Source organism: Rhodococcus sp. NPDC076796, from assembly GCF_040702765.1.
Lineage (GTDB): Bacteria > Actinomycetota > Actinomycetes > Mycobacteriales > Mycobacteriaceae > Rhodococcoides.
In genome coordinates, this window is the sequence record NZ_JBFBMS010000011.1 from 57,672 (window position 1) to 115,342 (window position 57,671).

Genomic DNA, 57,671 nt, shown 5'->3' on the forward strand with positions numbered 1-57,671 from the left:
GCAGCTCCGGCGGGCCGCCGCCCGACGCGGTGTCACTCTGGCATCACTTGCCCACGCCGGCTGGGCACTGCTGCTCGGCCGGTCCGGTCGGCACGTGCGGTTCGGCAGTGTGGGACAACACCGTCCGGCGGGCCACGACGATGCGCCCGGCATGTACATCGAAACCCGCACGCTGGACGTGCGACTGCCCGCCGATGTCGACGTTCTGCTGAAGTCGATGCACAGCGCTCTGCGAACAGAGGCCGAATCCAATGTGCACGAACATGATCCAAATGATGCCGTCACCGCCGGTGTCGGTGCCATGTACGAGACCGCGGTCATAGTCGACGACGCGCGAGGAACCGGTTCGGCCGCAGAGTTTCTCGGTCGCCCCGTCGATGTGCTGTCGACCCGTGAACGCACGGGCCTTGCGCTGACCGCGTCGGTGATCGACCATGGCGGCGCGTCGGGCATCGAGGTGACCCTCAACTGCGATCTGGAGCAGGTGACCGAGCAGGACGGACACCGCATCCTGAGTGATCTTCTCGCGATCCTGGCCGAGCTCGCCGAGCCTGCCGATTCCACGGACCGACGCGTTCCCGATCTGCCCATCAGCACCACAGCCGACTCTGCACCGAGGAGCACACGTTGACCACCACCACCAGCACGGCGATCGACGTCGGGGCCGACGCGACCGCGTGGATCGATTCTCATCTGATCGAACTCCGCGAGATTCTCACGACCGAGGGCGTGCTGCGTCTGCGCGGTCTCGGAGAGGCAGTTCGCGAGTTCGACGCGATCACCGAAACCGTGACGGGTGCTGCGCCACTCGAGTACCACGGCGGCGCAACGCCGCGTACCCGAATCGATCGAAACGTGTACTCGTCCACGGATTTCCCGTCCGAGTATGCGATCGATCTGCACTCGGAGATGGCGTACTCACGTACCTGGCCGCTCTATCTCGCATTCTGCTGTGCGCAGCCTCCACGTTCGGGCGGGGCCACCCCGCTTGCATCGACGGTGGAGATCGCCGAGCGAATTCCGAGCGCGCTTGCCGAGCGGCTCCGTCTCCTCGGCATCCGGTACCGGCGCGCCTTTCACCCGCTGCTCGGCACCGACTGGCGCAGCGCATACGGCGTGAACGATGAGGCCGAGCTTCTCGACGCTGCCGCCCGACGCGGAGAGGACGTGCGGATCGACGGTGACGTCGTCACGTCGTCGTGGACCCTGCCTGCGTACCGAGACTGCGAGGGCGGCGTCGAGTCGTGGTTCAACCAGATGGTCGCGTTCAACGTGCGCACGCTGCCGTCAGGGGTGCGAGAGGACTTGCTCGACGTCGTGGGTGAGGACGGAATTCCCAAGAACACTCTGCTCGGTGACGGCACGCCGTTCGTCGAATCCGACATCAGCGCGGTACGCGACGCGGTCGACGCGACATCGACCGCTGTGCCCTGGGCGGCAGGAGATCTGACCATCGTCGACAATCGCCGCTTCGCACACGGACGGCAGCCGTACACCGGCTCCCGGGAGGTGCGGGTGTGCATGACCGGAGAGGGGAGTTGGGTATGACCGCCGATACGTTGTTCGCTCGATTGGCCGGGGCCTGGGTCGCGGTCGACGACAGTGCGGGCCACGAACCGAACGGGGTGACGGCGCACGTGGCCGACACCTCCGTCGATGCTGTCGAGGCCGCCGTCCATGCTGCGCTGACACCGTTTCTGTTGGGGGAAGGCAGTATCGGTTCGCTGCGGACGACGCGTACCGGTGCCGGTTGGGTGGTGGACGCCGGTGACATCACCATCACGGCCACATCCGAACGGGTGGAGGTCTCGGGGCAGGCGGACGGGTGGACACTGGATTCGTTGGTCGCGCACTCCATCGCGACCGAAACGGCACGCCGACTCGACGCGGGTATCGCCGGTCACGTGCCCTTGCCCGCGGCGGAACAGTTCGAGAACGTCGATGTCGTTGAGCGCATCCGCACACATGCCCGAATCACACCCGACCGCACTGCAATTCGTTCCCTTGCCGCGGCTGTCGAGTATGCGGACCTGGTCCGCGCCGCCGAGGTGCGTGCCGACGAACTCGATGCATCACGAGCCGGTCAGGTGGTTGCGGTGCGATTCGATCGGTCGATCGGTTCGGTGGTGGAACTGCTCGGAGCCCTGATCTCGGGGCGCGCCTATCTTCTGTTGTCCTCCGACGACGAATCTGGTTATGCCCGTATGGCATCGACCATCGCCTCGGATCAGGAATCGGCCTCCGGCGGGTTCGATCGAACGTCGGCCTCCGCCGCCGCGTACGTGCAGTTCACGTCGGGAACGTCGGGGAAGCCGAAGGCGATCGTCGTCGAACGGGCTCAGTTGTCGGCCTACTGCGCTTTTCTCGAGGCCGAGAACCTCTGCGGCCCAGGGGTGACCATGCCGGTCCTCAGCGCTCCCGAATTCGACGCCATCGTCAAGCAGATCTGGGGGCAGCTCACCGCCGGGGGCACGGTGGTGCTGCCCGAGTCGGGCGACGTACTACGGGAGATCGACCGCGCCGCTGCGATCGACAACGTGTCGATCAACACGGTGCCGGCCGTGTGGAATCAGTTCCTGGACGTGGCGACGCACCGTCCGATCACGACGCAGGGAACGCTACTGCTCGGTGGTGAGGCGCTCGATCCGGTTCTGGTCGACCGCACCCGGGCTCTGTGGCCGGGCGTACGTATCGTCAACCTGTACGGACCGTCCGAATGCACCTCCAACGCAACGTGGTTGCGCGAGGTCATCCGCAGGCGCGATCGCACGCCCATCGGCGCAGCGATCCGTGGTTCGGTCGCAGTGGTACTCGATGACCGCCTCACCCCAGTACCCGTAGGCGCTGTCGGGACCCTGCACATCGCGGGCGACAGCGTTGCGCGGGGTTACCACGGCGACACGCGTCGCACCGCGGCCTCGTTCCTGCCCATGGCAGTGGACTGCGGAACCGGATCGGGCACCAGGATGTACGCGACCGGCGACCGGGTGCGAGCCACGTCCGACGGGCTGGTCTATCTCGGCCGTACCGATGCCGAAGTGAAGGTCAACGGAGTCCGCACCGACCTCGAGGCTCTGCGCAACGATATCGCCGTCGTCCCGGGGGTGACGAGAGCCGCTGTGGTCGTGGTGGACGGCGGGGTCGAAGTCGTCGTCGAATGCGCACCGCAACAGCGGGACGATGTGGTCGGATCGGTGCGAGAACGAATCGACACCACCTGGCGACGCGAATTGCGCACCAGCCGGGTGCGTTGGGTGGCCGAGATTCCTCGTACCGAGGTGGGCAAGGTCGACGTCGCGGCCCTCGCTCGGCACGCGGACCGGCCGGCTGTGTCGGAAGGCCTCGAACCGACGGCGGCAGCGGCATCGCCCGCGCCGCCGCACCGCGTCCTCGAGACGATCTGGACGTCCGTGCTCGGATCCGAGCCGACTCGGTCGTCATCCATCGTTGCGCTCGGCGGCGATTCGATGAAGCAGCTCAAGATCGTCGCGCTCTACCGGCGCATCCTCAAAGTGGATGTCTCGCTTCAGGATTTCAAGCAACGCGACACCCTGGGTGAACACGAGGACCTGCTCCTCGAGCGCGTGGACGTTGCTCACCTCGACCGAATGGCAGCATCGTTGAACGGGGCGAAACGGTGAGCGACATCGACCTCCTCCTCGCTGTTGCAGACACGGGGGTCGACGCGAAGGAGGCCGCAGATCTGCGGGCACCGAGCCCGTACCAGGAACGGCTCTGGAGAGCGCACTGCGCTGCACCGTCGACCGCATATTCGGTGCCGTGTGTGTTCGATCTGGACGGCGGAGACAGCGCACGGGTGCTCGCGGCGATCCTCGAGGTCCTGGCAGCGCACGACGTGTTCGCCACGCGCATCGTCGACGCGGCCGGCCCCGGCTTCGCGCTCGAACCCGTCGGTCCGATCGTTCCCGAGATCGCTGTCGTGGCCGACATGGACGCCGCGACCGAGGAACTGCTTGCGCGTGGGTGGTCGAGCGGACCGTTGGTGCGGGTCGCCCTGTTTCGCCGAGAGGGACGCTCGGACCGCATCGCCATGGTGTTCCACCATGCCGTGATCGACGGCCATTCGGTGTCGCTCCTGATCACCGATATCGCCCGGGAGCTCGGCGAACCGGGTGCGTCCTCGATGCGGACTCGTCCCCGGTACCGCGATGTTGCCCGCGTTCGGCGTTCGTCGAGGTCGTGGTGGACGGACCACCTGTCCACGGTGCCGTATCACCGCGCCTGGCGGCCGTCCGAGCCCGGCGAACCCGTCGTCAGCCGTGGCCCGGTGAAGGCCGGTCGCCGGGATGCCACGAGCTGGTTCACTGCAGTGGCCGTCACGCTGTCGAGGCTTTTGGGCTCGGAGGTTCTGTGCCTGTCGGTGCCACTGGCCAACCGTCGACAGGTCGAGGAATTCGACGTGGTCGGCCCACTCGTTAGCACCGTGCCTCTGGTCGTCGAGGTGTGCGAGTCCGACAGTCTCGGCACGGTTCGTAGCCGCATCGAAGCACTGGTCGAGGATGCGAGCGGGCATGCAGATGTGGATCTGGCAGGCGTGGTCGCCGACCTCCGCCGCGATGACCCCGAGTTCTTTCTGCCGACCGAGGTGTTCGTCAACGTCCAGAGCGTAGATCGATCCGACATCGCGCTGGGCGGCGCGACAGCTCGGCCTGTCGCAGTGCACACAGGTGAGATGAAAGCCGCACTGACGTTGAGTATCTCGGCGACCGAATCGCCGGAGGTGCAGATCGAGTCGGCGCTGCCGGGTTGGTCGGCGGTGACACACGACGGCATTCGAGACGTCCTGCTCACCGTGCTCCACGCAGATTCGTCCGTGTCCGTCGCGGAACTCTCGGTCGGACTCACGGGTAGGACGGCGTCTCGATCGACGCTCGACACCTCGATTCTCGCGCCGCTGCTGTCCGCGACAGACGATTCCCGAGTAGCGCTGGTGGCACCCGATCGCACCCTCACGCGTGCGGAGCTGGTTCGGGAAATTCGAGTGCGCGCAGGAGTTCTGACGCAGCACGGCGTGGTCCGCGGAGACGCAGTCCTGTTGTCGGTCGAGCGTGACCACGAGTTCGTGGCATGGGCTGCGGCGATCATGGCGCTCGGAGCAGCCTATGTTCCGGTGGACACTCGGCACGGAGCAGCCCGCATCGCTTCCATTGCGGCACAGTCGAATGCGAAGTCGGGTGTGTTCTCGGACGCCGCCGATGCTCCGCCCGGTCTCGACGCGATCGACCGCGAACCGGTGGTTCCCGAGGTCGATGCGGTCGAGCTGCCGACTGTCGTGTCAGGTCTCCCCGCGTACGTCATCTTCACCTCGGGCACCACCGGCACTCCCAAGGGTGTCCCGGTCACTCACGCCAATCTGTTGGCGCTGCGCGATGCCACCGCGTCGATCATCGAGCCGAGCGACATCGTCTCCGCCGTGCACGCGTTCACCTTCGACTTCAGTGTCTGGGAGATATGGACGGCGCTCTCCCGCGGGGCGCGCGTCGTTATCTACGAGGAGGACGTCGCTCGCGACCCCTTCGAATTGGCCGTGCGGCTGAACGCGGACAGTGTGAGCGTTGTGTCGCTGACGAACTCGGCGTTCGGGTCGCTCATTGCGGCGCGGCCGGTTCTGCCGTCGCTGCGACGCGTGGTGCTCGGCGGGGAACAGGTCTCGTCCGGCTACGTGCAGCAGTGGCTCGACGCAGTCGAACACCCTGCGGGGAGCGTCGAAGTCATCAACATGCTCGGTGCCACCGAGACCACGGTGCACACCACTCGGCGGGTGGTCACCAGGACCGATCTCGAGGCCTCCGCCGTCCAGGTGGGGGAACCGCTCGCACATCTCGACGTCGTCGTGATCGACGCGGCCGGGCGGGCACTGCCGAGGGGCCTCGAAGGCCAGATCACCGTTCGTGGTGCAGGTCTGGCTCTCGGCTATCTCGGACGCGGTCGATTGACAGCGTCACGCTTCGTTCCCGATCCGTTCCCCGATGCTCTGCCCGGTTCGAGGCTCTACCTCACCGGCGACAAGGGCCGGTGGCTCGCACCACGGGAACTGCACGTCGACGGTCGCATCGACTCCCAGGTGAAGGTTCGCGGACACCGGATCGAAACGGCCGGTGTCGAGGCCGTACTCGAGCAGGTCCCCGGCGTTCGGCGGGCCTGCGTCGTCGCCCACGAGAACCGTCTGCTCGCGTTCGTCGACGCCGCCGACGACTGCGTGGATCTGTACGCCGGTGCAGCCTATGGCCTGGCTGCCTACGAGGTACCCGACCGAATCCATCGCGTGCGCGAGTTCCCGGTGACGGTCAACGGCAAGCTCGATCGGCGAGTGGAGTCACTGACTGCTGTGGCGCTCCCGCCGGAGGTGAGGCAGCGTGACGAATCGGATTCTGCCCGAGGGTGGTTCGAGCGCGCACTCACCGATGCGCTGGGAGTTCGGTCGCACGACGAAGACCGGTCGTTCCTGGCCAACGGCGGCGATTCGATTCTCGCGGTCCGCCTCGTCAGCGATGCCCGCTCGCGTGGAACAGAACTCGGAATCGGCGATGTACTCGGCGCATCGAGTCTGAGAGAACTTGCCGCACTCGTTGCAGATCGTGGGCCCAGGACCGAGCCCGAAGACGAAGAGCTGCTGCCGTTCTCGCTGATCGACGCCGAGGTTCGTGATGGCCTGCCCTACGACGTGGCCGATGCGTACCCGTTGTCGGCAGCGCAAGAGGGCATGTTGTTCCATATTCGCTCCGATTCGGCCGTTGGGGTCTACCACAACACGGTCAGCGTGCGCATTCGCGGTGGGCTCGATCCGTTGGCGTTTCGAGTGGCACTCGCCGATACCGTGCGCAGGCACGAGGTGCTGCGCACCTCCGTCGACGAGTGGAGTGCAGCGGAGCCCCTGCAATTGGTGCATCGGCACGTGGCCACACCCCTGTCGGTGGTTTCGGTGCCTGCCGGTTCGGACGCCGATGCGGTGATCGACGAGATCGTCTCCGCGGAACGGGTGCGCCCGTTCGACCTCGACCGGGCACCGCTGTTCCGCCTCACGCTGGTTCGCGTCGCGCCGGGGGAGGACCAGCTGATCATCAGCGACAGCCACCTCGTACTCGACGGGTGGAGTTGGACCTCGACACTGGCCGAGGTCGTCGACCGACACAACGCTCTGCTCCGACGAGATCAGGCGTACGACACCCGCTACCCACCCGTACCCGTCAAGTTCGTCGACTACGTTGCAGCAGAACGACGTGCGCAATCGTCCGCAGCGACATCGCAGGCCTGGGCCGAGCACCTGCGCGGCGTCCGGCCGCGCCGGGTAGCCGATGTTCGCAGCATCGGTGACAGAGACGTCCGGCGCACCGAGATCGATGCCGACGCTCTGCGTGAACGTGCCGCAGCAGCAGGTATTTCGGTTCGTCACCTCGCGATGGCCGTGCACGTTCACGCGCTGGCCGATGTCTTCGGCGATCGTGAACTGGTCACCGGTACAACCGCGAACGGCCGGCTCGAGCGCGAGGGCGGTGTCGACGCCCGCGGGATGTTCCTGAACATGCTGCCGCTGCAGTTGCGTGCCCTGGCCGATCCGATCGCCACAGCAGAGGAATGCGCCCGCACCGAGGCAGCCTTGATGCCGCACCGACGCCTGCCGAACGTGGACATCACGACGGCCGTCGGCAAGGGACCGTTGTTCGACTACGGATTCAATTTCGTTCGTTTCCATCGTCTTTCGGACATCGAGAAGACGCACACCTTCGGATCGAAAGACGACGATTCCCACTTCTCGCAGGAGGACACCGACTTCGCCCTGATGGCGACGTTCTCGATACACCCACCCGAGCATCGGCTCGCGTTGATGCTCGTCGTCGACACCGCCCGTGTGTCACCGCCGCGGCACCGACGGATCATCCAGGCGTACCGCGCAGCACTGGCCGACGCGGCGACAGCGGTCGACGCCACCGAAGGAGACACCTCGTCATGAAAACATTGCTCGCAGTTCTACTTCGAGGCGGTCGCGGAATCTCGGCCCTGGCCGTGATTGCGGGAATCGTCACCGGTGTTGCCACCATCGTCATGGTTGCGACCATCACCAGCGCGGTGACCTCCGACACCGGACTCGACGCACTGGCACCGTTCGTCGCGGCGGCCGTGGCGGTACTGCTGTCCGGTGCGTTGGCCTCGAACGCGTTGGTGCGGGTGACACAGAAGTCGGTCGACCGACTGCGCACGAAGCTCGTCGACGACCTTCTGTCGGTGCCGCTGCGCGGATTCGAGTCGTTCCGCACGGCCCGCGCAATGGCGGTGCTCACCGAGGACCTCGCCGCGGTGGGGCAGGCCGTCCAGTCCTTGCCGTTGCTGCTCATCAACTCGGTGATCGTCATCTGTGCACTGGGGTACGTGGGCATACTCTCGCCCATTGCGCTGGGAGTGTTGGTGATCGTCATCGTCGTCGGCGGCAGTGCGTACGCGTTCGCGAACGGCAAAGCCGGAGCTCACATGTACCGAGCCCGGGAAGCTCAGGACGGACTGCACGAGACCTACCAGGCCATCACGCACGGCTTCAAGGACGTCAAGCTCAGCTCCCGGCTGAGGGCATCCCTGGTGGAGCAGGACCTGCGTCGGCAATCGGCCGACTACGCGCGCAGTGTCGTCAGAGGTTCCACCGTCAGCCTCGTCACGGGGTACTGGGGGCAGATGCTCTTCCTGGCGTGCGTCGGTGCCGTCGCCTTCGGCGGGGACGCCCTCGGTATTCCGGCGCAGGATCGGGTCGGTGTCGCACTGGCGGTTCTGTACCTCAACACCCCGCTCGTCACCGTGCTCAACATCGGACCGGTTCTGTCGCGTGCCGTCGTGGCACTGCGCCGAATCGGCGAGGTCGCGACACTGCGCGAGGACAGCGAAACTGTCGTCGACGTCGAGCGGCCCGCCGTGGTCGACGAGATCGGCGTCGAGGGTATGACATTCGCGTACGACGCTGCCTCGCCAGGGGAGGCCTTCGCGATCGGACCGGTGACACAGCGCTTCGCCCGCGGCACCATCACCTTCCTCGTGGGCGGAAACGGCAGCGGCAAAAGCACATTGGGCCGCGTACTGGCCGGGTTGTACACCCCGGACGGTGGATCGCTCGAGGTCGACGGCAGTGCCCTCTCACCGAACGAGATCGTCGCCTATCGGGAGAACGTCTCGGCTTGCTTCGCCGACTCGTACGTGTTCGGTCGGTTGCGCTCGGCCGATCCCGAGGTCGCCGCGCGTGCCCGCTACTGGCTGCGCGAGCTCGGTCTAGACCCGGTCGTAGAGCTCGACGGGGAACGGCTGATCTTCGAGGGGCTCTCGAGCGGACAGCGCAAGCGGCTGGCCCTGGTGGAAACGCTGGCCGACCCGCGCGATGTCGTGGTGCTCGACGAGTGGGCCGCAGAACAGGATCCGGAGAACCGCCACCGCTTCTACACCGACATCCTTCCGCGCATTCGCGACGAAGGCCGCATCGTGATCGTCGTGACCCACGACGATCGCTACTTCGACCTGTGCGATCACCTCGTCAAACTCGAGCGGGGCGCGCAGGTGTTCGTCGACCAGCCCGTACACAACTGACGCAAGCCATCACGCAACCAGTCGAAGGAACAGGGGATCACAGTGCAGGACAACATTTCCGAATGGACCGTCGTACGGAACGACGAGGAACAGCATTCGATCTGGCCGGCGAAGCGACCACTGCCGCTGGGGTGGTACGAGGTCGGATTCACCGGCGACCGTGAGGCGTGCCTGGACCACATCGAACTGGTGTGGACCGACATCCGCCCTTTGTCGCTACGCCGCGCGCTGGGGGTGGCGTGATGACCGTCCTCGATACCGCGTCGGGAGTCCCCGCGTCGCTGGCCAGGACCCTCGTGGGCGATTTCCTGCCGATGACCATCGACATCGAGCGTTCGTCCGGTTCCTACCTCTGGGACGAGGCAGCCGGGCGACCGGTCCTGGACATGGGGATGTTCTTCTCGTCGTCCCCGCTCGGCCACAATCCCACACCGCTCGCGCACATCGAAGCCGAGCGAAAGCTGTTGGCAGCAGCCAAGATGAAGCCCTCGAACCCGGACTTCGCGTCCCGCGTACTGGCGGATTCGGTCTCGACCTTTCGTCGCCTGCTCATGCCGGAGGACATGCCGCATCTGTTCCTCATAGACGGTGGTGCGGCTGCCGTCGAGAACGCACTGAAAGTCGCCTTCGACTGGAAATCCCAGCGTGCAGGCACCGACGAATCGAAACTGCAAGCGCTGCATCTTCGTTGGGCCTTCCACGGTCGCAGCGGTTACACCATGTCTCTGACCAATACCGATCCGGCCAAGACGGCGCGGTTTCCCAAATTCGACTGGCCCAGAATCGAAGCCCCGGCTCGCGGTGAGGACGGTGGTGACGAAGCCGACCGAGCCGAGCTCAGTGCGGCCGAACGTCGGACACTCGCCGAGATCGAAGCGACCCTCGTCGCCGACGGTGACAGAATCGCGTGCTTCGTCTACGAGCCGATTCAAGGGGAAGGCGGTGACCGACACCTGGGTGCTGCATTCCTCAGGGCCGTGCAGTCGTTGTGCGTCGAGCACGACGTCCTCACCGTCGCGGACGAGGTCCAGACCGGTGGCGGCACAGTCGGCGCCAGGTGGGCGCACGAGGCATTGGGACTGCATCCGGACTTGGTGGCATTCGGTAAGCGGTTGCAGGTGTGCGGGGTCATCGGTGGCCGTCGCGTCGACGATCTCGACACCAATGCGTTCGCCGTACCAGGTCGGATCAGCTCGACCTGGGGCGGTTCGTTGGTGGATCTGGTGCGCTTCGCACTGCTCTACGAATACATCGCGCGAGAGAACGTGATCGCGCGAGCGGCGGCGATGGGCCCCTTCGTGCGCGCCGGACTCGACGCGATGGTGAGTTCCTCGGGCGGTCGTGTCACTGCGGCCCGCTCACGGGGCTTGTGGGGAGCCGTCTCACTGTCCTCGCGCGAGCTGCGCGACGCCGTGCTCGGCATCGCATTGGACGAACACGACACTGTGCTCCTGCCGTGCGGGACGCGGTCGATTCGTTGGCGTCCGTCCCTGTTGGTCACCGAGCAGGAACTGGCACTGTCGTTCGATGCAGTGACCCGGTCACTGACGGCGGTGGGTCGCTCGTGACAGCCTCCGTCGACGAACTCGTGCTCACCGGGCTCTCGGAGCGTTTCGGTGTCCGTCCCGTGCAGCTCTGCGTGGACGGTGAATTGAGCGTCACCGCACTCCTACAGCGGAGCACACAGGTCCGCGAGGCCCTGTTGCGTGCCGGCGTCGGCCGCGGGCACGTCGTGGCCGTGAAAGGCCGCCGCGACTCCTGGTTGCTACCGACGTTGCTGGGCATTCTCGGTGCCGGTGCCGCGTACACGGTCATCCCGTACAACAGTCCGCAGGCGGTCGAAGCGCTGTTGCTCGAGACCGTCGAGCCGGCCGCCATGGTGGTGTGGGAGGACCTGCATCCGGCGTCCTGGCGCGGACGCCCGTCCATGGCACTCGGCGACGCCGTCGTCTTCCTGTTCGGTTCGTTCGAGCCGGTGTCGCCCTCACCGCGCAGCATCGACGACCCCGCGTACATCATCACCACGTCCGGGACGTCGGGTACGCCGAAAGCCGTTCTGGTGCCGCACCGAGCCGTGCTGGCCTTTCTCGACGCGGCCCGCGGGGTCGTCGCCCTCTCGACATCCGATGTCGTGGCTGCGCGTTCGTCCGCTGCCTTCGATCTGTCGGTGTGGGAACTGTTCGCATCGGTGGAGGCAGGTACCACCGCAGTCCTCGTCGTGGAAGGTGTTGCGGCCGATACTGCTCGGCTGCACGAGCTGCTCGCGCAGACAGGTGCGTCCGTGCTCTCGACCACGCCGTCCGCGGCGTATCAACTCGGCGCGTACGACGAGGCAATCGGGGGCGGGCTGGCGCTGCGATCGTTGCTGGTGGGCGGTGAGGCCTCCGACGGCGGCAGGCTCGCCGACGTCATGGCCGCACCGTCTTTCGGCCGGTGCCGACTCGTCAATTGGTACGGCCCGACCGAGGTCACGGTGTCCTGTACCGGCGGCGAACTCGTCGAACAGGATCTCGCCGAGCCGAGAACGTCCATCGGGCCCGCTCTGTCGGGTGTGCGAACGGCGGTACTGCCGGTCGCGGACGGTGTCGGTTCGGTCGACGGCCTCGGACAGCTTGCGGTGGGCGGCGACCAGCTCGCGCACGGATACCTCGGAAACTCGCGCGCGACCGCAGCAGCGTTCGTCCCGGACCCGGCCGGTCACGGTGATCGGTTGTATCTCACCGGGGACATCGTCGGTACCGACGCCGGCGACCGCTTCGTCTATCACGGCCGCGCCGACGACCAGGTGCAGTTGCGGGGGTACCGGCTCGAGCTCGGCGAGGTGGAACGAGCGATCGCGTCGCACCCGGGGATCCGGTGGTCCCATGCCACGGTCGGCGGCACGGACCTCGATGTTCTCGTCGCATATTTCGCCACCTTCGACGATGTCGATGTCGATCGTGCGGAGTTGTGGTCGCAGCTCTATCGCACGCTGCCGCGCCACGCAGTGCCTGCCGCTCTGGTGAACGTGGTCGAGGTCCCAGTAACCGTCGGCCAGAAGTTGGATGTCGCGAAGTTGCCCGCGCCGGTGATCACCGACTTCGTTGCCGGTACCACCGCGGGCCGGGCGGCGGAGACCGATACCGAGGAGCGGTTGTTGACGCTGTGGCGACGTCTGCTGGGAATCGAGGAGATCGGTACCGATCACCATTTCTTCGCGCTGGGCGGCCACTCCTTGTTGGTCGCGCGCTTGGTCAACGGCATCGCCCGTGAGTTCGGGGTGCGGTTGCAGTTGGCGGATGTAGTGGAGGGACTGACCGTGCGCGAGATCGCGTCGGTCGTGGACAGAGAAACGAATCGTCTGTCGGTCGGCGCATCGGCGTCGAGCCGTGGACAGGAGGAGATGTCATGGTGACCACAAGGGAGAGGCCCCCGATCGAGGGCGCGAAGAGGGATGGCTCCATCCTGGAGCGATTCGCGGGAGTGGCCAGGTGGAGCTACCGTCATCGTCTCGCAGTGCTTGCGGGATGGCTTGTGGCGCTGGTGTTGTCGGCCGGCGCATACGTGGGACTCGGTATGTCCGAGTTGTCTCCTGCGGAAGGGTTCGTCGGCGAGTCCGGCGCGGCGGAGCAATTGGAAACGGGCTCGGACTTCCTGTCCTCGCGCACCGAAACCATTCTGGTGCAGGGCAACTCGGCGGGAGACTCCGATCGCATCGCGGACGAGTTGGCCGCGGCGCTGGCGGGGACGGCGCAGGAGCCTCCGGAGAAGTTGACGGCCGCTGCCGGGGACCAACGGGTTCTGCAGGTGCTGCTACCCGATGAGCAGGCATCGCCGTCCGAGCGCGTGCAGGGGATCGAGTCTGCGATCGAGAGCGCCCGCGAGGCCAACCCGGGTGCTGCCATATCGGCTACCGGGCCCATCTCGGTGCAGGCCGACGTGACCACCAGTTACGGTGAGCGACTGGTCTTGCTGGAAATGCTCAGCCTCCCCGTCACGGCCGTCGTGTTGTTCCTCGTGTTCGCCGGTCTGATCGCCACGTTGATCCCGCTTGTCACCGGCCTCGCCGTGGTGGCACTGGCCATCCTCTGGAGCGGGCCGACGTCGTTGTTGGTGCCCATGGAGAGCAACCAGATGAGTGTCATCTTGCTGATGGGACTCGCTCTGGGCGTGGACTACTCGTTGTTCTTCGTCAGACGCGCCCGCGAGGAGTTCGCCCGATCCGGTGACGCCGACGCGGCCGCCACGATCGCAGTGTCGATGACGGTGCGCTCGGTTCTGGTGGCCGGTCTGGTGACCGGTGTGTCGGTGATCGCAGCCTTCCTGACCGAATCGCCGATTTTCCACTCGCTCACACTCGGCATCATTCTCGTCGTCGTCGCCGCGATGCTTGCCTCGATCACCTTGCTCCCGGCGCTGTTGGCGTTGGGGCGTCGACGAGTCGTCAAGCAGTTGTTCGGCAAGACCCCGGACGACGCGGCGGAGGAGACAGGGTTCTGGGGTCGTCTGTCGGGCACGGTCGTTCGGCGCCCGGTGCCTGCGCTGCTCGCCGGACTGGCCGTGATGGTCGTGTTGGCAGCACCGGTCGCGACCATGAAGTTGCAGTTTCCGGGAACCGACAGCATGCCGCGCACCTTCGAGACGCTGCGCACGCTGGACGACGTCTCCGAGCAGTTCCCGCTGTACGGCGTCAGCCATACCGTGGTCACCGAGACCGGCGGTGACGTCGCCGGTACCTCGGCGGTCCTCACCGACATCGCCGAGGACGCGGCCGGGCTGCCCGGATTCGACGGGCAGGTACGAGAGGTTCAGATCTCCACGGACGAGTCGGTGGCGCGCATCGAGATCGGCACCGACGCAGACGGTATCGACGCGCAATCGGCGAGGGATTCTCTGAACGAGTTGCGAGGCAACCTCGTTCCGGAGTTCGCGGGTGATCGTGAGATCCTCGTCGGTGGTGAGACCGCGGTCAGCGTCGATGTCTCGGAATCGACGTCGCGTGATCTGTTGATCGTCATCCCGATCGTCCTGCTGGTCGCTTTCGCGCTGATCTACCTCGCCTTCCGCAGTGTCGGGCTGGCCGCTCTGAGTGTGGGCCTGAATCTGCTGTCGGTGCTCGCGTCCTACGGCATCCTGGTGCTGTTGTTCCAGTACGGCTGGGGTGCAGCGGTGTTCGGATCGGAGTACGTCGGCCCGGTGGTGACTTTGCTGCCGGTGATGATGCTGGTCATCCTCATCGGCCTGTCGATGGACTACCACGTCTTCATCCTCACTCGGGTGCGCGAAGCATTCGGTCGTGGCCTCGGCGTCGAGGATGCCGTCCGGCAGGGTGTGGTCCGGTCCGCACCGCCCGTCACTGCGGCTGCGGCCGTAATGGTGGTGATCTTCGCGATGTTCACGCTGTTGCCGACGCCGGAGATGAAGCAGCTCGGTGTCGGGCTCGCCGCGGCAATTGCTCTGGACGCGACTGTCGTTCGCGGCATTCTCGTCCCTGCCGCATTGCGGCTGCTGGGGGCCGGCGTGTGGAAGCGCTCGCTCGACGGCGCGGGGCATCACTGACCACCAGGCCGGCCGATCACATCACGGACAGGAGCTCGAGAAGGATGGCGACCGTAGCGGCAGGTACCCGACGACTCGTCGTGGGAGTGCTGGTGACTCTGGCCTTCCTTCTCGGGCTCGCGCCCGGTCCTGCTGCGGCAGTGTCGTTGTCGAACGCGGAGCTGCAGAATGCAGTGGACGGGTGGGCGGCCGAGATCGGAGCCCCGGGAATGTCGGTCCAGGTTCTCGACTCGGACGCGGCGGTGGCGGAAGCATCGAGCGGTGTCGACGGCAACGGCGAGCCCGTCGATGCCTCGACACCGTTCGTGTGGGGCTCGGTGTCCAAGCAGTTCACGGCGGCCACTGTCGTCGGGTTGGAACGGCAGGGTGCACTCGACGAGTCCACGCCCGTCGTGGACATCGTTCCGCGAGCGCGGGACATGCTGGGCGATCCGGCAACGACAGTCGACGACCTGGTGCACCACACCAGCGGCTTGCCGCACGACATCACGGTCACCGACGACTGGTCCCGCCGCGGCTCGGCCGTCGACGCAGTCGCGACCATCTCGCAACCGGCGGGGACGACCGAACGTGGATCGTTCCGGTATTCGAGCCTGAACTATCTGCTCCTGCAGGCAGTCGTCGAGTCGGTGACGGGGGAGTCGTTCGCCGATGCGCTCGACGCCGAGGTCCTCGCGCCTGCCGAGACGTCCGCCATCACCGATCCGGAGCAGTTCACCGACGATGTTCCACCGGGTCATGTGCCGTTCTTCGGCTCGGCCCGACCCATCGACGTCGGTGTCGATTCGGCTGGTCTTGGCTACGGCTACCTCGCGGGCTCCACGGGCGATCTCGGACGCTACGCATCCTGGCGACTGGGCCAACTGCAGGGCGGGGAGGACACAGCCCCCGAGGTCGACACCGGCGAGGGCACCGAGTACGGCGACGGACTGTTTCACGAGAAGATCGCCGGCCAGGACGTGTGGTGGCATTCCGGAGCCGTCCCCGGTTACTACACCTACGTGGCATTCGTGCCCGCCCTCGACAGGTCAATGGTGTTGGCCACCAATCGATACGGCGAGATCGAAGCCGAACACATCGCCGCGGTGGGAAGAAATCTCACCACGCTCGTCATCGACGGGTCGACCACCGGCCTACCGTCGTCGTCGGCTCCGATGGTGTTGGGTGTCATCTTCGCGGCCGTGGCGGTCCTGCTCGCCATCGTCGTCTGGGTCACCGTTCGGCTGTTCACCGGGCAGGTCCGACAGCGTTCGCTCGGCGGTGCAGCGCTTCGGATCGCGATCACCACGGTGTTGGGCGGGTCGGTGCTGATCGGTGCCTACATCGGGGTGCCGTCGATCGTCGGTGCGTCACTGTCGGTCATGGCGCTGTGGGCTCCCGACGTCACCCTGGCGTTCTGGATTCTGCTCGGCACGGTCTTTCTCGCGTCTGCCTTGGTCGTGGCCGATCAGGTGGTCAACTACAGCCGAATTCGGCAGACCTAGCAGATCGGACGTACCGACAGACGAGCTGCTCCCCGGCCGCGGGGCCGGGGAGCAGCGTCGGTCGAGATGGTGCTTATTTCGCGGAGACGCGCACGAGTTTCTTGTTCACGAACTCGTCCATGCCCCACGGTCCCAGCTCACGGCCGACGCCGGAGCGCTTGACGCCGCCGAACGGCAGGCCGGGGAGGGTGGTGCCGTGCTCGTTGACGAAGGCCATACCGACCTCGAGCTGCTCGGCCACATCACGGGCCTTGTCCAGGTCGGTGCTCCACACCGAGCCGCTCAGGCCGTAGGGCGAGGAGTTCGCCAATTCGATTGCCTGCTGCGGGCTTTCGACCTTGTAGATCACTCCGGCCGGTCCGAACAGCTCTTCGCTGTACGCCCGCATGTCGGGGGTGACGTCGGTCAACAGTGTCGGCTGCACGAATGCACCCGGTCCGTCGATCTTCTTGCCGCCGGTCAGCAGTGTCGCGCCCTTGGCGACGGCGTCGTCGATCTGCTCGATCAACGTGTCGGCCGCGGTCTGCGACGACAGCGGGCCGAGGGTGGTGTTCGCGTCCAACGGGTCACCGGTCTGCACGGCCTCGAAGGATGCGACGAGCTTGGTGACGAAGTCGTCGTAGAACTCCTCGGCGACGAGGATGCGCTTGGCAGCGTTGCAGGCCTGACCTGCGTTGGACAGCCGCGCCCGAGTCGCGGACTCGACGGTTGCGTCCATGTCGTCGGAGTCGAGCATGATGAACACGTCCGATCCGCCCAGTTCGAGGACGACCTTCTTGAGGTTGCGTCCTGCGGTTTCGGCGACGGAGGTTCCGGCTCGCTCACTACCGGTGAGCGAGACGCCCTGCACGCGTGGGTCGGCGATCATGTCGGCGATCTGCTCGTTGGTCGCGAAGATGTTGATGTACGCGTCCTGAGGGAGTCCGGCTTGCTGGAAGATCTCTTCCATCAGCAGTGCCGACTGCGGGCAGTTCGGTGCGTGCTTGAGCAGAATCGTGTTGCCCACCATCAGGTTCGGGCCTGCGAACCGGGCCACCTGGTAGTAGGGGAAGTTCCACGGCATGACGCCGACGAGCGCGCCGACCGGCTTGCGCTGCAGCACAGTGTCTTCCGCGCCGGGTACGTCGAGCTTCTCGTCCTCGAGCAGGGTGGGGCCGTTGTCGGCGTAGTAGCGGTAGATGTTCGACGACAGTTCCACCTCGCCCTGCGACTCGGTCAGCGGCTTGCCCATTTCGAGCGAGATCGTTCGGGCCAGTTCCTCGGAACGCTCGGTGTAGAGGTCGGCGACCTTGTGCAGAATCTCGGCGCGGTGCTTCGGTGAGGTCTTGCGCCACGTCTGGAACCCGGCGTGGGCGTCGGCGAGTGCGCGCTCGACGCCGGCCGTATCGAGAGTCTCGAATTCCTTGACGGTTGTGCCATCGGCAGGATTGACAGTTTTGTAGGTCGTCATATCCGGTTCAACGGCCGCGAAGGGGGTTGTTGTTCCTATTCGGGCAAATCGGATGCTCCGGCGGTGGTCAGGGGCTGATCGAGGAACGCTGCGAAAACCTTTGAGCGCCCTACTGGTCGGTAACTTGGAACCGCAGGTGGAGTGATACCCCACTGGGACGCACAGCGGCGGGTTCAAAGATTAAAGTCGACAGTGGACGCATCCAAAAGACGACGTTGAAACTGAGGCAAAGGCGAAACATGACTGCGAAGAAGCCGACCATCATCTATACCCTGACCGACGAGGCGCCCATGCTGGCGACTCACGCGTTTCTGCCGGTCATACGTTCTTTCGCCAGCGCGGCCGAGATCAACGTCGAGTCGAGTGACATCTCCGTTGCCAACCGCATCCTCGCCGAGTTCCCCGATTACCTCAACGAAGACCAGCGAGTGACCGACAACCTCGCCGAGCTGGGCAAGCTGACGCAGCTGCCCGAGACCAACATCATCAAGCTGCCGAACATCAGTGCCTCGGTGCCGCAGTTGCTCGCAGCCGTCAAGGAACTGCAGGACAAGGGCTACGCGATTCCCGACTTCCCCGGCAATCCGAAGACCGACGAAGAGCGCGAAATCCGCGACCGGTACACCAAGTGCCTCGGCAGCGCGGTCAATCCGGTTCTGCGCGAGGGTAACTCGGACCGTCGTGCCCCGAAGGCCGTGAAGGAATTCGCCCGCAAGCACCCGCACAGCATGACCGAGTGGTCGATGGCGTCGCGCACCCACGTTGCGCACATGCGCGAGGGCGATTTCTACCACGGTGAGAAGTCGACCGTCGTCGACGGCGACCGCGAGATCAAGATGGAACTGCTGCCCACCGACGGCGATCCGATCGTCCTCAAGGAGACGGTGTCGCTCACCGACGGTGACGTCATCGACTCGATGTTCATGAGCAAGAAGGCGCTCCTCGACTTCTACGAGCACGAGATGCAGGACGCCTACGACACCGGCGTCATGTTCTCCTTGCACGTCAAGGCGACGATGATGCGGGTATCGCACCCCATCGTGTTCGGCCACGCCGTGCGAGTGTTCTACAAGGACGCGTTCGCCAAGCACAACGAGCTCTTCGAGGAGCTGGGCGTCAACGTCAACAACGGCCTGTCCGATCTGTACACCAAGATCGAGACGCTCCCGGCGTCCAAGCGCGACGAGATCATCGAAGACCTGCACAAGTGTCACGAGACCCGTCCGGAGCTCGCGATGGTCGACTCCGCTCGAGGCATCTCCAACTTCCACTCGCCCAGCGACGTCATCGTCGACGCGTCCATGCCTGCGATGATTCGCGCCGGCGGCAAGATGTGGGGAGCGGACGGCCGTCCCAAGGACACCAAGGCCGTCAACCCCGAGTCGACCTTCTCCCGGATTTACCAGGAGATGGTGAACTTCTGCAAGACCAACGGCCAGTTCGATCCGACGACGATGGGCACCGTCCCCAACGTCGGACTGATGGCGCAGAAGGCCGAGGAGTACGGCTCGCACGACAAGACGTTCGAGGTGCCCAAGGCCGGCATCGCCAACATCACCGACAAGGCCACCGGCGAGGTGCTGCTCACCCAGACCGTCGAAGAGGGCGACATCTGGCGTCTGTGCATCGTCAAGGATGCCCCGATCCAGGACTGGGTCAAGCTCGCGGTGACGCGTGCACGTGAGTCCGGAATGCCGGTCGTCTTCTGGCTCGACCCGTACCGCCCGCACGAGAACGAGCTGATCGGCAAGGTGCGCAAGTACCTGAAGGATCACGACACCGAGGGCCTCGACATCCAGATCATGTCGCAGGTTCGCGCGATCCGGTACACGATGGAGCGTCTGGTCCGCGGACTCGACACCATCTCCGCCACCGGCAATATCCTGCGCGACTACCTCACCGACCTGTTCCCGATCCTCGAGCTCGGCACCAGCGCCAAGATGCTCTCCATCGTTCCCCTGATGGCAGGCGGCGGACTGTACGAGACCGGCGCGGGTGGCTCGGCTCCCAAGCACGTCAAGCAGCTCATCGAGGAGAACCACCTGCGCTGGGATTCGCTCGGCGAGTTCCTGGCTCTGGCAGTGAGCCTCGAAGATCTGGGCACCAAGACCGGCGACGTCAAGGCGACCATCCTCGCCAAGGCGCTCGACTCCGCCACCGGCAAGCTGCTCGAGAACAGCAAGGGTCCGTCGCGTTCGACCGGTGAACTCGACAACCGTGGCAGCCAGTTCTATCTCGCCCTCTACTGGGCCGAGGAACTGGCCGCGCAGACCGAGGACGCCGAGCTCGCCAAGCACTTCGCCGCGCTGGCGAAGACCTTGTCCGACAACGAAGACAAGATCGTCGCCGAGCTCAACGAGGTTCAGGGCAACGCAGTCGACATCGGCGGCTACTACTACCCGGACCCCGAAGCCACCGCGGCAGTGATGCGCCCGTCCAAGACCTTCAACGAGGCTCTGGAGTCGGCCAAGCAGTAGCTCCCTGGCTCACCCCCATGGAATGAATGGTCCATTCACGCGCTCAGACGTTGTGAGTGGACCATTCATTCGTATTGGGGTGACAAGCAAGTCTCACTCCGATCAGTGTGCTGTATAGCCGGATTCGCAACGTGTGCTGGTTTGACCAAAGCTTCGTCCTAGGCCGATTCTCGGTGGTACCGAGTGCGGTTCGTTGGAACCGATTGGGCTTGGCCGACGTCCAATTCTACGAGCGTCGATTTTCGGCGAGCAGCGGCGGCGCAGACGGGGGAGCGCATGTCGGACGACACGAGGTCCGCAGGGTTGGCCCGAATGCGGGCCGCCGCGGCCGCCGCGCCGCTCGTACTCCGAGGCGTCGAAATGCAACTTGCAATTGCTCGGACGCGGAACGATCCGGTGAGGGGGGACTGTACTGATGAGTGCTATCGGGAGGGCGGCCGAGCAGGCCCTGATTTTCATTCCCACTATCGAGGCTTTCGTAGATGGGAGGAACACCGCCGATGTCTTTGAGAAGGCATATCTGAGGCTGGTGAAGCGGACGCCGGGGATACTCGAAAGGGAAGTGTCCGAGATCGTCAACGGTCTGTTCGGCGACGTGGACGCTTACGTTGCCGAGGACAGGTTGCGTGGTGATGACGATCTGGACGCAGGACAATTGCTTACCTGTGCGACCACGGCGCTGGTAAAACTTCGTCAGTTGAGTCGAGATGGATAGTTTCGATCTCTCGTTGGTCTGCGTTCACAAGTCAGCGATGCGCTCTGACACGAAGATCTTGGGGGGATAGTGACGGAGCACAAGAGATCAGTCGAAGCAATGCTGAGCCAATACAGGCAGATAATCGAGTCATTTGTGCAAGAAAAGATTTCGGCAGATGATTTCGAGGCAGAATATATTCGCACCTTCACCAATGATAGAAGTCAGGTGCAGGGTAGTGAGTTCATAATTCTGGAAAAACTATTTTTCGATGTCGACGATTATCTTTCGGATCCGGTGCTTCGTGAGAGCCCGGAGGATCTTTCGGGCGAACAGCTCAGGGAACGTGCGGCGGCCACCTACGTCAAACTGTTCGGTCCCGAGTGAAACAGCTCGTCGCTTGCCAAGTGTCAGGTGCCATTGCACGCGCAGGCTTCCGGACATAAGGCTTGGTGCAGGGGGATCTGTAAACAGCAGCCGGTAGAAGAGCCCGTTTTGCCCTCGGCCATGTGTACGCGTCCGAACTCGGAGAGTGTCACTCCAACTGCATTATTTGGTCGTGAGGGACCACGACCACCGGATACAACTGGAAACTTCCGCTCATTCCTTTCAATTCGACGTCGCGGGGCGTTCCGAGAGTCAGATCGTGCGCTGCCCCGATGGCATTGCGCACCGGTTCGCTGACGAGAATTTCGCCGCCGTCGGCCTGTCCCGCGACGCGTGCTGCCATGGCCACGTTGAGGCCGAACAGGTCGTCGCCGCGTCGCACCGAACTGCCCACATGGACGCCCATTCGGACGCGGATGCGGTCCCAGCGGTCGGGGTTCTTCAGCAGCGCCTCCTGCACTTTCACTCCGCAGCGCACCGCCTGGCCCGGGTCGGAGAATGCGATCATGTAGCCGTCGCCTTGACTCTTCACCACGTGACCTCCGTGGTCGTCGACGTGTTTGTTGATGAGCTTGTTGTGCTTCTCGAGCAGCTTCACCCATCCGCGGTCGCCGAGTTCCTCGTTGCGTGCGGTGGATCCTTCGATGTCGGAGAACATCACCACGATGTCGCCGTCGGCGGTCATGCGTGCCAGATCGGGGCGTTCGACTTTGGCCCAGCCCGCGAGGTCTTCGACGGAGTTGCGGACCGTGGCACCGAAGCCCTTGTTGATGAGTAAGTCCGTGGTGTGGAAGGCAGTTCTGATCGCGAAGGGCACCAGGCCGCGTCGCTTACGGCGTTGCTGAGATTCGAGAGCGCGGTCTAGCGCGCGACGCGTGTGCTTCAACTTTCGACGCGACACGATCAAGACCACACCGAGCGCGATGATGGCGGCGAGTTCTACTCCGGCAACTATCCACAGTATCACGTCGCTCATCCTTGCCTGTCGACCGCTTCTGTGGGCGCACAACCGACGGCGAATTGCCGTCGATAGGCCGTCGGTGTCACCGCGAATGCCGAGCGGAAGTTCTGACGCAGGGTCACGGCGCTGCCGAATCCGCACAGGGCAGCGATGTTGTCGATGCTGCGATCGGTGGTCTCCAGCAGGCTCCTGGCCTCGTTCAGTCGCTTGTCGAGCACCCAGCGAGCCGGGGTGGACCCCGTCTCGAGCTGGAACTGACGGATGAAGCTGCGACGGCTCATGCGCGCATGGTCTGCCAGTCGCTCGATCGGCAACGGCTCACACAGTCGCTCCAACGCCCACTGAAGCACGTCCGCGATCGCGGTATCTCCCGATGCCTCGATGACCGGTCGTTCGATGTACTGTGCCTGTCCGCCGTCGCGATGGGGTGCGACCACCAGGCTGCGTGCTACCCGGGTCGCCGCAGCCGAACCGAGGTGCTTGCGGACGATGTGGAGGCAGGAATCGATCGACGACGCGGTGCCCGCGGAGGTCATCACGTCGCCGTGGTCGATGTAGAGCACCGATTCGTCGACGCCGGCGTTTGCATTTCGCTCCCGTAGCTCGGTCATCTTGGTCCAGTGCGTGACGGCAGGCCGGCCGGCGAGCAACCCGGTATCGACTACCGCGAACGAACCGAGGCACAGTCCTGCGATCTCTGCCCCTCGTTCATGTGCTCCTCGGAGTGCGTTCGAGAAGTCAGTGCCTATGTGAGGCAACGACTCCGGCCACGACGTCACGATCACGATGTCGGCCCAGGCGACGGTGCTGGGGCCTGCGATGTCGCCGACGGGGAAGCCCTCCTCGGTGCGGATCGACCCAGGTGCGTCGGACCACACGCGCGTCTCCCAGTCGTGAGCGAGTCCAAGTCGACTCACCTCGCCGAACACCATCAGTGGGGCGGCGAGATGAAACATCGTCATGCCGTCGAACACGTACAGCGCGATGCGCATGGGACTCCGATCGACGGGTTGGCGCAATTCCATCGAAAGTATGCATCCGTGCCACTCGTGGATGCAAGGTCGATGACGAAGTATGGGTATCGACCGAGAACGCCACGTGAAGGAGAACGCCCATGACCGCACCGCGCAGAGCCCTCATCGTCATCGATGTCCAGCAGGAGTACTTCGAGGGAGTGCTGAAGATTCAGTACCCGCCGCGCAAGGAGTCGTTGGCCAATATCGTCCGCGCCATCGAAGCGGCTGTGGCGCAGGATGTTCCAGTGGCCGTCGTGCAGCACGAGATGCCCGAAGGTTCGCCCGCTTTCGTCAAGGGCACCCCGACGTACGAGCTGCACCCCGATATTCAGGCCGTCGTGCAGCCCTCGTTCGAGCGGGTGGAGAAGAAGTACAGCAGCGTGTTCGCCGGTACTGGCGTCGCGAAGTGGCTGCAGGGCAACAACATCGACACCGTCACGATCGTCGGTTACATGACCAACAATTGCGACCTCGCCTCCAGCGCCGACGCCGAGGCGCTGGACCTGACCGTCGAGATCCTGTCCGACGCCACCGGCGCGATCAACCTATCGAACGAGGCTGGCACCGTGTCGGCCGAACAACTGCACAAGGCGTTGATGGTGCTCTACCAGTCGAACTTCGCAGCGGTGGCGACGACGGATCAGTGGATCGACGCCGTCAAGAACGGAAACGGGCTCACAGCAAACAATCTGGTGGTCTCGGCAGCCCAGGGCAACGACGCGGTGGCCTGAGTTCCTACACTGGCAATGGTGACTGCTCGGGCGATAACTGATCAGACTTTCGGCGCATGGGTGATCAAGTGCAATCCGCACAAGACCGACTTGGCACCGATGGTCGCGTCAGGGAATGCGCATGAGCACTGGTGCGTCGCCGACAACTACCGCAGTCGACTGATGGTGCCCGGCCAACCGGTCCTGTTCTGGGTCAGTAGCCATCCGCGACGCGGAATCTGGGGTGCCGGCACCTTGACCGGTACCCCGGTCTCGGGTCCGCAGTGGAAGGTAGCCACCGACATTGTGTTGTTCGACGAGCCGATCCTTGCGTCGAGCATTCAGTCCATCGCAGCACTGTCGACCCTCGAGGTGTTCCGCTCACCGCAGCTATCGAATCCGTCGTGGGTCGACGCGTCCGCGTGGGCAGTGATCCGACAGATGCTGCCTTCAATGATGTGATGGCTGCATGACACTCGACGACGAGCCGACGCTGCACGGAATGTTGGATGTGGGGGACGGCCAGAACCTCTACTGGGAGCAGTGGGGTCCGTCCGATGGCGTGCCGGCGGTGTACCTGCACGGCGGTCCGGGTGGGACTCTGAACGCGAGCCAGTTTCGTCGTCACTTCGACCTCTCGAAAGTTCGAGCGGTCGGATTCGAGCAGCGTGGGTGTGGACGGTCCACTCCGCACGCGTCCGATCCCTCGACATCGTTGTCCACCAACACCACTGCCCATCTGATCGCCGACATCGAAGCCCTGCGTGAGCACCTCGGCGTCGAGGCGTGGATCGTCAACGGCGTGTCCTGGGGATCCACCCTCGCCGTCGCCTACGCCCTCGCGCATCCGACGCGTGTCCTCGGCGTCGTCCTGTTCGCCGTCACCACGACCGGCCGCGAGGAGGTCGACTGGATCACCGAGGGCGTCGGCGCGATCTTCCCCGAAGCGTGGGATCGTTTCGCCACCTTCGCCGAGCAGGCCGGCGTCGGCTACCACCGCGGACACGGACGAATAGTCGACGCCTACGCCCAACTGCTGCACTCGGACGATCTTGCCCTGCGGGACAGGGCTTCCCGAGAGTGGGCATTGTGGGAAGACGTCCACATCTCGATCGGCACCGGCGGTATCCGGCGAAATCCCAGGTGGGAGGATGACCGGTTCCGCCTGGCCTTCGTGCGACTGGCCACGCATTACTGGGCACACGACGGGTTCTGTGATCCGCCGCTGCTCGACCGTGCCGACGGTCTGCGAGGTATCCCGGGCGTCCTGATCCACGGTCGACGCGACGTGTCCGGACCCGCTGTCACTGCGTGGCGTCTGCACCGGGAGTGGCCCGGATCGACACTTGTCGTCGACGAAAATGACGGGCACGGGGGCAAGTCCATGAGTGCGTACTGGGATGCAGCGAACCAAGATTTGGTCGACAGGGCACTGCGGTCACCGAATGGTGCATGATCGAGAAGTGACTTCCTTTCCGATCATCGACCTGACTCCCGACGAGCTGCTGACCACGACGCGTACAGTCCGCAAGCGCCTCGATCTGACGCGGCCGGTTCCGATGGAGCTGATCAAGGAATGTCTGGAGATCGCTCTTCAGGCTCCGTCCGGGTCGAACAAGCAGGGGTGGCAGTGGATTGTCGTCACCGATCCTGATCTGCGTGCACGCATCGGCGCGATCTACGGTGAGCTGTTCACCGCGTATCAGGCGTCCAAGCATTCCGCGTCGGCGTTGTTCACCGACGATCCGGAACGCGCATCGGTCCAGAAGCGCGTCGGAGACAGTGCGAGCTGGCTCGGCGAGCACATGGGTGAGGTTCCGGTGCTGCTGATTCCGTGCATCCAGGCCGGCAAGACCCTTCCGGCCGGCAACCAAGCCGGTCTGTGGGGCTCCCTGCTACCTGCGGTGTGGAACTACGCCCTTGCTGCACGGGCGCGCGGTCTCGGAACAGCCTGGACGACAATCCATCTCGCCAAGGAAGCAGAGATCTCCGAATTGCTCGGCATCCCCGAGGACTTCCATCAGGGTGCGCTGATCCCCACGGCGTACTACACAGGGGAGACCTTCAAGGTCGCTCCGCGGGATCCGATCGAGACGGTGTTGCACGTCGATCGGTGGTGATCCGCGGTCAGCAACCTCTCACTGCGGATCGGGGTGTCGCTGCTCGAAAGCGGTCAGGGTTTCGACGGCCTGCGCCAGTTGCAGTAGGCGCGCTTCGGCGCGGTGAGGACCGATGATCTGGAGCCCCACCGGGAGACCGCCTGCAGTGAATCCGCCGGGTACCGACATCGCGGGGCAACCGGTGGATGAGATCAGGTACGCAGATCTCATCCAGTCCAGGTACGTGTGCATCTGCTCTCCGTCGATACTGGTGGGATAGCGCCACTCCACGGGGAAAGGCGGTACCTGACTGACCGGGGCGATCAGCAGGTCGTAATCGTCGAAAAATGCACCCATGCGGGCGACGAGTTCGGTGCGCAGCACTTCGCACCGGCCCAGATCGGGGCCGCTGAGGAGGCGTCCCTGCTCGATGTTCCACCTGATGTCCTCGCCCAGCGAGTTTCGATGATTCTCGAGCAGTCGTCCGTAGCTGAGTTCGAGCTGCCACGCGCGCAGGGTCGTGAAGATTTCGTCTGCCCCGGTCAAGTCTGGGCACGCCATCTCCACGTGGCAACCCAATCCGGCCAATGCGTCGACAGTGGGGGTCAATACCGATGAGACCGACGGGTCGACGGGAAGGCCGCCGAGGGTCGGTGCCCAGGCGACCCTGAGACCGCGAACGTCGTTGTCGTACAGAAACTCTGGATTCTCGTCGTCGAAACTGATCGGGCTCCGAGGGTCCGAGCCCGACATCACCGACAGAAGAAGTCTCACATCGCCGACGGTGCGAGCCAACGGGCCTTGGACAGATAGCTGACCCCACGCGACCTTGGTGGGCCAGATGGGTACGCGGCCGACCGTCGGGCGAAGGCCCACAACGTTGTTGAACGATGCCGGATTGCGAAGCGAGCCACCGGTGTCGCTGCCGTCGGCGATCGGAATCAAGCCGGCGGCCAGCGCGGCGGCCGCACCGCCACTGCTTCCGCCCGCACTCCGGGAGCGATCGTACGGGTTACGAGTGGCACCGAAGACGGGATTGACGGTGTGCGATCCGAGCCCCAGTTCGGGAACGTTCGTCTTTCCGATCGAGATCGCGCCGGCGGATTGGGTGCGTTCGACGACGAGCTGACTGCGGGACGGGACGTGATCGGCGAATATCGGGGACCCGTAGGTGGTGCGCATACCCGCCGTGTCGAGGGTGTCCTTGTGTGCGATCGGTAACCCATGAAGGGGTCCGAGGGGCTCGCCGGACATCGTGTGCGCGTCGGCCTTTCGCGCGAGTTCGAGTGCATGGTCTCGATCCAAGGTGACGATCGCATTGATCGACGGGTTCCATTCCTCGATGCGTGAAAGATGAGCGGACACGAGTTCCTCGGCAGAGATGTCGCGATTCTTGATTGCGGCGGCCTGCTCACGCGCCGTCCAATAGTGCACGTCTGCCATCAGAAGCTCTCCACGATCTGCACGGCAGCCAGCACCACGAACAAGACGAGTGCGGTGGTGAGCACCGCGTTCGATGCGAGTCCGTTGCGCAAATTCGGAGCGATATCGCGACGGTTGAGCATGACCAGCAGGCACGCAGAGAGGATCGGCAGCACCAGCGATCCGATTGCGGCGTAGACCAGTACCAGTGCGACCGGTCGGCCGGTGAAGACGATCGCAACCGACGACAGCAGACACAACAGGACAAAGCTGCGAAAGACCCAGCTCTTCTCCGATACATAGCTTTCGACGGCATCGAGCGGGACTCGTCGGATTGTGCGTAGTGAATCGGCCAGCAGGTAGGACAATCCGTTGAATCCGCCGATCAGGGCTGCGAAGACCACGACGAAGAAGGTGACCAGAAAGAGAATGCGTGTCGCCGATCCGAGGTCTGCGCCGAGGGGGTCGGCAAGCGCTGCAAGTCCGTCTGTTCCCTTCACCGACCGTCCGGTTCCGTAGACGAGACCGGTCCCGACAATGGTTGTGGCGACGACGAATACGAAGATGATGAGGTAGCTCGTCGCTGCGTCGAGTCGCATCATCGGGAGCCAATTCGGGCTGTTCCATTGCTTTTCGCGCACCCAGTAGCTGTATGCCGCTATTCCTGCGGTGCCGCCCACCCCACCGATCAGAGCGATCACGTCTATCAGTGATCCGGAGGGGAAGGCGGGCCTCATCGAGCCGAAGAATGCGCCCCAGTCCTCGAGCTGCACGAGGGTGATGCCGGCGAGGACGACCATCAGGCCGAACTTGAGTGCGATGAACCATTTCATCGTGGCTTCGAGCGCCGAGTATCGGCCGCGCAGCACGATGGCTGCAGCCAGCACCGAAATCGCTATCGACGCGGGCACCACAGGTATCGACGGTACGAGGGTCGAGAGTGCCAACGCAGCAACCGAAGACAGACCTGCGCCGAACACCACCGCGACGACGAGAAAGAACCCGAACAGCAGGTACGGGAGCCACACTGCCACGGTGCGTGCACCCGCCACGATCGTCGCTCCCGATGCGATGTAGTGGCGACCGACAGCTTCGGTGATCCCGAATTTCACCAGAAGTCCGAGCGCCGCTACCCACAGCAAACCCATCCCGTAGGTTGCCGCTCCTGAGATCGAGGTGATCATGTCGCCGGCACCGACACTGGCTGCGGCGAGAATCAGACCTGGACCCAGATGGGTCAGCTTCGTCCGCCAGCTGGTGGGGGAATCGATACCGACGGACTTCACTTGCATATCGGACATGATGGCTTCCTCGTCGAAGGTGACCCGACTTCAGCGGCTCGATCCGCTGTGGGTTGGTTCACAATGCTGCGTACTTCAGTAGATTTTCTCAAGACATCGGCTTATATCGGTTGTTTTCGCCGTATTGTTGGCTGATGACCGAAGCGAGTCGCCCGCGAGGGCATCTGCCCCTCGACGCCATGGATCGACGGATTGCGTGCGCTCTGCAAGTCGATGGCAGAGCGTCGTGGCGATTCATCGCCGATGTCCTCGGAGAATCGGAGCGGACGGTCACTCGTCGCGGGACCAAACTTCTGGGCGACCGAGCGGTCGTCATCGCTGCGCGACCGCGCGCTCGGGGCAACACCATCGTCGGTGCGCATTGCGAGCTCGGTCAGTCGCGAATCGTCGCCCGGGCTCTCACCCAACGCAGCGACAGCTTTCTCGTCCACATTCTCACCGGCAGCCCAGACTGTGTGGTGATCCTCGACAGTCCTCGAACTCATCTGAACAACTTGGTGTTCGAGGAACTTCCGGGCGTTCGCGGCATTGTCAAGACCACCACCCAACCGGTGCTGAGACCGACACACACCATTTCGAGATGGCGACCGGATGTGTTGACAGACAACGAGGTGAACGCCCTCCTCGGTGAGCACCGTGTTCAGAATGTGGATGTGGCGAGCGGCAGAACCGAGGTCGACAGGGTCGACGATCTGTTGATGAAGGCGCTTGCGCTCGACGGCAGGCGGTCCATCGAAGAACTGTCCAGGCTCTGCGGCCTCTCGGACACCACGGTGCGACGGCGAATCGAAAAGCTCAGACGCGACGGTGATGTGATCATTCGGGCCATCGTGGAGCCGGCGTTGTTGGGACTTCCGGTCGAAGCTGTGCTGTGGGTGTCCGCCCGACCCACCTATGTCGAAGCCGTAGCCGACGCGCTCGGCCATTCGCCATCGGTGCGCTACGTCAGCGTGATGGTCGGCGACCGCCAGATCATGGCCACCGTGTCGATGCCCAGCGAGGAGGCCCTCTACGAGTTCGTCACCCATGGCTCCTGGCTGGAGAATGTCAACTCGGTGGAAACGGCCATGGTCTTGGAAACGTACAAGCGTGGAGGAGCGCCGACGAGCATGGTGAATTGATCACTGGCGCGGATACTCTGCTGTGCAGTTCAGGTGCGCAGGTACGCCACCACAGCCATCACTCGGCGGCTCATACCGGTGGAGTTCGCCAATCCGAGTTTGTCGAACACTGCGTTGATGTGTTTCTCGACCGAGCTCACCGAGATGTACAGATCAGCTGCAATTCGCGCATTGGTGAGACCTTGCGCCATCAGCTCGAGCACATCGCGTTCGCGCGGAGTGAGTCGATCGAGGGGATTCGATCGGCTGGTGCGTGACAGCAGCTGTCGCACCACCTCCGGATCGAAGGCCGTTCCGCCATCGGCCACCCTGTCCAAGGCATCCAAGAACTCGTCGACCTGCGCGACGCGGTCCTTGAGCAGATACCCGACCTTGCCGCCTGATCCGCTGATCAGCTCTGCCGCGTAACGGTTCTCGACGTACTGGGACAGTACGAGCACGGCCACCTCCGGCCAGCGACGGCGAATCGTCAGCGCTGCCCGCAGTCCCTCGTCGCTGTGACCCGGGGGCATTCGCACGTCGGTGACGACGATGTCCGGACGATCCCGTGCGACTGCGGCGAGGAGCGAATCGGCGTCGCCCACGGACGCGATCACGTCATGGCCTTCGTCGACGAGCAGACGGACCAGACCCTCACGCAACAACGTCGAGTCCTCCGCGACGATCACCCGCACGGGACGCTCGCCGTCACGACAGTCGGGCCGCCGACCGGGCTGTGCACACTCAGCGTGCCGTCGACGGCGGCGACGCGGCGGGCCAGCCCGGACAAGCCGGTGCCGGACGGATCGGCTCCACCGGGTCCGTCGTCGGTGACGGTGGCCAGCACGCGGTCGAACTTCTGGTGAGTGACGTTGACCTCCAACAGTTTCGGGCACGCATGCTTGGCTGCGTTGGTGACGGCCTCCGAGATGACGAAATAGAGGACCGACTCCACCGCGGGTCGCAACCTGTCCGTCAGGTCGTAGGTGACTCGGATGGGAACACTGGCCCGGTCGGCCATCGCCTCGACAGATGCACGCAGTCCATCCTTGTCGAGTGCGATCGGGTACACCCGGTTGGCGACCTCGCGTAGCTCGGTGATCGCCTCGAGTGATGTGGCCTGGGCCTGGGTGAGGAGTTCGTGCACCTTGTCGGGCTTCTCGGCGCGGCGGGCTCGGCCGATGAGCATCCCCAGGGCCACCAGATGCTGCTGTATGCCGTCGTGCAGGTCGCGCTCGATACGGCGGCGTTCGTCGTCGATGGCATCGACCACGTGATCGCGGCTGCTCGTCAGCTCGGCTACCCGCTGGTGCAGCAACCGATCCGACTGTCGGCCGAGTACTTGGACGGCGAACCAGCGGTCCAACGATCCCACCCCTGCTACTCCGACGATTGCGACGAAGGTCAAGAGGATGCCGGGCAGCGACACCAGCGCTACGAGTCCGCCGTCGACCCGGTCGGAGTTCTCGATCAGGCCCCAGCCGCCGCTCAGCACCCATGCCGAGATCATCGAGCCAGCCACGACGAGACACAGCGCCAGCAGCAGGACCACGCCGATGCCGAGTAGCCCTATCGTCCAGCGTGTTCCGAGATACCAGCGACAGCGGTGAGGGGTCGCCACATCAGTGTGGAGCGTGCCGTGGAAGCGAGTGATTCGCCGAATCTCCCACTCGCTCAGACCGAGTGCGCCTACGTCGACCGCATCCCTCAGCGACGCTCCCCACCGGCCGAGGAGTCGCGCCAACGCGAGGGCGAGTACCGCAGCCACGGAGAACAACAGGGCAGAGACCGCCGTGGCGCTGCCGAGAAGAACCCCGGCAAGTGCCGTCAGCCAATGCCGAACAAGCGAGCTGACGGCAATCCGATCCGCCAGGTCAGGTGGATGTACGACGTCGTTTCCGAGCACTCGAGCAGCGTAGCGAGGTATGTGGTCGCTGGTATTGCGGTAAACCGCAAGATCTCGGCGGGGAGCCCGGACGAATGTTCGACGGTATTCCTCGATGTCCCGCAGTCGGGAAGTTCATAGCGTATTCAGCGTCCTTCCTGACACACGACACCGACGAACAGGGGAATTGCAATGTCCAACTTACTGATTGCTGCAGCTGCCGAAACCGAGCAACTCGACGGGCTGGCCGGATGGGCGGTCGGCGTCATGGACGCACTCGGCGGGCCCGGCGCCGCCGTCGTCGTCGGTGCCGACAATCTGTTTCCGCCGATACCGAGCGAACTCGTTCTGCCCCTTGCCGGTTTCTCGGCCAGTCAGGGCGTGTTCTCCTTCGGTGCTGCTCTCTTCTGGACGACGCTCGGCTCGGTCCTGGGCGCGATCATCGTCTACGCGGTGGGTGCGCTCATCGGGCGCGAGCGCACACGGGCATTGGTGGTGCGGATCCCGTTGATCAAGGCCACCGACTTCGACCGAACGGAGGCTTGGTTCGCCAAGCACGGTTCGAAGGCAGTGTTCCTCGGGCGGATGGTCCCGCTGTTTCGCAGCTTCATCTCCCTGCCCGCCGGAATCGAGCGAATGGGGATGGCGAAGTTCCTCGTACTCACCACACTCGGCAGCTTGATCTGGAACACCATTTTCGTCACTGCGGGATATCAACTCGGCGAGAACTGGCACCTGGTCGACGCCTACGCCGAAATCCTGCAGAAGATCGTCATCGTGTCGATTGCAGTCGCCACTGTCGGATTCGTAGCTATGCGGTTGCGGTCCCGCCGGGCCCGGCTGTAACAGATGAACGGAACTACCTGGGCAGCCCCATTTTGTACTGCAGGGCGTAGGCCAGCTTGCCGGGCTTGTCGTCCGAGTACGGGGCCGACAGCTTTCCGAATTCACCTTTGGTGGCTGCCTTCCCGTCGTTCCAGGCGTCCAGCGCACCGAGTTCTGCTGCAGTGCGGCCACTGTCGATCACCGCGTCTTTCGGTGCCGCGACCTGGGCGCGCGAGACAGACTCGACGGTGCTCAGGTAGCTCGCCAGGTTGTTGCTGTCCCAGCCGCTGATGTCGACTGCGCCGGAGTCGCGAACCCATGCACCCCAATAGAACTCCTGGAACGGGATGGTTCCGGGGGTGAAGCCGATGTCGCGCGCGAAGTACGTCAGGCTGCGGTACTTGTCGTTCTGGAACTTGGCGAGCCCCACTCCCGACGGCAGCTGCTCGACCGGAACTTCGTTGCCGTCGACGTCGTAGTTCCACACCCACTTCTCGGCTTTCATCCGCGCCCAGAAGTCAGCGGGGCTCAGATCACTGAGGTTCGCGACCACCCGCAGTCGGAGATGCAGATTCGGTCCACCGTCGGCCATTTCGTAGAACGAGGTCAGCGTGTGGTGTCCGTCGGTCAGGTAGGGCACGCCACCCGGCCCGATGACGATTGTCTTCATCGGCGCGATGGTGTCGGGCGTTTCCTGACCGACGGGGACGGTGCAGGTGAACGAGGACGGATTGTCGAGTCGCGCATCGGGCAATGCCGACGCGGCCTCTTCCTGGCCGTTGGCCTCGCACCAGTCGTCGAACTTCTTGTTGATCTCGTCCTTGCCGAGCGTGTATCGGCCGAGCTTGTAGTACACCTCGTCGTACCCGAGCGACGGTTGCGTTGCCCGCACCTCGCCGATCGGGAGATCGAGAAGTTCACCCGCTTCGGCACATTGGTAGCCCAGGCCCGCGGACGATCCGGTGGGGAGCAGGTCTGCGACCTGACACAACGGCGACACCGTCCGTGCCGGCGCGGCCGTGGCAACGCCGCCCATCGACGCGGACAAGACAGAGATCAGTGCAAGTGTGCCCAGCAGGGCAGCGCTACGACGCAGGGCCATCGGTGAAAACTCCCATGAGTTCGAGTGAAGTTTCCCGAGACTGTCGCACCACGGTCACCGGTCGGTGTCGCGGAACCAACGCAGAGGTGAACGTCGCATGATGGCAGTCAGCGATCCTCGCGCAACATCGCGTAGACGAGGGTGTCGGTCCATTCGCCCTTGCACCACCAGTTCTGGCGGAAGTGCGCTTCCTGACGCATCCCGACCCGCGCCGCCAACCGGGCCGACGCGTCGTTCCGACCATCCAGCTGTGCGCTGATCCGGTGAATCTGGGGCAGTGAGAACACGTGCTCGATCAGCGCGTTGACCGCCTCGGTGGCGTACCCGCGGCCCGCAACGTCGGGGGAGAACGTCCAGCCGAGTTCGACGAGGGCCGGCGATCCGTCGATCAACCAAGCCTCGACGTTGCCCACCACCGTGCCCTCGTGTTCGACGACCATCGACAGCGCCTGGGTATGCAATCCGGTTCGCTTCATCCGTTTACCCACCGCGGCAACGGCATCGGCGTGTGACCAGGCTTCGTGCAGCAGGTAGCGGCAGACCTCCGGGTCGCTGTAGTACGCGAGAATCCTGTCCGCATCGTCTGGTTGGTACAGGCGCAGCGTCAGGCGCTCGGTATGGATGGGCGCGATGGTGCTCATGCCGAGCAGCCTAGCGAGAGAGAAGACTCCCCGGTGCTTCGGTCAGCTCACCAACCCTGAGCGACGCCGGCAGGCAGTAGATGCCCCATCTGGGAGCGTTTGGTTTCCAGATATCGGATGTTGGCCCGCGCGGCACCGACGATGATCGGCAGTCGTGCACTCACGTCGACCCCGTGTGCTTCGAGGCCACGAATCTTGTCCGGGTTGTTGGTCAGCAGGCGGACGGTGCTCAGCCCGAGATCCTTCAGAATGGCTGCAGCGCCGCCGTATTCGCGTCCATCCGCCGGCTCGTCGAGTTCGAGATTGGCTTGCACGGTGTCGAATCCCTCGTCCTGAAGTCGGTACGCAGCAAGCTTTTTCAGCAGGCCGATGCCGCGACCTTCGTGACCGCGGAGGTACACCAGCACGCCACCCTCTGCGGCGATTCGTTCGAGGGCAGTTTCCAGTTGCGGACCACACTCGCACCGTTGCGAGAGGAACGATTCACCGGTGAGGCACTCCGAATGTACTCGGACCAAGGCGTTGTCGGTGACGTCCCCGGAGACCAGCGCCACGTGCTCGGCCCCGGTCTCGTGGTCGGTGTAGCCGAACATTGCGAATGTGCCGTGCGGCGTCGTGAGGGTCGTCTCCACCACCCGCCCGACGCGAGCCGGGCCGGCAACCGGTGCCGGATCCCGAAGTTGGCGGTAGGCGATGAGCTCGTCGATGGTGAGCACCGGAAGGTTCATGCGGGTTCCGAGGCTCTCGATCTCGGGAAACCGCATCATCGACCCGTCGTCGGCCACCAACTCGGCGATCACACCCACGGCGGGCAACCCGGCGAGAGCACACAGGTCGACGGCAGCCTCGGTGTGTCCCGGTCGTTCCAGAACCCCGCCGGGGCGAGCACGAAGGGGAAGGACGTGCCCTGGCCGGATGATGTCCGACGCCACTGCGCCGGGATCCGCCAGCACCTGCAAGGTCCTGGCACGGTCGGCCGCGCTGATGCCGGTGGTGACCCCTACGGCTGCGTCGACGGTCACGGTGTAGGCCGTCTTCTTCGGGTCCTGATTGTTCGACACCATCGGAGGTAGCTCCAGGGCGTCTGCCCGTGCGTCGCTCATCGGAGCGCACAGCAACCCCGAGGTGTTGCGGACGGTCCAGGCCGTCCACGCGGGACTGACGCGGTCCGCCGCCAGGATCACGTCACCCTCGTTCTCCCGATCGGCCGAATCGGTGACGAACACCGGCTTTCCGGCTCGAAGTGCATCGAGGGCATGTTCGACGGCACTCATCAGAGATCTACCGCCAGTCGGCGAAACTTACTGCTGTGGAACACAATCGGTGCGACACCGTCCTTGATTTCCAGTTCGTTGATGCGCATCAGGACGATGTCGTGGTCACCGGCCGTGACCTGCTCGGTCACTGTGGCGTCCAACCACATGCTCGCACCGTCGATGAACAGGGCACCGTCCTCGGTCGTCATGGTGGTCAGCCCCTCGAAGCGGTTACCCGTCTTCGCCGCGAGAGTGCGAGCCGCGACGTCGTGAAGTTCACCGAGCACGCTGATCCCGATTCGCGGTGCTGCCGCGAACTTGGGCCACGTGGTCGAGGTGTCCTGAACACAGAAGGCAACGAGAGGTGGGTCGATCGACACCGCGACGAAGCTGCTCGCGGCCATGCCGACCTGCACTCCGTCGATCTCGGCGCAGACGGCGACGACGCCACTGGGGAACTGCCCGAACGCGTTTCGTAGCACGGACTGGTCGAAGCTTGTGGTGCTCAGGGTCATGATGCATCCGTTCGGGTTCGGGCCGCGGCGAGTATGGTCTCGCCCCAGCGAGTTACGTAGTCGGTGATTCGGGAATCGGTGGTGTACGTCGAATCGATGAGATAGAGGCCAGGGGCCGGGGTGACCGCTCCGAGTTCGACGAGAACGTGTTTGAGAAACAGATCGGGTGCCATGGCGTGGGCGGGACCGGCACCCAACATCAGCGGCACGGCAACGACGTTCTTCAGTCCGGTGTCGCCTGCGAACTGATCGAGGAACAACTTCAGCACTCCGGTGTACGTGGCCTTGAACGTCGGGCTTGCGAAGACGACGAGGTCGGAGGTCGATACGGTGTCGACTGCACCCTGCACTGCGGCGTCACCCCACCCGAGGAGTCCGGGCCCGAGGGTGATCACGTCGACGGTTCCGCCGGGCTCACCCGTCAATGCGGTGGCGAGAACTCGGGCGGCGTCGAGTGTTCGTGACTCGGGTTTCGGATTGCCCGCCACTACGGTGATTTTCATACGTGAACCTTTCGTTCGGGGCGATGACATCAGCAAACAGCACGTGCGTAGCACCCGCGAGACTTCCCGGTTGCATGTCGATTGCGCCGTGTCGTGCTCGGTCAGGTAGTCGATCGAGCTGGGGAAACGCCGAAACCCATCGGGCACAACGCCACCTGCATCAGAAGGCAGCGAGGTTCTCCCGGAACGTGATTCGGGAGTATCCGTCACGGATTGCTCCGCGACGGCGTAGCGCAGGAGCGAGACCGTCGGAGATTTCGGCAATGGCTTTGCGCGTGACAGGAGATGCGATGAGGAAGCCGTCGCCGCCGATGAATTCCATTGCCTCCTCCATCTTCTCGGCTACGGTCTCGGTGGTTCCGACGAGTTCCATCGATTCCGTGGTCGGGTAGTTCGCCACGATCTCGCGCAGGGTCTTGCCGGTTTTAGCCATATCCGCCAAGGTGCTCTGATGCCCGTTGTACTGGGTCAGATCGGGTACCGGTGCGTCGATGTCGAACTGCGAGAAATCGGTGCTGCTGAAGTACGACATCGCAGACAGGATGCCGTCGATGTTGTTTCTCTGGACTTCGCGCATCCGATCGCGCTTGACCCGAGCTTCCTCGTCGGTGTCGGCCATGATGGGGCTGACCAGGAACAGCACTTTGACGTCGTCCGGCTTGCGGCCGTACTCGATGAGCCGTCGGCTGATGTCCTCGCGGTATTCCTTCATGGCGTCGAGTCCGCGGACGTTGGCGATGATGGTGTCCGCGTGTTTGGCACCGAATGCGCGGCCGGCGGGAGAGCCTCCGGCTTGGCAGATGACCGGACGACCCTGGGGGCCGCGCGGGACGTTGAGCGGACCTCGCGAGGCGTAGTACTTGCCCTCGAAATCGATCGTGTGAATTTTCTCGTGATCGGCGAACACTCCGGATTCCGGGTCCAGCACCATGGCGTCCTCGTCCCACGAATCCCACAGCTGCGTGACGACGTCCACCCATTCGTCGGCCATCTCGTAGCGGAGATCGTGTTCGATCTGCTTGGCCAGTCCGTAATTCTGTGCGGCCCCGTCTGCGCTCGCGGTGACGAGATTGATCCCGACCCGGCCCTCGGTCAGATGGTCGAGAGTCGACATCAGCCGGGCGGCCAGGAACGGCGGATAGAACGTCGTGGCGACGGTGGCGATGATGCCGATGCGCTCGGTTGCGTCCGCCATCAGTGGTACGAGGGGCATCGGATCGAAACGCACTGTGGTGCCGCGGCGTACCGAACTCTCGAACGTTCCGCGGTAGACATTGGACAGCACCGACGAATCCTCGAGCATGATGTAGTCGAAGCCTGCACGTTCGAGGCTTCGTGCGGCATCGACGAAGAGATCGGGTCGGCCGATGTCGGACGCCACGTTGCCCGACCACGGTTGGTTCCAGCCGTAGACACCGAAGCCCGTCGTGAAGAACCAACCGAGATGCATCATGCGGCGACGCCTGCGTCGAGCCGATCGGTGGGTGACTGCGTCGACTCGACGCTGTCGGCGGGAGCGTGGTTGTTCATGCCAATCCCTCTCGTGATGGTGGGCAACGCGACGGTTGCCGATGAACGAAGCCTCCTGCAATCGCATTACCGAACGTGGCGCAGGCGTAAATGAGTTATTACGCCGCAAACATCGCCTGCTCGGGCGGTTTGTCGGTTCCGATAACGCCGCCGAGCAGCGACGCAATGGCTGGACGAGACCTACGTCACTCCGGCGTTAATTAATTTCGAGTCGCTCTGACCAGGGGATTCGAACGGCGTAATACTTCAGTTACGCCGAACGTCCCTTCCAGTAACGCGTGCCGAGAATGCTGTGCGAATCGAGCAATAGCTCTGCTGAAGACAATCGGCTTGGAGGATCGTGATGAGTGGCAACCTGCGCGCAGCGTATGCCGAGATCGACGCCGAACACGTGTGCAAGAGCTTCGACCGTCGTGGGTCCGGGTCGCCGGCCGTGGACGACATCAGCATGAAGGTGACGTCGAGCTCGGCCATCGGAATCGTCGGCGAGTCCGGCTCCGGTAAATCGACATTGGTTCGCATGATGTGCGGATTGCTCTCGCCGTCGGCGGGATCGGTGTCTTACAACGGTGCCGAGTTGTCCGGGGTGCTCTCGACCCGAGCCGGTAGGCGCGAGTTCAGAGCGAAGGTCCAGTACGTCGCACAGGACACGACGTCCTCGTTCGACCCACGCAGAACGTTGCGTGACGCTGTCCGGCTGCCTGCGATGCGTCTGCTCGGGCTTAACTCGAAAGCCGCCGACGCACAGGTGAACTCGACACTGGAATCACTCGAACTGGATCCGGCCATGGCCGATCGATTTCCCACCGAAGTATCGGGCGGTCAGCGTCAACGGTTCTCGATAGCGAGGGCGCTGGTGGTCCGACCGCGAATTCTGCTGTGTGACGAGGTGGTGTCGGCACTGGACGTATCGGTCCAGGGCGCGATCCTGAACATGCTGCGGCAGTACTGCATCGACGCGGACTGTGGATTGGTGTTCGTCTCGCACGGATTGCCCGCGACGGCGTTCATCGCCCGAGACATGGTGGTCATGAGAAACGGAGTGATCGTCGAAAAGGGGACCACCGACGACGTGGTCGAACGTCCCCAGGACCCGTACACGGCGGAGCTTCTCGAGGCCTACCGCGGTGCCGAGGACATCGAGCGACTCGCCGTGGCGGCAACGCGATGACGGGGTTTCTCGGACGTCAACGGTGGTGGCTCGGCCGAATCGCTGTGCTTCCCCTGCATCTGCTCGTGTTCGCGGTCGCGGCGTTCTTCCTGGTTCGCGCGATCCCCGGTGACCCCGCACGTGAGGTGGTCGGTCCCGAGGCCACGGAAGCGGACTACCTGGCCACCAAGGCCGAACTGGGCCTCGACGGAAGCCTGTGGTTGCAGTTGTTGACCTACCTGGGCAATCTGCTGCACTTCGATCTCGGCAACGCGATCATGACCGGCAGACCGGTCACTGCGGACATCGCAGACCGCCTGCCCGGAACCCTCGAATTGGCGGGCATCGCCTTCGCTTTTCTCTTGGCGATCACGCTGGCGCTCTCGGCGGTCGTCGTGGCCCGGCCCAAGTCCATGGCTGCACGGATGGTGCGCGGGTACGCCCAAGCAGCCGGTGCCGTGCCGGAATTCGTCGTAGGCGTCGTCGGCATCTTCCTGTTCTACGCCACCCTGCAGGTGGTCCCGGCCCCGTCGGGGCGAGTCAGGGCAGGACTGACCGAGCCCGAACCGATCACCTCCCTTCCGCTGCTCGACGCCATTCTGCGGGGCGACACGGTCGTGGTGTCCTCGATGGTCTCGCACCTGTTCCTCCCCATCGCGGTCCTCGTGCTCTCGGTCACCCCGATTTTGCTCAAACAGCTGCTGACAGCTCTCGATTCGAGCCTCACCGCGCAACCGACGATGTTCAAGATCGCGACCGGTTCGGCGCGCAAGTACATCTACGCGAGTGCATACCGTCGGGCCTTGCCGCCGACCGTCGCCCTGTTCGGCATGGTGTTCGGGTCCCTGCTCGGAGGAGCTGTCATTCTCGAGACCCTGTTCGGGCTCGGCGGCATGGGGCGGTACGCCGTCGAGGCCGTTGCAGCGACGGATCTGATTGCGCTGCAGGGATTTCTGCTCGTCGTCGCCGCGATCTCGCTGATCGTGTTCCTGTGTGTCGATCTCGTCAACATGTTGCTCGACCCTCGGCGCAAGCCGGGCCGAGCCGGAGGTGGTTCCTGATGGTTGCTCTGGTACCGAAGAAGGCCGGCTCCGAAGTCCGCACGAACCCGCCCGGGCGGCGAAGGTTCGTGTCGATCGGCACTGTGGCACTGTTCGTTCCACTCGCCCTCATTCTGCTGATCACCCTGATCGGACCGTGGATCGTCCCGTTCGATCCCACCAAGGTGGTCGGCTCGCCGTCCCTGTCTCCGGACTCGGAGTTCTGGTTGGGAACCGACTCCAACGGACTCGATGTCTTCTCGCGCACCATCGCCGGGGCCCGCATCGACGTCACCATCGCGCTCGCGGTCACGATCGCCGCAACCGTGGCCGGCATCCTGATCGGGTTGACCATCGGAATGAGCGAGTCGGGCCGTGGTCTCGGCGGATTCCTGGCCCGTGGGGCCGCACGCTTTCTGGATTTGCTCGAGGCCGTCCCCACGGTGATCGTCGCGCTGGTCGTCGTCTCGTTCTTCGGAACGTCCTCGATCACGATGATCTTCACGCTGTCGATCATCCTTGCGCCGATTCAGGCGCGCCTGGTCCGTACCGAGGTACTGCGGGTGCGCGGCGACGCATATCTCGACGCGGCCCGCCAAGCAGGACTGTCCGAGACCCAGTTGGTGTTCCGGCACGTGCTGCCCAACTCCTCGGTGCCTGCATTGCAGAACGCGTCGGTGGTGTTCGGCATGACGATCATTCTCACCGCCGCGCTCGGCTTCCTCGGCGTCGGCCTGCCGCCGCCCACCCCCGAATGGGGCTCGATGATCACGCGCGGCGCAGGCGATGCCGCTATCGGGAAGCTCTGGTCGGCCGGCGCACCTGCCTTCGCGTTGTGCCTGACGGTTGCATCGGTTGCCGTCGTCGGCCGCAAGCTCACCGAGGGCACCCGCCGCTCGCACTGATATCGGCCATCTTTCGTATCGGCCATCTTTCATACGGACAGTGCAGTCCGCGAATACCCCTCTCGTCCATGGTCTCCCACGATCGAAGCCCCAGGGCTCGATCGGCGATGACACCTGCACTCGTGCACCGAACAAGGAGAACAACCTGTCATGAAAGCTTCTCATCGATTGCCCGTCGGACTCAGATGGGCGGTGCCGTTGCTCGTCGGTGCCCTTGCGCTGACTGCGTGCTCGGACGGCGGAGGCGAGACCTCGGCGTCGAGCTCGGGGGAGATCATCGTGGTGACCCCTGACCAGGCGTCGAACGTGGTGCGGGACTACGGCTACACCGCCGGCACCGACAACCAGGACGTCACCAACAACATGCACGCGCAGCTGATTCGCAAGCCGTACGTGGAGGAGGAAGGCTCCGACGCGCTGGTGCAGGACTTCTACGAGTTCGAGCCGTTTCTCGCCGAGGGCTACGAGGTGAGCCCCGATCAACTCGTCTACACCTTCTCGCTGCGACAGGGTGTGATGAGTGACCACGGCAACGAACTCGATGCCGACGACGTCCTGTGGTCCTTCGAGCGAAAATTCGCCACACCGGGCGGAGGCATGGCCGGCTACTACAAGCCGATGTTGACCGACCCGGCAACGCAGATCCAGAAGATCGACGACTACACCGTCAGCTTCACCGTCGAGAAGGCCGGCTACGGTCTGACTCTGCTGGCCAATCTGGCCGAGAACATCGGGTCGATCTACGACAGCAACTATCTGATCGACAACGCCACACCCGAGGATCCGTACGCGGTTGCATGGGGCGCAGAGGACATGATGCGTGGCAACTTCGGTTACGGCGCATACATGTTGGAGTCGGTAACCCCGGGCCAGGAGATCGTCATGACGGCCAATCCGAACTTCGTGTTGGGTGAGCCGGAGATCAAGCGGATCATTCGACGCGTAGTGGCCGACCCCGCCACTCGGGCCAACATGGTCACGCGCGGCGACGCAGACGTGGCCCTGGCGTTGCGTTCGTCCGATCAGGCGAGTTTGGCGAACAACGACGCCGTGACGGTTCCGACGACCACTTCCAATCAGTACCTGTTGCTCTCGATGAACACCACGAGCGCGCCGTTCGACGATGTGCGCGTGCGCCAGGCGATGGCCTACGCCATTCCGTACGACCAGATCCTGTCCGACGTGTTCTTCGGTCGGGCGTACAAGTACAACCACGTGCTCGACGACAAGGCACCGAACTGGGACGGCAGCGATCTTCCCCAGTTCGACAGCGACCCCGAACGTGCGAAGTCGCTGCTCGCCGAAGCGGGACTGGACGGCCTTGCCTTCACCCTCAGCGTCAACAATCAACTCCCGGCCGCTCAGGACACGGCGATTCAGATTCAGTCCTATGCAGCCGAAGCAGGCATCGATGTCACGATCGCGGAAGTGCCTGCCGCGCAGCTCAATGCCGACACCCTGGACGGCAAGGTCCAGGCAAGCCTGACCATGGGTGCCTCGGTCACCATGACCCCGCCGTATTCGCTGCAGCTGCTGACGCAACCGGGCGGCGGGTCCAACATCGCTCTGTGGAACGACCCCGAGTTCCTGGCGATGGTGGATCGAGGCCTCGATGCCGGTGACGCATTGAGCCCCGAGGCCGGAGTGTTCTGGAATCAGGCCGAGCTGCGCATGACCGAGCAGGCCCCCTACATCTTCATCGCCAGGGTACGGCCGTCGGTGGCACTGGAGGCAGGCATCGGCGGGTTCGTGCAGCGCACCGACTTCCGCATCGACTACTCCAATCTGACTCTGGGCTCGTAGGTTGCTCTGCCGCAGGCAGTTCGGTCGGTGGTCATATCCGCCGCCCCGACCGAACTGCGTGCGGAAATGCCGACGAACAGCGGCGAAATCGGACGGCTACCGAGAATGCGGCTCGTCGAAACATCGAGGCGGTGTAGTCGTCATACACAGCGCGGACGAAATACCAGCGAGGACACTATGACAGACAACAGATTTCATCTCGGTTGGTTCGGCAGCTTCGTACCGACGACCTGGAACGCGGCCTTCGAGGGCACCGACAGCGGGGACTGGCTCAGCGGAGACTTCTATGTCGATTTCGCCAGGACTCTCGAGCGCGCGTGCTTCGACTTCCTGCTCCTCGAAGATTCGTCGATGGTGTCGGACACCTACGGCGGAAGCTCGGAGGCGACCCTGAAGACCGGCGGATGGGCCCCGAAGGGAGATCCGATGGCGTTGGCTCCCTTGCTCACCCGTGCTACCAGCCGCCTGGGCGTCGCGCTGACGGCATCGACGTCGTTCTATCCGCCCTACCTTCTCGCTCGGTCCATCTCGTCTCTCGATCACCTGTCCTCCGGACGCATCGCGTGGAACGTGGTGACCTCCAGCGAGGATCGTGCCGCACAGAACTTCGGCATGGACGCGCTGCCACCGCACGACGAACGGTATGTCCGGGCAGACGAATACGTCGATCTGGTCGAACAGCTCTGGGATTCGTGGGACGCCGACGCCGTGGTGATGGATCGCGAGACGTCGACGTACGTCGACCACACCAAGGTCCATACGATCGACTTCCAGGGTAAGTACTACTCGTCCCGCGGTCCGCTGAACACCCTGCCCTCCCCGCAGGGCCGGCCGGTCATCACCCAGGCGGGCGGGTCGCCTGCCGGGCGCGACTTCGCGGCCAAACACGCGGACATGATCATGGCTCTGCCCAAAGGTGTTCCCGCGATGAAGGAGTACCGAGCCGACATCCGCCGACGGATGGAGCTGCACGGCCGCGATCCCGATTCGGCGAAGGTGATGTACGTCGTCTCGCCGATTCTCGGTGAGACACACGAGGAGGCCCTCGAACGGCAGGAACGCAAAGCCCAGGCGGTGCGGGCCAACCCGGCCGGCGTCCTCGTCGGCTGGTCGGCGAGCATGGAGATCGACTTCTCCACATTCGATCTGGACAAGCCGATGCCCGAGGACGTACACACCAACGGCCATCAGTCCACTCTCGAGAACTTCCGGAACTGGGCCGACGGCCGGACGCTTCGTGAAGCCTGCGTGGCGTACCGAACCGAGTCGATGGAACTGGTCGGCACCCCCGATGCTGTTGCCGCACAGATGGGCGAGGCCATGGCCGAGGTCGGCGGAGACGGGTTCCTGATCTGGAGCCAGCCTCACAACCGTCGGTACATCGGTGAGATTGCCGACGGACTGGTGCCGGCCCTGCAACGACGCGGGCTGATGCGCACCGAGTACACGGGCGAACACCTGCGTGACCACCTGCTCGAGTTCTAGATACCCACCGTCCGCTCGTCTGGAGAGACATCATGACTGCCAACAAATTTCACCTCGGCTGGTTCCTCGGAGCCGGCTTCGGCGTCCAGTCCTGGAATCAACCGTGGTCCGGTACCGGTGCCACCGACTGGATGATGCCCGATCAGTACGTCGACCTCGCGCACTCACTCGAACGCGCCTGCTTCGACTTCCTCATCATGGAGGATTCGGTCCAGGTCTCCGATACCTACAAGGGATCGATGGAGTACTACCTGGCGACCGCATCCGCTGCGCCCAAACACGATCCGGCAGTACTCGCCGGAATTCTGTCGTACACCACCAAGCATCTCGGCATCGTGCCGACTCTGACGACCACGTTCTATCACCCGTACACCGTCGCGCGGTTGATGTCGACACTCGATCACATCGCCGAGGGCCGCATCGGTTGGAACATCGTCACCGGCAGTAACACTCGGGCAGCGCAGAACTACGGATTCGACATGCCCGAGCACGATCTGCGCTACGACATCGCCGACGAGTTCGTCGAGGTGGCGTGCAAGTTGTGGGACTCGTGGGAAGACGGAGCGGTGCACGCGGACACCTCGCCGGGTGGCATCTACGCCGACCACGAGAAAGTCAATCGGATCGACTTCGAGGGCAAGTTCTTCAAGTCTCGCGGACCTCTGAACACCATCCCCAGCCCGCAACGCCGACCGGTCTTCCTGCAGGCAGGAGGCTCCGACAAGGGAAAGGAGTTCGCGGCCAAACACGCGGACGCCATCATCTCCAATCCGCACGGCACCGACAAGATGCGTCGGTACCGAGAGGACATTCGCCTCGGTGCCGCCGAAGCGGGCCGCAACCCCGACGACGTCAAGGTGATGTACCTGATCTCCCCGATCCTCGGCGAGACGACAGCCGAGGCGAAGGCCAAGAAGAAGCGCCGCGCAGATGCCGCGTCGAGCAACATCGATGGACTTCTCGCTGGTCGTTCGCACCTCTCGGGGATCGACCTGAGCCAGTTCGACCTGGACGAGCCGCTGCCGGTCGACCTCGAAAGCAACGGCCATCGAAGCAGTTTCGCAGAATTCAGGGGAGACGGAACGCAGACTCTGCGTGAGCGACTCACCGGACACAGCGCCATCGACACCCTCGATTTCGTCGGCACGCCCGACGACGTCGCAGACATGATGGACGGCGTCATGCAGGAGGTGGGCGGCGACGGGTTCCTCATCGCCGGAGCTCCGATGAACCGACGTTACGTCGCCGAGATCACCGACGGACTCGTCCCTGCTCTCAAGCGTCGAGGCCTGACGCGAACATCGTACGAGCACAGCCACTTTCGCGACAATCTGCGCGCATTCTGATCGCCCCGGTTCCGGAGAAGAGGAGAAGACATGTTCCACCTTGGTTGGTTCCTGAGCTGGCAGGTGCAGTCGTGGAACCAGATGTGGTCGGGGGAGGGAGGGACCGAATGGAACCACCCCGAGCTCTACATCGACATGACGAAGGCGCTCGAGCGCGCCGGCTTCGACTACATCATGTTCGAGGACGGCTCGTTCGTCCCGGATTCGTTCGGTGGCTCCTCGCAGTGGTGGTTGGCCAATGCCCGTTCGGTTCCCAAACAGGATCCGAACTCGTTGCTGCCCATCCTCAGTCAGCACACCGAGCATCTGGGACTCATCGCGACGATGACGACGTCGTTCCATCCGCCCTACATGGCGGCGCGCACGTCGGCCACGCTCGATCACCTCAGCAACGGCCGAGCAGGCGTCAATCTGGTGACCTCGCACAACGTTCGGACAGCGCAGAACTTCGGCTACGAGGACATGTTCGAGCACGACCATCGGTACGAGATGGCCGACGAGTGGATCGATCTCGTCAAGCAGCTGTGGTCGTCGTGGGAGCCGGATGCGGTTCGGCTCGATCGTGAGGCCGGAGTGTTCGCGGACTTCGAGAAGGTCCACAACATCGATTTCACAGGCAAGTACCACTCGTCCCGTGGACCGCTGAACACCACACCGACACCGCAGGGCCGACCGGTGATCTGCCAGGCCGGTGGCTCACCTGCTGGTCGTGCCTTCGCCGCCAAACATGCCGAGACGATCCTCGCGCAGGTCGAGAGTGTCGAGGCCATGAAGTCCTATCGTGACGACGTTCGTGCCCGCATGGTCGTCGAGGGCCGAGACCCGGATTCGTGCAAGATCATGTTCATCGTCAGCCCGGTACTCGGTGAGACCGAGCGCGAGGCGCAGGACAAGAACGAGCGGATTCTCGACGGGTTCCGCAACAACATCGAGATCAATCTCGCCTCGATGTCGTATGCCAGTGGCATCGACTTCTCGAAGTTCGATCTCGACGCCCCGATGCCGACCGTCGAGACCAACGCCGGTAGAGCATCGATGGAGCTGATCGGTGCCAACGCCACCGGAATGACGCTGCGTGAAGCGGCGAGCTCGGACATCAGGAAGTCCGTCCAGCTGATCGGTACTGCCGACTCGGTGGCCGAGCAGATGGGCGACATCGCCGCCGAGGTCGGCGGCGACGGGTTCCTCATCTCGGCCAACGTGAACCGCCGGTACATCAGCGAGATCACCGACGGGCTTGCGCCCGAGCTGCGTAAGCGCGGACTGATCCGTGACGGCTACGCGCACAGGCTCTTCCGCGACAACCTGATGGACTTCTGATCGTCACTGCGAGGGTCGATCCGGTGACGGAGGTGCGGCCCGACTCCTATCCCTGGCGCGTGCTGTCCGTCACCGGGCTCGGGATGAGCCTGACGTTCGTGTCGGTGTCGATGCTCCCCGTCGCCCTACCGGACATGAGTGCTGGACTCGGTGCGTCTGCAGCACAGACGGATTGGTTCATGCTCGCGTACCTGCTCACCACGGCAGTGTTCATCCTGGTGCTCGGCAAGCTCGCAGACATCGTGGGCCGACGCCCGGTCTACCTCGCCGGACTGGCATGCCTGACCGTCAGTGCCGCGGTCATCGCGCTGGCGAGCGACCCGAACATCGTCATCGCACTACGCATCGTCCAGGGCATCGGTGCAGCAGCGGTGATCACCAACACGACGGCGTTGCTCGTCGAGGCGTTCGAGCCCCAGAAGCTCTCGATCGGCATCGGCTGGAACATCACGATCATGTCGCTCGCCGTTTCCATCGGACCGTTGCTGGGGGGTGTTCTGACCGAGACCGTCGGATGGCAAGGGGTGTTCGGTGTCCTGGTACCTCTGGGCATCGTGGGGACGGTATGGGCCGCGATCACCTTGCGTCGTACCCCGCGTAAGGCCCGTAACACATCGTTCGATCTTGCCGGTGCCGCCGGCTCGATGGTCATCCTCGGGGGACTGGTCTACGGGGTGAATCGCGGTGGCAGTGCGGGTTTCGGCTCGTGGCAATCGGTGGTGCCGCTCGTGGCGGTGATCGTCGTGCTGCCGGTGTTCTGGTGGTGGGAGAAGCGCGCAGCGGACCCGATCGTTGACCCGGCGTTGCTGGTCGATCGCTTCAGGGGCAGCGCGTACACCGCGTCCTTTCTGGTCACCATGGCCGAAGGCGCTGTCGCGGTGACGATGTCGCTCTACCTGCAGAGTGTCGAGGGGGCGAGCCCCATCCACGCCGGCCTGCAGATCACTGCCCTCGCGGTCGGAACGACAGTGATGTCGCCGATCGCCGGAGCGCTCACCACCCGCGTCTCGACGCGGACGCTGACCACGATATCCACGCTCGGCACTGCCGCCGCTCTCACTGTGCTCGCGTTGCATATCGCGGGACCGGCACGCGCGGTGCCGATCGTGGTGATCCTGTTTCTGCTCGGCCTCTCCGGCGGCATCTTCAAGACGGCCAACGCGTCGGCGATCAACGTGGGGGTGCCCGCCGACCGGTCGGGCATGGCCAACGGTCTTCGCGTGTCTCTGGACAACACAGCGGTGACTCTCAGCACTGCGCTGGCGCTGGTTCTGGCCGTGTCTGCGATCCCACCTGCCCTGCGCGAGGTGGTGTATTCCGGTGACGCTCGGATGTCGACGGAGATCGAATCCGGCGCGCTGACATCGGGATTCGTCCTGGCCGTCGCGGTGATGGCCGTCGCCGCTCTGCTCGCCGGTGTGGCATCGGCGTGGCGTGGAGTGCACCCACACGAACCCGCCGAACTGACTCGGCTGAACACAAGTACCGGACCTGTATCGAGAACAAGGAGCACGGCATGACCAAATTTCATCTGGGATGGTTCACCAACTTCTCCAACCCGCCGTGGAACACGACGTGGGCCGGCGACGAAGGACGCACCTGGGCCAACGGAGAACTGCACGTGGATTTCGCGCGGTCTCTCGAGCGGGCCTGCTTCGACTACATCATGCTCGAGGATTCCTCGATGGTCTCCGATGCGTACGAGCAGATGTCCAGGGTCGACCTCAAATACGGCCTGTATGCGCCCAAGCACGATCCGGTCACCCTGGTGCCGATGCTGACCGCGTCGACGAAGCACATCGGCATCATCGCTACCTGCTCCACGTCGTTCTATCCGCCGTGGTTGCTCGCTCGACGGTTCTCCACGCTCGATCATCTGAGTCGAGGTCGCGTGGGCTGGAACGTCGTGACGTCGAGCGAGGATCGCGCCGCGCAGAACTACGGGATGGACAAGCTGGCCGAGCACGACCAAAGGTACGAGCGCGCAGATGAATTTGTAGATCTGGTCAAGCAGCTGTGGGCATCGTGGGAGGACGACGCCATGGTGCTCGATCGAGAGAGCGGTACGTACGTCGACCACACCAAGGTGCACGTGACGAACTTCCGCGGCAAGTACCATGCGTCTCGCGGGCCGCTGAACCTTCCTCGATCTCCGCAGGGCGAGCCGGTGATCTGCCAGGCGGGCGGGTCTCCGCGCGGACGCGAGTTCGCCGCTCGCAACGCCGAAACCATCCTGAGCGCAGCCAAGGATCCAGCGGCGATGAAGGCCTTTCGCGACGACATCAGGATGCGGATGGAGAAGGCCGGTCGTGATCCGGACAGCTGCAAGATCATGTTCATCACGCAACCGGTGTTGGCGGATACCGAGGCGGACGCTCGCGCGAAGGTGGATCGCATGGCAGCCGATGTCGATTCACGCATCGAGTCCGCGCTCGGCCACATCTCTGCGCTCACCGAAATCGATCTCTCCACATACGAACTCGACGAGGAGTTCCCCGAACTGTCCACCAACGGACACCGAACCACGCTCGGTGACTTCCTCTCGTACGGCAACACGCCGCGCTCGGCTGCTTTGGGTTGGTCGATGAAGAACGTGCACTACGTCGGCACTCCGGACTCGGTTGCCGAGCAGATGGGCGAGACGATGGACTTCGTCGGGGGCGACGGATTCCTCATCACCGGCAGTATCGGTCGACGGTACGTCGGAGAGATCACCGAAGGCCTCGTCCCGGCGCTGCAGCGCCGCGGACTGGTGCGTACCGAATACGAGCACGAGATGTTCCGTGAGAATCTCATGTCGTTCTGATGCGGTTGCTGCGCAGAGACTCCGTGGTTCCCGGGCCGGTCTACGCGTTGGCGTTCGTCAACGTGTGTATCGGACTCGGGTACGGCGTCGTGGCTCCGGTCATCCCGGTGTTCGCACGGGACTTCGGAGTCTCCGATCTCGCGGCGTCGTCGGTGGTGAGTATCTATGCCTTCACCCGGGTGCTCTCATCGTTCGGTGCCTCACGGTTGCTCGTGAGATTCGACGAACGGTCGGTGCTCACCGCAGGCCTGTTGCTGGCTGCGGTGTCTTCGCTCGCCGCGGCGTTCGCGCCGACATTTCTGTCGTTGCTGATCCTGCGGGCCGTGGGCGGCGTCGGCACAGCGATGTTCACCGTGGCCGGGCAACAACTGCTGTTCCGCTACAGCACCCCCGACACCGGAGGAAGAACCGCGTCGGTCTTCCAATCGGGGTTTCTGATCGGCGGAGTCCTGGGTCCGGTGATCGGCGGAGCCGTCGCATTACTGTCGCTCCGCGCACCGTTCCTGACGCACGCGGTGACCTTGATCGTCGGTGTCGCCGTCGTCTGGTTCGCCTTCCGGTCGAGCGACAAGAAGGACGCCGCGAACGGCGTCGTGCACGATCTGTCGACGCGTCCGGAGATCATGACGCTGCGAAGCGCACTGCGACACCGCGGCTTTCGGGCGTCGATCGCGTCGAATTTCGCCAACGGCTGGGTCGGAAACGGTGTGCGTTTCACCCTGGTTCCGCTGTTCGTCGCCACCGTGATCGGCGGCAGCCCGTTCGTTTCGGGTCTCGTTCTCGTGGTCGGGGCGGTGGTGCAGATCGTGGTCGTCAAACCTGCGGGCAAGCTGGTCGACAGCTGGGGCAGGCGACCGATGCTGGCGTTCGGGTCGGCGGCGATCCTGCTCGGAATCTGCGCTCTCGCTGCCTTTCCGACGCTGCCGGTCCTGATCGTGACGATGGTGCTCTGGGGAGTGGGCGGTACGTGCGCCATGGTCGCCAGCGCAGCGACGGTCGGCGACGTTCTGGCGGGCAAGGGTGGCAGTCCCGTCGCCGTCTATCAGGTCACCTTCGACGTCGGCACCATGCTCGGCCCGCTCGTTGCCGGAGCCGTTGCCGCACAGGTGTCGTACTCGCTCGCCTTCACTGCGAGCATCCCGGTCGCCGCGCTGGCACTGCTGCTGGCACTGCGACCGTGGCGCACCACCGCAATCTCGACGCCCGAAACGAAAGTGGTCGTCAACGAGGAATCCGCGGTGCCTGCGCCCACCATTCGCAATCACTCCATGGGAAAAGAGGATCGATGTCACAACCGTTCACACTCGGGTGGTTCACCAACTACCTCGTACCGGACTGGACCGGCCCCTTCGCCGGTACCGGCGGAACAGACTGGGCCGACGGCTCTTTCGCTGTCGACATCGTGCGCAGGTTCGAGCAAGCGGGAATCGACTTCGTGATGTTGGAGGATTCCACCGCGCTGACCGACATCTACGGAGGCACCTTCGAATCCGAACTCAAGTGGACGCCGCGTGCGCCCAAACACGATCCGATGGCGCTGGCCTCGCGCCTGGCGTACGAGACCGACAGAATCGGGATCGTCGTCACCGCGTCCACCAGTTTCTACCCACCCTTTCTGCTCACCCGGTTGCTGTCCACACTCGACCACCTCAGTCGTGGCCGAATGGGCTGGAACATCGTCACCTCCACCGGAGATCGCGCAGCGCAGAACTTCGGCCGGGACACATTGCCCACCCACGATGCGCGCTACGAGATCGCCGAGGAGTTCGTCGACGTCGCGAACAAGCTGTGGGCGTCCTGGGACGCCGATGCAGCGTCGCCGATCGTGCCGAATCTCGAGTCGTACGTGGACCACACCAAGGTGCGGACGATCGATCACGCCGGCGAGCACTTCTCGGTCCGCGGACCGCTGAACACACTGCCGAGTCCGCAAGGCAAGCCGGTGCTGTGCCAGGCCGGCGCGTCGAAGTCCGGCATCGACCTCGCCGCGCGGGTCGCGGATCTGGTGGTCGCTGCGCCCAAGGGGCGTGAGGCGATGCGCGAGTACCGAAAGACTGTGCGGGGCCGTGCAACGGAGTTCGGGCGCGACCCGGACGAGGTCAAGGTCTTGTACATGGTGACCCCAATTCTGGGGGAGACCGAGGACGACGCTCGGCGCAAGGCCGAGCGCTACTACGAAGCGACCGATGCGGCCATCGCGCGACGGCTGATCATGTTGTCCGGGGACATCGACTTCTCGATGCTCGACGTGGACAAGCCGATTCCGGACGACCTACGCACCGAGGGCAGTACCAGCATTCTCGACAACCTACGGAAATGGGCGAACGGCCGGTCCATTCGCGAGACCGTGGCTACCGAACGCACCGAGTCGCTTCGGCTCGTCGGGACGCCGCAGACCGTGGCCGACGAAATGGAGAGTGTCATGGACGACGTGGGTGGAGACGGATTCCTGTTCTTCGGGGGCGGCGGTGGAGTGCTGAACCGCCGATACGTCGACGATGTCTGCGACGGGCTGATGCCCGAGCTCTCGCGTCGAGGTGTGGCCGGCACCGGATACCGGGGCAGCAACCTCCGCGAGCATCTGGCAGGTGCGCGATGAGCGCACCACGGATTCACCTGGCCTGGTTCACCAGCTTTCGGCCACCGGTGTGGAGCTCCCACTGGACCGGCTCGGATTCCGATACCTGGGCCGACGGACGGTTCCACGTCGAGATGGCCCGCGCGCTCGAACGTGCGGGCTTCGACTATCTGATGCTGGAGGACTCTGCGATGGTGTCCGACAGTTACGGCGGCACCACGGAATTCGATCTGGCGAAGGCGCAGTACGCCCCGAAACACGATCCGGTGGCACTGGTTCCGATGCTGGCCGCTGCCACGTCGCGGCTCGGGATCGTGGCCACAATGTCCACCAGTTTCTATCCGCCGTACCTGCTGGCACGTACGGTCTCCACTCTGGACCACATGTCGCACGGGCGGGTCGGGTGGAACGTGGTGACCTCCAGTGAGGACCGCGCGGCCCAGAACTTCGGGATGGCCGCGCTGCCGCCGCACGACGAACGGTACGAGCGCGCAGAGGAATTCGTCGAGGCGGTCGATGCGCTGTGGGGTTCCTGGGATCCCGACGCGGTGGTGATGGACCAGTCGACCAACACCTACGCCGACCACACCAAGGTCCGCGATGCGAACTACGTCGGAAAGTATCACCGCACCCGCGGTCCGCTGAACACGCTGCCGATGCCGCAGGGCAGGCCGGTGATCTGCCAGGCAGGCGGCTCGCCGCGGGGACGGATGTTCGCCGCTCGCAATGCGGACACGATCATCTGCCAAGCCCAGGGCATCGAGGCGATGAAGGCCTTCCGCGACGATGTTCGATCCAAGGCCGCCGACGCAGGACGTGATCCCAACACGATCAAGATCCTGTACATCGTGGCTCCGGTACTCGGCGACACGGATCAGGAGGCGCGTGAGCTCGATGCGCGCTCCCGTGAAGCCACCGACGGCCGCGTGCATGCGGCGCTCGCGCACATCTCCGCAGTGACGGGCAACGACCTGTCGACCCTCGACATGGATGCGCCGCCGCCGGAGCTGTCCACCAACGGTCACCGAACCACGCTGGCGGACTTCCTCGCGGGTTCGGGCAGCAGCAAGTTCAACGACGACGGCACTCCGAAGACGTTGCGCCAGTTGGCCGCGACGTGGTCGATCACATCGGTGCCGCTGGTGGGAACGCCCGATACCGTTGCCGAGCAGATGGAGGAGGTCATCGATGCCGTCGGCGGAGACGGCTTTCTGATCACCGGAAAGTTGGGGCGTCGGTACTACACCGAGGTCACCGACGGTCTGGTACCTGCGCTGCGTCGGCGCGGGTTGGTGCGAGAAGAGTATGCGCACACTCAGTTCCGAGACAATCTGCTGGATTTCTGACGCCCCGGTGCCAGGGGGGTCGGTGTTCGCACCGACCCCCTTTTTTCAGTTCAGCGTGGTGGTGCCGGCGGTGCCGGTGGATCCGATGATCGCTACTCGGTCTGCCCGAAAGTGAGTGAAGCTGAGCTCGGACGGCCGTCCGTCGGTATCGCGAGTGATCAACTCGCGCAACAGTACCGGTGACCCCACCTGCATTTCGAGCAGCTCCGCCGCTCGTTCCTGACACGAGATGGCTTCCACGACAGAACTGCTGCCGCCGTAGGTGGTGCCGAAAATTCGATGATGGGCAACTGCGATCGGCGGGAACTCCGAGTGGTTGCTCTCGACTCGCTCGGTGAACTCGTCGATGTCGAAGTCCGTGATGCAGTACCCGACGCGCAGGTAGAGCGGCTTTCCGTTCATCCGGCCGATCTGCTCGAGCAGGATCACCGATTCCACGTCGGCACCGATGAACTCCTGAATCACCGCGGGTGCAGTGATGCGTCTGCATTCCAACGTCTCCACCGTCAGCCGACCCTCGTCCGGCATCCCGGCCCACGCCCTCGGACCCACTTCACCGTCGCGGACGGCCACGATGTCGTGGGCAATCGACGTTCCTGCTCGACGCGCCCGCAGCACGACGCCGTCGTCAGCGAGCATCTGAAGAGCCTTGCGCACAGCGTTTCTCGTCGCCCCCAGCGTCTCGATGAGATGCTGTTCGGAGAGGATCTCGTCGTGGGGCATCGTGCCCCGGCGGATTCCCGAGCGGATCAGCTCGTACACGCGGCGGGGCGAGGTCACGAACTTCTCGCCGCGGTTCGACTGCGCACGAATGTATCTGGTTCGTTGCTCGTCGGCTCGTCTGCGCAGATGGGCTGCAACAGAGCCGGATTCGTCGTCGAAGAAGGGGCGGGTCATTCGTCAGGGCCTTCCGAGAATGCGCACCTGGGGATGCGCAAAGAGTGAGAAGGGTGGCCGCCACGTCGAGATCACCTGTACCGACGTCGAGTCTATCGGAGATCGGGTGCTGACCCCGAATGGGCGACGCGGCCTTTATGTCGGGATCGAAGTAAGAACGCCCTGTTCAGAGCTCTGTGCGTGTTGGCGAACCGTGCGTAATGCGCTGTTTACCGTTTTCGTGGCCGCGGGAAACACCGTGGCGCAACCATGGGAGGCGTCCATATTCGACGGCGTCTCGGTGGGAGACAAAAATGACGACAACTGCAGAGCCCGAGTCTCTTTCGCTTTCGATCCGCGCGAACGATGCGCAAGCAGGCTCCGAGCCTACCGCTGGCACATCGGTGCTCGATGTCGAGAATCTCAGTGTGACGTACGGCTCCGGAGACAGCGCGGTAGTGGCGGTGAGAGATGTCTCGTTCGCTATCGCGCCCGGTCAGCGGGTTGCGCTGGTGGGCGAGTCCGGATCAGGCAAGTCGACTCTGGCCATGACGATCGCAGGACTGCTCGACGTGTCGGCGGGCGCAACTGTCGACTCGACGCGGTTGGAGTTCGAGGGCAGGCCAGCGCAACCCGAAACCGGCCGCAGCGTGCCGCGGCGCACCGAGGGAATCGCGATGGTGTTCCAGGACGCGATGACGGCGCTGGACCCGGTGTGGACCATCGGGGGTCAGTTCAAGCACGTACTGGCGGGAGCGGGCATCACGGGTAGACGCGAGCGAACGGATACGACCGTATACTGGCTCAACAAGGTCGGACTGTCGGATACCCGACGCGTGATGCGGAGTCGGCCCTACGAGCTGTCGGGCGGAATGCGGCAACGGGTGATGACGGCGCTGGCGCTGTGTGGTTCGCCGCGGCTGTTGATCGCCGACGAACCGACGAGTGCCTTGGACGCGTCACTGGCTCGCGGAACGATGGAGCTGCTGCAGCAATTGACGCAGGAGCAGGGGACCGCGCTGCTGATTGTCAGTCACGACATCAAGCTCTGTCTCGAATTCTCCGACACGATGTTGGTGATGTACCGAGGGGAGCTGGTGGAGCAGAAGCCGTCCGCGGACATCGTCCGAACGGCCGCCCATCCTTACACTCAGGGGTTGCTCGGCTGCATCCCCACGTTGGCGAACCGGTCGGCAACCAGACTTCCGGTGCTGCGGGACTTCATGCCGGCCTGAGATCGGGTCAGTTCCAGGTTGCCTGCTGCATCGACAGCACAAATCCGTGTCCGCTACCCGCGTCGCAGATCATCGCCTCGACGCGCGAGTAGCAGGTGTAGCCGTTGAACGAAATGGACGTGTTGTAGTCGAGTGATCGAGCGTCCTGGACTCCGAATGCGCCCTGGTTGAAGCACATCGGCGTCACCTGGCCCGGGTCCAGAAAAAAGCCTTTGCTCAGTTCGTCGGCCGAGAACGGTGGTTTGTCGCAGTCCGCGCCATCGGGTATCGGCGCGTCCGTGGCTTGGCAACCGGACGAGAACGCGGTGGAACCGAGCTTGCAGAAGATGTTGCCCGACGGCGACTTCCAACCGACCTGGTCATTTGGCGCGGCATACATGGCCGGATCGACGGGGGTGATGGGTGCGGTGTTGCTCGCAGGATCGGCGGCCGTTGCACTGGTAACGGTGGGTGCCTCGGCTGATTCGCTGTAGCCACCGGCGTTCGACGGCGGCGCGATGGTGACCTGCGGAGGCGCGGGTATCTGCGCGACGATGCTGGTCGTCGGAGCCGGATCAGCAGCGGGTGTTTCCTGACTGCCGCAGGCCGTCAGTGCCGCTGTGGCGAGCACTGCGGTCAGCGTGAATTTCCAGAACTCCTCCATCAGAACGCAAGGTTGACGTCGCGGGAGATCATGAAGCCCCGGTCGCCGTCGTAGCAGGTGATACCGGCTTCGGTGGAGCGGCAGAAGGTGCCGGTGACTCCGATAACCTGGCCGTACTGGAGTACCTGGACGTCACCGCTGTTTGGATCGCCGACGAAGATGCCTTGATTGGTGCAGATCTGTTCGACGGTTCCGTCTTGGCGAATCTGTACTCCATAGGTGTTGTTTTCCGTGTTGAGGCATTCTCGGCCGGTATTGCCCGGTACCGAGTAGCGAACTTGGCAGCCCACGATGGTCCCTGGTGCGTTGTACGAATTGAATCCGCAGTGCACATTCCCGCTGGGGGAGGTGAAGAAGAACTGTCCTCCGGCTTGCTCGAAGTCGCGTGCATCGACGTTGACGTCGTCGCTGTTGGGTGCGGGCGTCACGGCTGGTGCGCCCGCAGCGGTGGGCAGTGCTTGTGCTGGGGCGACGACCTCGGGAGCCTGTGAGGTTCCGTCTGAGCCGCTACCGCCGTCGGCGTCGGTGTACCCGTTCGCCGACGGAGCAGCCGCTGCGCTGGTGGCCGGGGTGGGTGGGTTGCTCACCGGCTCGTCGGAGCTGCACGAGGTGGATGCGAAAACGGTAGCGGCGATCAGCGCACCTGTGGCAACGATTTTA

At 64.1% G+C, this 57,671-nt stretch carries 48 protein-coding genes (2 of these 48 cut by a window edge); 32 read left to right on the forward strand and 16 right to left on the reverse strand.

Features of this window, described 5'->3' with window-relative positions; all coding sequences use genetic code 11:
• The 10 genes in view from AB0366_RS23515 to AB0366_RS23560 are tightly spaced (at most 44 nt apart) and all read left to right on the forward strand, a layout consistent with a single transcriptional unit that may run on beyond the window.
• Nucleotides 1-631: the end of an AMP-binding protein gene (locus AB0366_RS23515; RefSeq protein ID WP_366246100.1), read on the forward strand. It extends 7,907 nt beyond the left edge of the window; the window shows 631 of its 8,538 coding nt (coding positions 7,908-8,538); its start codon lies off the left edge, out of view; it ends in the stop codon at nucleotides 629-631.
• On the forward strand, nucleotides 628-1,548 hold the full coding sequence (locus AB0366_RS23520) for a TauD/TfdA family dioxygenase (protein ID WP_366246101.1): 921 nt from the start codon (nucleotides 628-630) through the stop codon (nucleotides 1,546-1,548). Before AB0366_RS23515 ends, AB0366_RS23520 begins: the two co-directional genes overlap by 4 nt.
• The gene (locus AB0366_RS23525) at nucleotides 1,545-3,641 is read left to right on the forward strand and encodes a non-ribosomal peptide synthetase (RefSeq protein ID WP_366246103.1); all 2,097 of its coding nucleotides are present in this window, start codon (nucleotides 1,545-1,547) and stop codon (nucleotides 3,639-3,641) included. The genes AB0366_RS23520 and AB0366_RS23525 overlap by 4 nt, the downstream gene beginning before the upstream one ends.
• Nucleotides 3,638-7,972: a condensation domain-containing protein gene (locus AB0366_RS23530; RefSeq protein WP_366246104.1), complete on the forward strand. Its 4,335-nt coding sequence runs from the start codon at nucleotides 3,638-3,640 to the stop codon at nucleotides 7,970-7,972. The genes AB0366_RS23525 and AB0366_RS23530 overlap by 4 nt, the downstream gene beginning before the upstream one ends.
• Nucleotides 7,969-9,582, forward strand: coding sequence for a cyclic peptide export ABC transporter (locus AB0366_RS23535; protein ID WP_366246105.1), 1,614 nt, complete (start codon nucleotides 7,969-7,971; stop codon nucleotides 9,580-9,582). Before AB0366_RS23530 ends, AB0366_RS23535 begins: the two co-directional genes overlap by 4 nt.
• A gap of 42 nt (nucleotides 9,583-9,624) precedes the next feature.
• Entirely contained in the window at nucleotides 9,625-9,825 is a 201-nt protein-coding gene (locus AB0366_RS23540; protein WP_231893662.1) for an MbtH family NRPS accessory protein, read from the forward strand.
• Nucleotides 9,825-11,150: an aminotransferase class III-fold pyridoxal phosphate-dependent enzyme gene (locus tag AB0366_RS23545; RefSeq protein WP_121873129.1), complete on the forward strand. Its 1,326-nt coding sequence runs from the start codon at nucleotides 9,825-9,827 to the stop codon at nucleotides 11,148-11,150. Before AB0366_RS23540 ends, AB0366_RS23545 begins: the two co-directional genes overlap by 1 nt.
• A complete protein-coding gene (locus AB0366_RS23550) occupies nucleotides 11,147-12,976 on the forward strand; it encodes a non-ribosomal peptide synthetase (protein ID WP_366246106.1) in 1,830 nt (609 codons plus the stop codon). Before AB0366_RS23545 ends, AB0366_RS23550 begins: the two co-directional genes overlap by 4 nt.
• Nucleotides 12,970-15,120: an MMPL family transporter gene (locus tag AB0366_RS23555; protein ID WP_366246107.1), complete on the forward strand. Its 2,151-nt coding sequence runs from the start codon at nucleotides 12,970-12,972 to the stop codon at nucleotides 15,118-15,120. Before AB0366_RS23550 ends, AB0366_RS23555 begins: the two co-directional genes overlap by 7 nt.
• 44 nt (nucleotides 15,121-15,164) lie before the next feature.
• Nucleotides 15,165-16,604: a serine hydrolase gene (locus AB0366_RS23560; RefSeq protein WP_366246108.1), complete on the forward strand. Its 1,440-nt coding sequence runs from the start codon at nucleotides 15,165-15,167 to the stop codon at nucleotides 16,602-16,604.
• A gap of 73 nt (nucleotides 16,605-16,677) precedes the next feature.
• Here the strand turns inward: AB0366_RS23560 and AB0366_RS23565 are convergent, their stop codons facing one another.
• Entirely contained in the window at nucleotides 16,678-18,054 is a 1,377-nt protein-coding gene (locus AB0366_RS23565) for an NAD-dependent succinate-semialdehyde dehydrogenase (protein WP_366246109.1), read from the reverse strand.
• Nucleotides 18,055-18,293: 239 nt separating this feature from the next.
• Here AB0366_RS23565 and AB0366_RS23570 point away from each other — a divergent pair, with 239 nt between their 5' ends.
• The 3 genes from AB0366_RS23570 to AB0366_RS23580 all read left to right on the forward strand — a co-directional run bounded on the left by AB0366_RS23570 (nucleotide 18,294) and on the right by AB0366_RS23580 (nucleotide 21,612).
• Nucleotides 18,294-20,531, forward strand: a complete 2,238-nt coding sequence (locus tag AB0366_RS23570) for an NADP-dependent isocitrate dehydrogenase (RefSeq protein ID WP_366246110.1) — start codon at nucleotides 18,294-18,296, stop codon at nucleotides 20,529-20,531.
• Between the two features lie 415 nt (nucleotides 20,532-20,946).
• Complete coding sequence (locus AB0366_RS23575) at nucleotides 20,947-21,246, forward strand: colicin immunity domain-containing protein (protein ID WP_366246111.1); 300 nt, start codon at nucleotides 20,947-20,949, stop codon at nucleotides 21,244-21,246.
• Between the two features lie 69 nt (nucleotides 21,247-21,315).
• Nucleotides 21,316-21,612 carry a colicin immunity domain-containing protein gene (locus AB0366_RS23580; RefSeq protein ID WP_366246112.1) on the forward strand — a complete coding sequence of 99 codons (297 nt, stop codon included), beginning with the start codon at nucleotides 21,316-21,318 and terminating at the stop codon, nucleotides 21,610-21,612.
• A gap of 148 nt (nucleotides 21,613-21,760) precedes the next feature.
• Here the strand turns inward: AB0366_RS23580 and AB0366_RS23585 are convergent, their stop codons facing one another.
• Nucleotides 21,761-22,588, reverse strand: a complete 828-nt coding sequence (locus AB0366_RS23585) for an adenylate/guanylate cyclase domain-containing protein (protein ID WP_366246113.1) — start codon at nucleotides 22,586-22,588, stop codon at nucleotides 21,761-21,763.
• Nucleotides 22,585-23,565: a helix-turn-helix domain-containing protein gene (locus AB0366_RS23590; RefSeq protein WP_366246179.1), complete on the reverse strand. Its 981-nt coding sequence runs from the start codon at nucleotides 23,563-23,565 to the stop codon at nucleotides 22,585-22,587. The genes AB0366_RS23585 and AB0366_RS23590 overlap by 4 nt, the downstream gene beginning before the upstream one ends.
• 122 nt (nucleotides 23,566-23,687) lie before the next feature.
• Between AB0366_RS23590 and AB0366_RS23595 the strand changes: the two genes are divergently transcribed.
• From AB0366_RS23595 to AB0366_RS23610, 4 genes are read left to right on the forward strand one after another with little or no spacing between them, the layout of a single operon-like run.
• Nucleotides 23,688-24,320, forward strand: coding sequence for an isochorismatase family protein (locus AB0366_RS23595; protein WP_366246114.1), 633 nt, complete (start codon nucleotides 23,688-23,690; stop codon nucleotides 24,318-24,320).
• Between the two features lie 15 nt (nucleotides 24,321-24,335).
• Complete coding sequence (locus tag AB0366_RS23600) at nucleotides 24,336-24,761, forward strand: hypothetical protein (RefSeq protein ID WP_366246115.1); 426 nt, start codon at nucleotides 24,336-24,338, stop codon at nucleotides 24,759-24,761.
• 7 nt (nucleotides 24,762-24,768) lie between these two features.
• The gene (locus tag AB0366_RS23605) at nucleotides 24,769-25,755 is read left to right on the forward strand and encodes an alpha/beta fold hydrolase (RefSeq protein WP_366246116.1); all 987 of its coding nucleotides are present in this window, start codon (nucleotides 24,769-24,771) and stop codon (nucleotides 25,753-25,755) included.
• A 7-nt stretch (nucleotides 25,756-25,762) separates the two neighbouring features.
• The gene (locus AB0366_RS23610) at nucleotides 25,763-26,419 is read left to right on the forward strand and encodes a nitroreductase family protein (RefSeq protein ID WP_300515034.1); all 657 of its coding nucleotides are present in this window, start codon (nucleotides 25,763-25,765) and stop codon (nucleotides 26,417-26,419) included.
• An 18-nt stretch (nucleotides 26,420-26,437) separates the two neighbouring features.
• Here AB0366_RS23610 and AB0366_RS23615 read toward each other — a convergent pair whose 3' ends face one another.
• Nucleotides 26,438-27,841, reverse strand: coding sequence for an amidase (locus tag AB0366_RS23615; protein WP_366246118.1), 1,404 nt, complete (start codon nucleotides 27,839-27,841; stop codon nucleotides 26,438-26,440).
• On the reverse strand, nucleotides 27,841-29,121 hold the full coding sequence (locus tag AB0366_RS23620; RefSeq protein ID WP_366246119.1) for an Nramp family divalent metal transporter: 1,281 nt from the start codon (nucleotides 29,119-29,121) through the stop codon (nucleotides 27,841-27,843). Before AB0366_RS23620 ends, AB0366_RS23615 begins: the two co-directional genes overlap by 1 nt.
• Nucleotides 29,122-29,255: 134 nt before the next feature.
• Here AB0366_RS23620 and AB0366_RS23625 point away from each other — a divergent pair, with 134 nt between their 5' ends.
• Nucleotides 29,256-30,242, forward strand: coding sequence for an Lrp/AsnC family transcriptional regulator (locus AB0366_RS23625; RefSeq protein ID WP_366246120.1), 987 nt, complete (start codon nucleotides 29,256-29,258; stop codon nucleotides 30,240-30,242).
• 29 nt (nucleotides 30,243-30,271) lie between these two features.
• Here AB0366_RS23625 and AB0366_RS23630 read toward each other — a convergent pair whose 3' ends face one another.
• Both AB0366_RS23630 and AB0366_RS23635 read right to left on the reverse strand, forming a co-directional pair.
• The gene (locus AB0366_RS23630) at nucleotides 30,272-30,916 is read right to left on the reverse strand and encodes a response regulator transcription factor (RefSeq protein WP_366246121.1); all 645 of its coding nucleotides are present in this window, start codon (nucleotides 30,914-30,916) and stop codon (nucleotides 30,272-30,274) included.
• Entirely contained in the window at nucleotides 30,907-32,127 is a 1,221-nt protein-coding gene (locus AB0366_RS23635; RefSeq protein WP_366246123.1) for a histidine kinase, read from the reverse strand. The genes AB0366_RS23630 and AB0366_RS23635 overlap by 10 nt, the downstream gene beginning before the upstream one ends.
• Nucleotides 32,128-32,298: 171 nt before the next feature.
• On the opposite strand from AB0366_RS23635, the gene AB0366_RS23640 reads away from it, so the two are divergent.
• The gene (locus AB0366_RS23640; protein WP_366246124.1) at nucleotides 32,299-32,952 is read left to right on the forward strand and encodes a VTT domain-containing protein; all 654 of its coding nucleotides are present in this window, start codon (nucleotides 32,299-32,301) and stop codon (nucleotides 32,950-32,952) included.
• A gap of 13 nt (nucleotides 32,953-32,965) precedes the next feature.
• Here the strand turns inward: AB0366_RS23640 and AB0366_RS23645 are convergent, their stop codons facing one another.
• The 6 genes from AB0366_RS23645 to AB0366_RS23670 all read right to left on the reverse strand — a co-directional run bounded on the left by AB0366_RS23645 (nucleotide 32,966) and on the right by AB0366_RS23670 (nucleotide 38,401).
• A complete protein-coding gene (locus AB0366_RS23645) occupies nucleotides 32,966-34,033 on the reverse strand; it encodes a ParB/Srx family N-terminal domain-containing protein (RefSeq protein ID WP_366246125.1) in 1,068 nt (355 codons plus the stop codon).
• A 107-nt stretch (nucleotides 34,034-34,140) separates the two neighbouring features.
• Nucleotides 34,141-34,674 carry a GNAT family N-acetyltransferase gene (locus tag AB0366_RS23650; protein WP_366246126.1) on the reverse strand — a complete coding sequence of 178 codons (534 nt, stop codon included), beginning with the start codon at nucleotides 34,672-34,674 and terminating at the stop codon, nucleotides 34,141-34,143.
• 47 nt (nucleotides 34,675-34,721) lie between these two features.
• Nucleotides 34,722-35,948 carry a GTP cyclohydrolase II gene (gene ribA, locus AB0366_RS23655; protein WP_366246127.1) on the reverse strand — a complete coding sequence of 409 codons (1,227 nt, stop codon included), beginning with the start codon at nucleotides 35,946-35,948 and terminating at the stop codon, nucleotides 34,722-34,724.
• Entirely contained in the window at nucleotides 35,948-36,445 is a 498-nt protein-coding gene (locus AB0366_RS23660; RefSeq protein ID WP_366246128.1) for a flavin reductase family protein, read from the reverse strand. Before AB0366_RS23660 ends, ribA begins: the two co-directional genes overlap by 1 nt.
• A complete protein-coding gene (locus AB0366_RS23665; RefSeq protein WP_366246130.1) occupies nucleotides 36,442-36,948 on the reverse strand; it encodes an NAD(P)H-dependent oxidoreductase in 507 nt (168 codons plus the stop codon). The genes AB0366_RS23660 and AB0366_RS23665 overlap by 4 nt, the downstream gene beginning before the upstream one ends.
• Nucleotides 36,949-37,108: 160 nt before the next feature.
• Nucleotides 37,109-38,401, reverse strand: a complete 1,293-nt coding sequence (locus tag AB0366_RS23670) for an NtaA/DmoA family FMN-dependent monooxygenase (RefSeq protein ID WP_366246131.1) — start codon at nucleotides 38,399-38,401, stop codon at nucleotides 37,109-37,111.
• A 420-nt stretch (nucleotides 38,402-38,821) separates the two neighbouring features.
• Here AB0366_RS23670 and AB0366_RS23675 point away from each other — a divergent pair, with 420 nt between their 5' ends.
• The 12 genes from AB0366_RS23675 (at nucleotide 38,822) to AB0366_RS23730 (ending at nucleotide 54,257) form a co-directional block, all read left to right on the forward strand.
• Nucleotides 38,822-39,649 (forward strand): ATP-binding cassette domain-containing protein, encoded by an 828-nt coding sequence (locus AB0366_RS23675; protein WP_366246132.1) that lies wholly within the window; start codon nucleotides 38,822-38,824, stop codon nucleotides 39,647-39,649.
• Nucleotides 39,646-40,689, forward strand: coding sequence for an ABC transporter permease (locus AB0366_RS23680; protein WP_366246134.1), 1,044 nt, complete (start codon nucleotides 39,646-39,648; stop codon nucleotides 40,687-40,689). Before AB0366_RS23675 ends, AB0366_RS23680 begins: the two co-directional genes overlap by 4 nt.
• Entirely contained in the window at nucleotides 40,689-41,573 is an 885-nt protein-coding gene (locus AB0366_RS23685; RefSeq protein ID WP_366246135.1) for an ABC transporter permease, read from the forward strand. Before AB0366_RS23680 ends, AB0366_RS23685 begins: the two co-directional genes overlap by 1 nt.
• A 150-nt stretch (nucleotides 41,574-41,723) precedes the next feature.
• The gene (locus tag AB0366_RS23690) at nucleotides 41,724-43,376 is read left to right on the forward strand and encodes an ABC transporter substrate-binding protein (RefSeq protein ID WP_366246137.1); all 1,653 of its coding nucleotides are present in this window, start codon (nucleotides 41,724-41,726) and stop codon (nucleotides 43,374-43,376) included.
• Between the two features lie 177 nt (nucleotides 43,377-43,553).
• Complete coding sequence (locus AB0366_RS23695; RefSeq protein WP_366246138.1) at nucleotides 43,554-44,861, forward strand: NtaA/DmoA family FMN-dependent monooxygenase; 1,308 nt, start codon at nucleotides 43,554-43,556, stop codon at nucleotides 44,859-44,861.
• A 32-nt stretch (nucleotides 44,862-44,893) separates the two neighbouring features.
• Nucleotides 44,894-46,207 carry an NtaA/DmoA family FMN-dependent monooxygenase gene (locus AB0366_RS23700; protein ID WP_366246140.1) on the forward strand — a complete coding sequence of 438 codons (1,314 nt, stop codon included), beginning with the start codon at nucleotides 44,894-44,896 and terminating at the stop codon, nucleotides 46,205-46,207.
• A 30-nt stretch (nucleotides 46,208-46,237) separates the two neighbouring features.
• Nucleotides 46,238-47,527, forward strand: a complete 1,290-nt coding sequence (locus AB0366_RS23705; RefSeq protein ID WP_366246142.1) for an NtaA/DmoA family FMN-dependent monooxygenase — start codon at nucleotides 46,238-46,240, stop codon at nucleotides 47,525-47,527.
• Between the two features lie 23 nt (nucleotides 47,528-47,550).
• On the forward strand, nucleotides 47,551-49,047 hold the full coding sequence (locus AB0366_RS23710; protein ID WP_366246143.1) for an MFS transporter: 1,497 nt from the start codon (nucleotides 47,551-47,553) through the stop codon (nucleotides 49,045-49,047).
• Complete coding sequence (locus tag AB0366_RS23715; protein ID WP_366246145.1) at nucleotides 49,044-50,333, forward strand: NtaA/DmoA family FMN-dependent monooxygenase; 1,290 nt, start codon at nucleotides 49,044-49,046, stop codon at nucleotides 50,331-50,333. Before AB0366_RS23710 ends, AB0366_RS23715 begins: the two co-directional genes overlap by 4 nt.
• Entirely contained in the window at nucleotides 50,333-51,772 is a 1,440-nt protein-coding gene (locus AB0366_RS23720; RefSeq protein WP_366246146.1) for an MFS transporter, read from the forward strand. Before AB0366_RS23715 ends, AB0366_RS23720 begins: the two co-directional genes overlap by 1 nt.
• Nucleotides 51,736-52,932 (forward strand): NtaA/DmoA family FMN-dependent monooxygenase, encoded by a 1,197-nt coding sequence (locus AB0366_RS23725; RefSeq protein WP_366246147.1) that lies wholly within the window; start codon nucleotides 51,736-51,738, stop codon nucleotides 52,930-52,932. Before AB0366_RS23720 ends, AB0366_RS23725 begins: the two co-directional genes overlap by 37 nt.
• Nucleotides 52,929-54,257, forward strand: coding sequence for an NtaA/DmoA family FMN-dependent monooxygenase (locus AB0366_RS23730; protein WP_366246148.1), 1,329 nt, complete (start codon nucleotides 52,929-52,931; stop codon nucleotides 54,255-54,257). Before AB0366_RS23725 ends, AB0366_RS23730 begins: the two co-directional genes overlap by 4 nt.
• Before the next feature lie 45 nt (nucleotides 54,258-54,302).
• Here the strand turns inward: AB0366_RS23730 and AB0366_RS23735 are convergent, their stop codons facing one another.
• Entirely contained in the window at nucleotides 54,303-55,154 is an 852-nt protein-coding gene (locus tag AB0366_RS23735; RefSeq protein ID WP_366246149.1) for a GntR family transcriptional regulator, read from the reverse strand.
• 293 nt (nucleotides 55,155-55,447) lie between these two features.
• Between AB0366_RS23735 and AB0366_RS23740 the strand changes: the two genes are divergently transcribed.
• Nucleotides 55,448-56,368 carry an ABC transporter ATP-binding protein gene (locus AB0366_RS23740; protein WP_366246150.1) on the forward strand — a complete coding sequence of 307 codons (921 nt, stop codon included), beginning with the start codon at nucleotides 55,448-55,450 and terminating at the stop codon, nucleotides 56,366-56,368.
• A 7-nt stretch (nucleotides 56,369-56,375) separates the two neighbouring features.
• Here the strand turns inward: AB0366_RS23740 and AB0366_RS23745 are convergent, their stop codons facing one another.
• Both AB0366_RS23745 and AB0366_RS23750 read right to left on the reverse strand, forming a co-directional pair.
• Nucleotides 56,376-57,011, reverse strand: coding sequence for a hypothetical protein (locus AB0366_RS23745; RefSeq protein WP_366246151.1), 636 nt, complete (start codon nucleotides 57,009-57,011; stop codon nucleotides 56,376-56,378).
• Nucleotides 57,011-57,671, reverse strand: the 3' portion of a protein-coding gene (locus tag AB0366_RS23750) for a hypothetical protein (protein ID WP_366246152.1). It continues 14 nt past the right edge of the window; 661 of the gene's 675 nt are visible here — the last part of the coding sequence; its start codon lies beyond the right edge, outside the window; its stop codon occupies nucleotides 57,011-57,013. Before AB0366_RS23750 ends, AB0366_RS23745 begins: the two co-directional genes overlap by 1 nt.

Coding starts and splice junctions, on each gene's coding strand:
- AB0366_RS23525 (WP_366246103.1), top strand. CDS start 1,545: ATGACCGCCGATACGTTGTTCGCTCGATTGGCCGGGGCCTGGGTCGCG.
- AB0366_RS23535 (WP_366246105.1), top strand. CDS start 7,969: ATGAAAACATTGCTCGCAGTTCTACTTCGAGGCGGTCGCGGAATCTCG.
- AB0366_RS23545 (WP_121873129.1), top strand. CDS start 9,825: ATGACCGTCCTCGATACCGCGTCGGGAGTCCCCGCGTCGCTGGCCAGG.
- AB0366_RS23555 (WP_366246107.1), top strand. CDS start 12,970: ATGGTGACCACAAGGGAGAGGCCCCCGATCGAGGGCGCGAAGAGGGAT.
- AB0366_RS23560 (WP_366246108.1), top strand. CDS start 15,165: ATGGCGACCGTAGCGGCAGGTACCCGACGACTCGTCGTGGGAGTGCTG.
- AB0366_RS23565 (WP_366246109.1), bottom strand. CDS start 18,054: ATGACGACCTACAAAACTGTCAATCCTGCCGATGGCACAACCGTCAAG.
- AB0366_RS23570 (WP_366246110.1), top strand. CDS start 18,294: ATGACTGCGAAGAAGCCGACCATCATCTATACCCTGACCGACGAGGCG.
- AB0366_RS23575 (WP_366246111.1), top strand. CDS start 20,947: ATGAGTGCTATCGGGAGGGCGGCCGAGCAGGCCCTGATTTTCATTCCC.
- AB0366_RS23585 (WP_366246113.1), bottom strand. CDS start 22,588: ATGAGCGACGTGATACTGTGGATAGTTGCCGGAGTAGAACTCGCCGCC.
- AB0366_RS23590 (WP_366246179.1), bottom strand. CDS start 23,565: ATGCGCATCGCGCTGTACGTGTTCGACGGCATGACGATGTTTCATCTC.
- AB0366_RS23595 (WP_366246114.1), top strand. CDS start 23,688: ATGACCGCACCGCGCAGAGCCCTCATCGTCATCGATGTCCAGCAGGAG.
- AB0366_RS23600 (WP_366246115.1), top strand. CDS start 24,336: ATGGTGACTGCTCGGGCGATAACTGATCAGACTTTCGGCGCATGGGTG.
- AB0366_RS23605 (WP_366246116.1), top strand. CDS start 24,769: ATGACACTCGACGACGAGCCGACGCTGCACGGAATGTTGGATGTGGGG.
- AB0366_RS23615 (WP_366246118.1), bottom strand. CDS start 27,841: ATGGCAGACGTGCACTATTGGACGGCGCGTGAGCAGGCCGCCGCAATC.
- AB0366_RS23620 (WP_366246119.1), bottom strand. CDS start 29,121: ATGTCCGATATGCAAGTGAAGTCCGTCGGTATCGATTCCCCCACCAGC.
- AB0366_RS23625 (WP_366246120.1), top strand. CDS start 29,256: ATGACCGAAGCGAGTCGCCCGCGAGGGCATCTGCCCCTCGACGCCATG.
- AB0366_RS23640 (WP_366246124.1), top strand. CDS start 32,299: ATGTCCAACTTACTGATTGCTGCAGCTGCCGAAACCGAGCAACTCGAC.
- AB0366_RS23645 (WP_366246125.1), bottom strand. CDS start 34,033: ATGGCCCTGCGTCGTAGCGCTGCCCTGCTGGGCACACTTGCACTGATC.
- AB0366_RS23650 (WP_366246126.1), bottom strand. CDS start 34,674: ATGAGCACCATCGCGCCCATCCATACCGAGCGCCTGACGCTGCGCCTG.
- ribA (WP_366246127.1), bottom strand. CDS start 35,948: ATGAGTGCCGTCGAACATGCCCTCGATGCACTTCGAGCCGGAAAGCCG.
- AB0366_RS23660 (WP_366246128.1), bottom strand. CDS start 36,445: ATGACCCTGAGCACCACAAGCTTCGACCAGTCCGTGCTACGAAACGCG.
- AB0366_RS23665 (WP_366246130.1), bottom strand. CDS start 36,948: ATGAAAATCACCGTAGTGGCGGGCAATCCGAAACCCGAGTCACGAACA.
- AB0366_RS23670 (WP_366246131.1), bottom strand. CDS start 38,401: ATGATGCATCTCGGTTGGTTCTTCACGACGGGCTTCGGTGTCTACGGC.
- AB0366_RS23675 (WP_366246132.1), top strand. CDS start 38,822: ATGAGTGGCAACCTGCGCGCAGCGTATGCCGAGATCGACGCCGAACAC.
- AB0366_RS23680 (WP_366246134.1), top strand. CDS start 39,646: ATGACGGGGTTTCTCGGACGTCAACGGTGGTGGCTCGGCCGAATCGCT.
- AB0366_RS23685 (WP_366246135.1), top strand. CDS start 40,689: ATGGTTGCTCTGGTACCGAAGAAGGCCGGCTCCGAAGTCCGCACGAAC.
- AB0366_RS23690 (WP_366246137.1), top strand. CDS start 41,724: ATGAAAGCTTCTCATCGATTGCCCGTCGGACTCAGATGGGCGGTGCCG.
- AB0366_RS23695 (WP_366246138.1), top strand. CDS start 43,554: ATGACAGACAACAGATTTCATCTCGGTTGGTTCGGCAGCTTCGTACCG.
- AB0366_RS23700 (WP_366246140.1), top strand. CDS start 44,894: ATGACTGCCAACAAATTTCACCTCGGCTGGTTCCTCGGAGCCGGCTTC.
- AB0366_RS23705 (WP_366246142.1), top strand. CDS start 46,238: ATGTTCCACCTTGGTTGGTTCCTGAGCTGGCAGGTGCAGTCGTGGAAC.
- AB0366_RS23715 (WP_366246145.1), top strand. CDS start 49,044: ATGACCAAATTTCATCTGGGATGGTTCACCAACTTCTCCAACCCGCCG.
- AB0366_RS23720 (WP_366246146.1), top strand. CDS start 50,333: ATGCGGTTGCTGCGCAGAGACTCCGTGGTTCCCGGGCCGGTCTACGCG.
- AB0366_RS23730 (WP_366246148.1), top strand. CDS start 52,929: ATGAGCGCACCACGGATTCACCTGGCCTGGTTCACCAGCTTTCGGCCA.
- AB0366_RS23735 (WP_366246149.1), bottom strand. CDS start 55,154: ATGACCCGCCCCTTCTTCGACGACGAATCCGGCTCTGTTGCAGCCCAT.
- AB0366_RS23740 (WP_366246150.1), top strand. CDS start 55,448: ATGACGACAACTGCAGAGCCCGAGTCTCTTTCGCTTTCGATCCGCGCG.
- AB0366_RS23745 (WP_366246151.1), bottom strand. CDS start 57,011: ATGGAGGAGTTCTGGAAATTCACGCTGACCGCAGTGCTCGCCACAGCG.